This is a genomic window from Aeromonas sp. QDB31, assembly GCF_027707605.1.
In the GTDB taxonomy this organism is placed as follows: Bacteria; Pseudomonadota; Gammaproteobacteria; order Enterobacterales; family Aeromonadaceae; genus Aeromonas; species Aeromonas media.
On the sequence record NZ_JAPCIX010000010.1, the window covers coordinates 57,672 to 114,036 of the forward strand.

General features: G+C 62.1%; 51 protein-coding genes and 1 pseudogene (1 of these 52 running past the window's edge). 17 read left to right on the forward strand and 35 right to left on the reverse strand.

The window, feature by feature from the left end:
• The 3 genes from rpsO to PG898_RS12175 all read left to right on the forward strand — a co-directional run.
• Positions 1–245, forward strand: the 3' portion of a protein-coding gene (gene rpsO, locus PG898_RS12165; protein WP_005326646.1) for a 30S ribosomal protein S15. Its footprint begins 25 nt before the window's first position; 245 of the gene's 270 nt are visible here — the last part of the coding sequence; its start codon lies beyond the left edge, outside the window; its stop codon occupies positions 243–245.
• A 180-nt stretch (positions 246–425) separates the two neighbouring features.
• Complete coding sequence (gene pnp, locus PG898_RS12170) at positions 426–2,573, forward strand: polyribonucleotide nucleotidyltransferase (protein WP_042648797.1); 2,148 nt, start codon at positions 426–428, stop codon at positions 2,571–2,573.
• Positions 2,574–2,706: 133 nt separating this feature from the next.
• Entirely contained in the window at positions 2,707–3,912 is a 1,206-nt protein-coding gene (locus PG898_RS12175; RefSeq protein WP_270824258.1) for an MDR family MFS transporter, read from the forward strand.
• Positions 3,913–3,921: 9 nt separating this feature from the next.
• Here the strand turns inward: PG898_RS12175 and PG898_RS12180 are convergent, their stop codons facing one another.
• Complete coding sequence (locus PG898_RS12180) at positions 3,922–4,275, reverse strand: DsrE/DsrF/TusD sulfur relay family protein (protein ID WP_270824257.1); 354 nt, start codon at positions 4,273–4,275, stop codon at positions 3,922–3,924.
• Between the two features lie 159 nt (positions 4,276–4,434).
• On the opposite strand from PG898_RS12180, the gene PG898_RS12185 reads away from it, so the two are divergent.
• On the forward strand, positions 4,435–4,827 hold the full coding sequence (locus tag PG898_RS12185; protein ID WP_270824256.1) for a DUF1090 domain-containing protein: 393 nt from the start codon (positions 4,435–4,437) through the stop codon (positions 4,825–4,827).
• A gap of 74 nt (positions 4,828–4,901) precedes the next feature.
• Here PG898_RS12185 and PG898_RS21245 read toward each other — a convergent pair.
• The 3 genes and pseudogenes from PG898_RS21245 to trhP form a co-directional block, all read right to left on the reverse strand.
• Positions 4,902–4,985: pseudogene (locus tag PG898_RS21245) on the reverse strand (YfhL family 4Fe-4S dicluster ferredoxin); the annotation flags it as partial.
• A 132-nt stretch (positions 4,986–5,117) separates the two neighbouring features.
• Complete coding sequence (locus tag PG898_RS12190; protein ID WP_005326658.1) at positions 5,118–5,366, reverse strand: YfhL family 4Fe-4S dicluster ferredoxin; 249 nt, start codon at positions 5,364–5,366, stop codon at positions 5,118–5,120.
• Between the two features lies 1 nt (position 5,367).
• Complete coding sequence (gene trhP, locus PG898_RS12195; protein WP_041205198.1) at positions 5,368–6,729, reverse strand: prephenate-dependent tRNA uridine(34) hydroxylase TrhP; 1,362 nt, start codon at positions 6,727–6,729, stop codon at positions 5,368–5,370.
• 456 nt (positions 6,730–7,185) lie between these two features.
• Here trhP and PG898_RS12200 point away from each other — a divergent pair, with 456 nt between their 5' ends.
• The gene (locus tag PG898_RS12200) at positions 7,186–8,112 is read left to right on the forward strand and encodes a L,D-transpeptidase family protein (RefSeq protein ID WP_005326662.1); all 927 of its coding nucleotides are present in this window, start codon (positions 7,186–7,188) and stop codon (positions 8,110–8,112) included.
• Positions 8,113–8,190: 78 nt separating this feature from the next.
• Here PG898_RS12200 and PG898_RS12205 read toward each other — a convergent pair whose 3' ends face one another.
• The 4 genes from PG898_RS12205 to fldB all read right to left on the reverse strand — a co-directional run bounded on the left by PG898_RS12205 (position 8,191) and on the right by fldB (position 12,283).
• Complete coding sequence (locus PG898_RS12205; RefSeq protein ID WP_005326664.1) at positions 8,191–8,586, reverse strand: VOC family protein; 396 nt, start codon at positions 8,584–8,586, stop codon at positions 8,191–8,193.
• Between the two features lie 131 nt (positions 8,587–8,717).
• Positions 8,718–10,058: a TldD/PmbA family protein gene (locus PG898_RS12210; RefSeq protein WP_270824255.1), complete on the reverse strand. Its 1,341-nt coding sequence runs from the start codon at positions 10,056–10,058 to the stop codon at positions 8,718–8,720.
• Positions 10,058–11,458, reverse strand: a complete 1,401-nt coding sequence (locus tag PG898_RS12215; protein ID WP_161506932.1) for a TldD/PmbA family protein — start codon at positions 11,456–11,458, stop codon at positions 10,058–10,060. Before PG898_RS12215 ends, PG898_RS12210 begins: the two co-directional genes overlap by 1 nt.
• Before the next feature lie 306 nt (positions 11,459–11,764).
• On the reverse strand, positions 11,765–12,283 hold the full coding sequence (fldB, locus tag PG898_RS12220; RefSeq protein ID WP_042649634.1) for a flavodoxin FldB: 519 nt from the start codon (positions 12,281–12,283) through the stop codon (positions 11,765–11,767).
• A 182-nt stretch (positions 12,284–12,465) separates the two neighbouring features.
• Between fldB and xerD the strand changes: the two genes are divergently transcribed.
• A complete protein-coding gene (gene xerD / locus PG898_RS12225; RefSeq protein ID WP_270824254.1) occupies positions 12,466–13,377 on the forward strand; it encodes a site-specific tyrosine recombinase XerD in 912 nt (303 codons plus the stop codon).
• Positions 13,378–13,493: 116 nt separating this feature from the next.
• On the opposite strand, the gene PG898_RS12230 is transcribed toward xerD, so the two are convergent.
• From PG898_RS12230 to PG898_RS12240, 3 genes are all read right to left on the reverse strand, one after another.
• A complete protein-coding gene (locus tag PG898_RS12230) occupies positions 13,494–15,845 on the reverse strand; it encodes a hypothetical protein (protein ID WP_270824253.1) in 2,352 nt (783 codons plus the stop codon).
• 751 nt (positions 15,846–16,596) lie between these two features.
• Positions 16,597–17,004, reverse strand: coding sequence for a large-conductance mechanosensitive channel protein MscL (gene mscL / locus PG898_RS12235; RefSeq protein WP_005329794.1), 408 nt, complete (start codon positions 17,002–17,004; stop codon positions 16,597–16,599).
• A gap of 358 nt (positions 17,005–17,362) precedes the next feature.
• On the reverse strand, positions 17,363–19,057 hold the full coding sequence (locus PG898_RS12240) for a hypothetical protein (protein ID WP_182788037.1): 1,695 nt from the start codon (positions 19,055–19,057) through the stop codon (positions 17,363–17,365).
• 442 nt (positions 19,058–19,499) lie between these two features.
• Here PG898_RS12240 and PG898_RS12245 point away from each other — a divergent pair, with 442 nt between their 5' ends.
• From PG898_RS12245 to nqrE, 4 genes are all read left to right on the forward strand, one after another.
• Positions 19,500–20,849, forward strand: coding sequence for a sigma-54 dependent transcriptional regulator (locus PG898_RS12245; RefSeq protein ID WP_231557478.1), 1,350 nt, complete (start codon positions 19,500–19,502; stop codon positions 20,847–20,849).
• Positions 20,850–20,950: 101 nt separating this feature from the next.
• Positions 20,951–22,681, forward strand: coding sequence for a single-stranded-DNA-specific exonuclease RecJ (gene recJ / locus PG898_RS12250; protein ID WP_182788040.1), 1,731 nt, complete (start codon positions 20,951–20,953; stop codon positions 22,679–22,681).
• A gap of 271 nt (positions 22,682–22,952) precedes the next feature.
• Positions 22,953–23,384, forward strand: a complete 432-nt coding sequence (locus PG898_RS12255; RefSeq protein ID WP_270830627.1) for a hypothetical protein — start codon at positions 22,953–22,955, stop codon at positions 23,382–23,384.
• A 172-nt stretch (positions 23,385–23,556) separates the two neighbouring features.
• A complete protein-coding gene (nqrE, locus tag PG898_RS12260) occupies positions 23,557–24,156 on the forward strand; it encodes an NADH:ubiquinone reductase (Na(+)-transporting) subunit E (protein WP_043129091.1) in 600 nt (199 codons plus the stop codon).
• Between the two features lie 48 nt (positions 24,157–24,204).
• Here the strand turns inward: nqrE and PG898_RS12265 are convergent, their stop codons facing one another.
• From PG898_RS12265 to leuS, 15 genes are all read right to left on the reverse strand, one after another.
• A complete protein-coding gene (locus PG898_RS12265) occupies positions 24,205–24,723 on the reverse strand; it encodes a GNAT family N-acetyltransferase (RefSeq protein ID WP_171268622.1) in 519 nt (172 codons plus the stop codon).
• A 164-nt stretch (positions 24,724–24,887) separates the two neighbouring features.
• Entirely contained in the window at positions 24,888–25,853 is a 966-nt protein-coding gene (lipA, locus tag PG898_RS12270; RefSeq protein WP_270824251.1) for a lipoyl synthase, read from the reverse strand.
• 85 nt (positions 25,854–25,938) lie between these two features.
• Positions 25,939–26,616 carry a lipoyl(octanoyl) transferase LipB gene (lipB, locus tag PG898_RS12275; protein WP_043129089.1) on the reverse strand — a complete coding sequence of 226 codons (678 nt, stop codon included), beginning with the start codon at positions 26,614–26,616 and terminating at the stop codon, positions 25,939–25,941.
• 82 nt (positions 26,617–26,698) lie between these two features.
• A complete protein-coding gene (gene ybeD, locus PG898_RS12280; RefSeq protein ID WP_005329804.1) occupies positions 26,699–26,962 on the reverse strand; it encodes a DUF493 family protein YbeD in 264 nt (87 codons plus the stop codon).
• Positions 26,963–27,251: 289 nt separating this feature from the next.
• Positions 27,252–28,481 (reverse strand): D-alanyl-D-alanine carboxypeptidase family protein, encoded by a 1,230-nt coding sequence (locus PG898_RS12285; RefSeq protein WP_042649625.1) that lies wholly within the window; start codon positions 28,479–28,481, stop codon positions 27,252–27,254.
• 192 nt (positions 28,482–28,673) lie between these two features.
• Positions 28,674–29,606: a septal ring lytic transglycosylase RlpA family protein gene (locus PG898_RS12290; RefSeq protein ID WP_270824250.1), complete on the reverse strand. Its 933-nt coding sequence runs from the start codon at positions 29,604–29,606 to the stop codon at positions 28,674–28,676.
• The gene (gene mltB / locus PG898_RS12295; RefSeq protein ID WP_270824249.1) at positions 29,548–30,561 is read right to left on the reverse strand and encodes a lytic murein transglycosylase B; all 1,014 of its coding nucleotides are present in this window, start codon (positions 30,559–30,561) and stop codon (positions 29,548–29,550) included. The genes PG898_RS12290 and mltB overlap by 59 nt, the downstream gene beginning before the upstream one ends.
• A complete protein-coding gene (gene rodA / locus PG898_RS12300) occupies positions 30,561–31,664 on the reverse strand; it encodes a rod shape-determining protein RodA (RefSeq protein ID WP_005329812.1) in 1,104 nt (367 codons plus the stop codon). Before rodA ends, mltB begins: the two co-directional genes overlap by 1 nt.
• A 66-nt stretch (positions 31,665–31,730) precedes the next feature.
• Positions 31,731–33,659: a penicillin-binding protein 2 gene (gene mrdA / locus PG898_RS12305; RefSeq protein ID WP_182788054.1), complete on the reverse strand. Its 1,929-nt coding sequence runs from the start codon at positions 33,657–33,659 to the stop codon at positions 31,731–31,733.
• Between the two features lie 99 nt (positions 33,660–33,758).
• Entirely contained in the window at positions 33,759–34,226 is a 468-nt protein-coding gene (gene rlmH, locus PG898_RS12310; RefSeq protein ID WP_005329815.1) for a 23S rRNA (pseudouridine(1915)-N(3))-methyltransferase RlmH, read from the reverse strand.
• A gap of 20 nt (positions 34,227–34,246) precedes the next feature.
• On the reverse strand, positions 34,247–34,585 hold the full coding sequence (rsfS, locus tag PG898_RS12315) for a ribosome silencing factor (protein ID WP_270824248.1): 339 nt from the start codon (positions 34,583–34,585) through the stop codon (positions 34,247–34,249).
• A 212-nt stretch (positions 34,586–34,797) separates the two neighbouring features.
• Positions 34,798–35,451 carry a nicotinate-nucleotide adenylyltransferase gene (gene nadD / locus PG898_RS12320; RefSeq protein WP_270824247.1) on the reverse strand — a complete coding sequence of 218 codons (654 nt, stop codon included), beginning with the start codon at positions 35,449–35,451 and terminating at the stop codon, positions 34,798–34,800.
• A gap of 64 nt (positions 35,452–35,515) precedes the next feature.
• Positions 35,516–36,550: a DNA polymerase III subunit delta gene (gene holA, locus PG898_RS12325; RefSeq protein ID WP_270824246.1), complete on the reverse strand. Its 1,035-nt coding sequence runs from the start codon at positions 36,548–36,550 to the stop codon at positions 35,516–35,518.
• A 13-nt stretch (positions 36,551–36,563) separates the two neighbouring features.
• Positions 36,564–37,046, reverse strand: a complete 483-nt coding sequence (locus PG898_RS12330) for an LPS-assembly lipoprotein LptE (RefSeq protein WP_226171825.1) — start codon at positions 37,044–37,046, stop codon at positions 36,564–36,566.
• A gap of 108 nt (positions 37,047–37,154) precedes the next feature.
• Positions 37,155–39,731 carry a leucine--tRNA ligase gene (leuS, locus tag PG898_RS12335; protein ID WP_270824245.1) on the reverse strand — a complete coding sequence of 859 codons (2,577 nt, stop codon included), beginning with the start codon at positions 39,729–39,731 and terminating at the stop codon, positions 37,155–37,157.
• A 235-nt stretch (positions 39,732–39,966) separates the two neighbouring features.
• On the opposite strand from leuS, the gene PG898_RS12340 reads away from it, so the two are divergent.
• A complete protein-coding gene (locus PG898_RS12340; RefSeq protein ID WP_042649638.1) occupies positions 39,967–40,449 on the forward strand; it encodes a zinc ribbon-containing protein in 483 nt (160 codons plus the stop codon).
• A gap of 228 nt (positions 40,450–40,677) precedes the next feature.
• On the opposite strand, the gene lnt is transcribed toward PG898_RS12340, so the two are convergent.
• The 5 genes from lnt to miaB form a co-directional block, all read right to left on the reverse strand.
• A complete protein-coding gene (gene lnt / locus PG898_RS12345) occupies positions 40,678–42,207 on the reverse strand; it encodes an apolipoprotein N-acyltransferase (RefSeq protein WP_270824244.1) in 1,530 nt (509 codons plus the stop codon).
• 196 nt (positions 42,208–42,403) lie between these two features.
• Complete coding sequence (corC, locus tag PG898_RS12350) at positions 42,404–43,285, reverse strand: CNNM family magnesium/cobalt transport protein CorC (RefSeq protein WP_005329827.1); 882 nt, start codon at positions 43,283–43,285, stop codon at positions 42,404–42,406.
• Between the two features lie 99 nt (positions 43,286–43,384).
• Entirely contained in the window at positions 43,385–43,855 is a 471-nt protein-coding gene (gene ybeY / locus PG898_RS12355) for an rRNA maturation RNase YbeY (RefSeq protein ID WP_042649616.1), read from the reverse strand.
• On the reverse strand, positions 43,852–44,907 hold the full coding sequence (locus PG898_RS12360) for a PhoH family protein (protein WP_005329829.1): 1,056 nt from the start codon (positions 44,905–44,907) through the stop codon (positions 43,852–43,854). Before PG898_RS12360 ends, ybeY begins: the two co-directional genes overlap by 4 nt.
• 49 nt (positions 44,908–44,956) lie before the next feature.
• On the reverse strand, positions 44,957–46,390 hold the full coding sequence (gene miaB / locus PG898_RS12365; protein ID WP_270824243.1) for a tRNA (N6-isopentenyl adenosine(37)-C2)-methylthiotransferase MiaB: 1,434 nt from the start codon (positions 46,388–46,390) through the stop codon (positions 44,957–44,959).
• Between the two features lie 226 nt (positions 46,391–46,616).
• Between miaB and PG898_RS12370 the strand changes: the two genes are divergently transcribed.
• Together PG898_RS12370 and PG898_RS12375 are read left to right on the forward strand one after the other, a co-directional pair.
• Positions 46,617–47,780 carry an FAD-dependent monooxygenase gene (locus PG898_RS12370; protein ID WP_270824242.1) on the forward strand — a complete coding sequence of 388 codons (1,164 nt, stop codon included), beginning with the start codon at positions 46,617–46,619 and terminating at the stop codon, positions 47,778–47,780.
• Positions 47,781–47,928: 148 nt separating this feature from the next.
• Entirely contained in the window at positions 47,929–48,579 is a 651-nt protein-coding gene (locus tag PG898_RS12375) for a cold shock domain-containing protein (protein WP_182788072.1), read from the forward strand.
• Between the two features lie 45 nt (positions 48,580–48,624).
• On the opposite strand, the gene PG898_RS12380 is transcribed toward PG898_RS12375, so the two are convergent.
• Entirely contained in the window at positions 48,625–49,521 is an 897-nt protein-coding gene (locus PG898_RS12380) for a LysR family transcriptional regulator (protein WP_182788074.1), read from the reverse strand.
• 113 nt (positions 49,522–49,634) lie between these two features.
• Between PG898_RS12380 and PG898_RS12385 the strand changes: the two genes are divergently transcribed.
• Complete coding sequence (locus PG898_RS12385; RefSeq protein WP_025326108.1) at positions 49,635–49,859, forward strand: hypothetical protein; 225 nt, start codon at positions 49,635–49,637, stop codon at positions 49,857–49,859.
• Complete coding sequence (locus tag PG898_RS12390; RefSeq protein ID WP_270824241.1) at positions 49,856–50,518, forward strand: HAD-IA family hydrolase; 663 nt, start codon at positions 49,856–49,858, stop codon at positions 50,516–50,518. The genes PG898_RS12385 and PG898_RS12390 overlap by 4 nt, the downstream gene beginning before the upstream one ends.
• A 24-nt stretch (positions 50,519–50,542) precedes the next feature.
• On the opposite strand, the gene PG898_RS12395 is transcribed toward PG898_RS12390, so the two are convergent.
• On the reverse strand, positions 50,543–52,024 hold the full coding sequence (locus PG898_RS12395) for a sensor domain-containing diguanylate cyclase (RefSeq protein ID WP_270824240.1): 1,482 nt from the start codon (positions 52,022–52,024) through the stop codon (positions 50,543–50,545).
• A 109-nt stretch (positions 52,025–52,133) separates the two neighbouring features.
• Positions 52,134–52,736, reverse strand: a complete 603-nt coding sequence (locus PG898_RS12400) for a nitroreductase family protein (RefSeq protein ID WP_270824239.1) — start codon at positions 52,734–52,736, stop codon at positions 52,134–52,136.
• A gap of 280 nt (positions 52,737–53,016) precedes the next feature.
• Here PG898_RS12400 and PG898_RS12405 point away from each other — a divergent pair, with 280 nt between their 5' ends.
• Both PG898_RS12405 and PG898_RS12410 read left to right on the forward strand, forming a co-directional pair.
• Positions 53,017–54,561 (forward strand): GGDEF domain-containing protein, encoded by a 1,545-nt coding sequence (locus PG898_RS12405; protein WP_270824238.1) that lies wholly within the window; start codon positions 53,017–53,019, stop codon positions 54,559–54,561.
• 244 nt (positions 54,562–54,805) lie between these two features.
• Positions 54,806–55,282, forward strand: coding sequence for a glycine zipper domain-containing protein (locus PG898_RS12410; protein ID WP_270824237.1), 477 nt, complete (start codon positions 54,806–54,808; stop codon positions 55,280–55,282).
• Positions 55,283–55,392: 110 nt separating this feature from the next.
• Here the strand turns inward: PG898_RS12410 and PG898_RS12415 are convergent, their stop codons facing one another.
• Positions 55,393–56,349 carry a D-2-hydroxyacid dehydrogenase gene (locus PG898_RS12415; RefSeq protein WP_005329849.1) on the reverse strand — a complete coding sequence of 319 codons (957 nt, stop codon included), beginning with the start codon at positions 56,347–56,349 and terminating at the stop codon, positions 55,393–55,395.
• Positions 56,350–56,365: the final 16 nt, after the last annotated feature.

A 56,365-nucleotide genomic window follows, 5' to 3' on the forward strand; every position in this document is an offset into this window, starting at 1 on the left:
CTTCCATCGTTGCTGACAACGCTCGTTGCGCCAACGACACCGGTTCCCCCGAAGTGCAGGTTGCCCTGCTGACTGCCCAGATCAACCATCTGCAAGGTCACTTCAAGGAGCACTCCAAGGATCACCACGGTCGTCGCGGTCTGCTGCGCATGGTTTCCCAGCGTCGTAAGCTGCTGGACTACCTGAAGCGTAAAGACGTTCAGCGTTACGCTGCTCTGATCGCCAAGCTGGGTCTGCGTCGTTAATCGACCATCAGATTTCGCGAAAAAGGGGAACCGTGAGGTTCCCCTTTTTTATGGATCATTTTTATCGCGCGGCAAACCGTTGCCTGCCTCACAGAATGCGTGCCACCGCTTACCTTTTGATGCGAATCAAGTATACTTGCACGCGAATTTAAAGCGCCAAATTGTAAAAAGGAAATTCACGTGAATCCTATTGTAAAGTCATTCCAGTACGGTCAACACACCGTCACCCTGGAAACCGGTGTGATGGCCCGTCAAGCCACTGCGGCCGTCATGGTCAGCATGGACGATACCTGCGTATTTGTGACCGTCGTCGGCAAGAAAGAGGCCGATCACGGCCGTGATTTCTTCCCGCTGACCGTCAACTACCAGGAGCGTACCTATGCTGCTGGTCGTATCCCGGGTGGTTTCTTCCGTCGTGAAGGCCGTCCGAGCGAAGGTGAGACTCTCATCTCCCGCCTGATCGACCGTCCTATTCGTCCGCTGTTCCCGGAAGGCTTCCTCAATGAGGTTCAGGTGGTTGCCACCGTCATGTCCGTGAACCCGGCCGTGTCCCCCGACATCGTTGCCATGATCGGTGCCTCTGCTGCCCTGGCCATCTCCGGCATCCCGTTCGGCGGCCCGATTGCTGCTGCCCGCGTGGGTTACATGAACGGTCAGTACGTGCTGAACCCGACCACCACCGAACTGCCCCAGAGCGATCTGGATCTGGTGGTTGCCGGTACTGCCAACGCGGTGCTGATGGTGGAGTCCGAAGCTGCCATCCTGTCCGAAGAGGTGATGCTGGGTGCCGTGGTCTATGGCCACGAGCAGATGCAAGTGGTGATCAACGCCATCAACGAATTCGCCGCCGACGTGGGTACCCAGCCGTGGGACTGGACCCCGCCTGCCGTCAATGAAGCGCTGAAAACCAAGGTTGCCGAGCTGGCCACCGCCGAGCTGGGTGAAGCCTACCGCATCACCGAGAAGGCCGTGCGTTACGCCGCCATCGGTGCCATCAAGGGCCGTGTGGTCGAGCAGGTCATCGCCTCCGGCGTGGAAGAAGATGCCAAGAAGATCGGCGAAGAGTTCCACAGCCTGGAAAGCCGCATCGTCCGTGGCCGTGTGGTCCGTGGCGAGCCGCGCATCGATGGTCGCGATCCGGAGATGATCCGCGCCCTGTCCGTCGGCACCGGCATCCTGCCCCGTGCTCACGGCTCCGCCCTGTTCACCCGTGGTGAGACTCAGGCCATCGTGGTTGCGACCCTGGGTACCGAGCGTGACGCCCAGAACATTGACGAGCTGTCTGGCCACCGTGCTGACCGCTTCATGCTGCACTACAACTTCCCGCCGTACTGCGTCGGTGAAACCGGCATGATGGGCAGCCCCAAGCGTCGTGAAATCGGTCACGGTCGTCTGGCCAAGCGCGGCGTTGCTGCCGTGATGCCGAGCGCCGCCGAGTTCCCGTACGTGGTACGCGTGGTGTCTGAAATCACCGAATCCAACGGTTCCTCCTCCATGGCCTCCGTCTGTGGTTCCTCCCTGGCGCTGATGGACGCGGGTGTGCCGATCAAGGCCTCCGTTGCCGGTATCGCCATGGGTCTGGTGAAGGAAGAAGAAGGTTTCGTCGTGCTGTCCGACATCCTGGGTGACGAAGATCACCTTGGTGACATGGACTTCAAGGTGGCCGGTACTACCCAGGGTATCACCGCGCTGCAGATGGACATCAAGATCGAAGGCATCACCAAAGAGATCATGGAGATTGCCCTCAAGCAAGCTCGTGGCGCTCGCCTGCACATCCTGAAGGTCATGGACGAGGCCATCCAGGCTCCCCGTGCCGAAATCTCCGATTTCGCCCCGCGCATCCACACCATCAAGATCAATCCTGAGAAGATCAAGGATGTCATCGGCAAGGGCGGTTCCGTGATCCGCGCCCTGACCGAAGAGACCGGCACCAACATCGAGCTGGATGATGACGGTACTGTCCGCATCTCCGCCGTTGCCAACGAAGCCGCCATGGAAGCCATCCGTCGCATCGAGGCCATCACTGCCGAAATCGAAGTGAACCGCATCTATGAAGGCAAGGTTGTGCGTCTGGCCGATTTCGGCGCCTTCGTCAACATACTGCCGGGTAAAGACGGTCTGGTACACATCTCCCAGATCACCGATGCCCGCGTGCAGAACGTGGCCGACTTCCTAAAGATCGGTGATGTGGTGAAGGTGAAGGTACTGGAAGTGGACCGTCAAGGCCGCGTGCGTCTCTCCATCAAGGAAGCGAATGCACCGACCGAAACCGCCGCCCCGGTTGCCGACGTGGCCGTTGCCGCCGTTGAAGAGCCGGCTGCCGAATAAGGCTGCCGTACTGTGAAAAAGCCGACCTCAGGGTCGGCTTTTTTTATGCCAGCGGGTCGGCAACATTGTTTCTTATGGAGCCCTCTGTTACAACATTGGGCTCCCCGTGCGACGGGCAACAAGGAGCAGTATGATGTCGTGGGCCCTTATCAGGCAGTTTCCTCCGCTAGTCTGGATCGTCATCTTGGGCACCTTCATGGTGCGCACCACCTTCTTCATGGTATGGCCCTTTCTCTCCATCCTGCTTTACCGCGACTACGGTCTGTCGGCGACGCTGATCGGCCTCATCCTGGGGGCCACGGCGGCACTCTCCACCCTGGTCAGCTTCTATGGCGGCTGGCTGTCGGACAAGTGGGGGAGGCGCAACATACTGCTGTTCGGCTGCCTGGTGTCCGCCCTGAGCGTCGCCCTGCTCGGCCTCTCCCATCAGGTGATCTGGCTGGCGATCGGAGTGATCGGCAGCGGGCTCTCCTACGGGCTCATCGACTCCCCTGGCAAGGCGCTGATGGCCGACAGCCTGGCCGAGCCCAAGGCCCGCGAATTGGCACTGCACCTGCGTTACTTCTTGCTCAACCTGGGGGCGGCCATAGGTCCCCTGCTCGGGGTCAGTTACGGCCTGAGTGCACGGCAGGAGACCTTCCTGCTGCTCAGTGTCAGCTATCTGCTGCTCGGCTTCATCTTTTTCGTCGGTTTTCGACTGGCCGCCTGTCAGCCAAGCCATGCCGCCGGCCCGGGCATGCGCGCCGTGCTGCGGGTGCTCTGGCAAGACAGGGGCTTCCTGCTGCTGACGATGGCCAACATGCTGCTGATGCTGGTCTATGCCCAGTTCGAGTCACCGCTCATCCAGTATCTGACCCGGGCGGGGACCCCTGAGGTGGAGCGCCTCATCGGCTGGCTGGTGAGCACCAATGCGCTGACCATAGTGATCCTGCAGTTCCCGCTGCTGCACCTGACCACCAATTGGTCTATCAAGCGCCGACTGCAGCTCGGGGTCGCCTTCTTCCTCAGCGCCCAGCTGCAGTTCGCGCTCGGGGATACCGCCATCTGGTGGCACTGGATAGTGGCGGTGATCCTGCTGAGCATCGGCGAGTGCATCCTGTTCCCGCTGCTCAATGTGCTGATCGATCAGATGGCGCCGGAGCACCTCAAGGGCAGTTACTTTGGGGCGGCCTCCATGTCCGGGCTCGGGATCGCCATCGGCGCCCTGCTGGGGGGCTGGATCCTGGCCAATTGGGGGGGCAGCTGGCTCTATGGCTGCATGGCGCTACTCTGCCTGGCGATCCTGATGCTCTATGGCCTGAGTACCCGGACCTCACGCCCGGCGCTGGTCCGGGCCTAGCCCTGAGCCCTAGAAAGTCAGCACCTTGTCGGCCGACAGTGTCCACTGGGCCAGCAGGGGCAGGGTGCATACCTCTATGCCCTCGATGAGGGGAAGGGCAGTGATGCCCCGCGCGTCTGTGCAGCTCTTGCACAGCCGGATCTGGGTACCCTGTGCCAGCAGGATCTCCAGCATCTGGCGCAGGTTGTAACCCTCGGCGGGGGATTGGCCCGCCAGGGCGGCGCTGACCGCGTCTGACATCAGGAAGAGTTTCAGGTCGATGCCTTCCTGCTCGTTGAGGGCTATCCCCAGGCGCAGGGCATTGAACAGAGATTCGGTGCCGTAAGGGGCACCGTTGGCGATGATGACGATCTGTTGCTTCATGGGACTCTCCGGGTTGAAAGGGGCATTGTAGCGTCGCCTGCATGGCGGCGGCATGACCCAGTGCAAACTCTGTCGTAGCCCTTTCCCTGTGCCTTGACCTCGGGGTATGAGTCAGGTTTCATAGGCGGCCATCCAGTATGACAGAGCAAAGAGGTCGTTATGTGGAAGATCGCCGGAATAGGATTATTGCTGTTGGCCGGACAGGCCTATGGCAGTGAAAATGTCGGCTGCAAGGCCAGGCATCAGGCAGTGACTGAGCAGCTTGCCTTCGCCCGGGCGCACGATAACGCGCAGCAGGTGGCGGGTCTGGAGCAGGCCCTGCGCAACATCGAGACCCATTGCACAGATGCCGGGCTCATTAAGGAGCAGCAAGAGAAGGTTGCCAAGCAGAAGCAAGAGGTGGAGGAGCGTCTGGCGGATCTGCAGAGCGCCCGGGTTTCGGGCAAGCCGGACAAGATTGCCAAGAAGCAGGCCAAGCTGGAGGCATCTCAGGCCGAGCTGCTGGAGGCCCAACGCGAGCTTGAGGCGCTGCAGAGGCTGGTCAAGCCCTGAGTGGGCGGTAGCGCAATAGAAAAAGCCGGGCATGCCCGGCTTTTTCTATTTCTGGATGACCCGCAGGCCTTGCACTACTGCCTGTGCATCAGCACAAACTTGTCCATCAGCTGCTCTTCGGTCTCCACGTGAGCGGGATCCCGGAGGATGCAGTCCACAAGGTGCAGACGCTGATGCCGGTGTTACTGCCTGCGCATCAGCACAAACTTGTCCATCAGCTGCTCTTCGGTCTCCACATGAGCGGGATCCCGGAGGATGCAGTCCACAAGGTGCAGACGCTGATGCAAATTTTACTGCCTGTGCATCAGCACAAATTTGTCCATCAGCTGCTCTTCGGTCTCCACGTGAGCGGGATCCCAGATGATGCAGTCGATAGGGCAGACGCTGATGCAGGTGGGCTTCTCATAGTGGCCGACGCACTCGGTGCAGCGATCAGGATCTATCTCGTAGATCTTCTCCCCCAGGCTGATGGCCTGGTTCGGACACTCGGGATCGCACATGTCACAGTTGATGCACTTGTCGGTGATGAGCAGCGCCATCTCAGGCCGCCGAGTGGGGCTGACGGGTGTCCTGACGATCGCCCAGGTTGCGCAGCAGGATGCCGTAGTTGACGTCGATCTCTTTGGGGACGGGCACATAGACCACGTGGCCGTTGCCCGGCGCGGTATCGATGAGCTCCCCTTTACGGTTCTGCATCTGCTCCAGGTTGAAGCTGACGTTGCCCTGCGGCGTCATCAGCTCCAGGCTGTTGCCCACCAGGAACTTGTTCTTCACTTCCACTTCCACCATGTCGCCCTGGCGACCGGTGATCTCGCCGACGAACTGCTGGGTGTCGGAGACAGAGTAGCCGTAGTCGTAGTTCTGGTACTCGCTGTGGTTGTGGCGGCGCAGGAAGCCCTCGGTGTAGCCACGGTGGGCCAGGTTCTCGAGGGTGCCCATCAGGGTCGGATCGAACGGACGACCGGCGACCGCGTCGTCGATGGCCTTGCGATAGACCTGGGCTGTACGGGCGCAGTAGTAGAAGGACTTGGTGCGGCCTTCAATTTTCAGCGAATGTACGCCCATCTTGGTCAGGCGCTCCACGTGCTCGACGGCGCGCAGGTCCTTGGAGTTCATGATGTAGGTGCCGTGCTCGTCCTCGAACGCCGTCATGTATTCGCCGGGGCGGTTGGACTCTTCCAGCAGCACCAGCGCATCGCTCGGCTTGCCGAGCCCCAGGGTGTTGTCCGGGCGCACTGCTATGGGCTCCTGACGGTGGACTATCTGGCCCACGTCATCTTCCTTGCCCTCGTGCACCTTGTACTCCCAGCGGCAGGAGTTGGTGCAGGTGCCCTGGTTGGGGTCACGCTTGTTGATGTAACCGGAGAGCAGGCAGCGGCCGGAGTAGGCCATGCAGAGGGCGCCGTGGACGAAGACTTCCAGCTCCATCTCGGGCACCTGCATGCGGATCTCTTCGATCTCGTCCAGGGAGAGCTCGCGGGAGAGGATGGCGCGGGTCAGGCCCATCTGATGCCAAAACTTCACCGTGGCCCAGTTGACCGCGTTGGCCTGCACTGAGAGGTGGATGGGCATGTCCGGGAAGGCTTCGCGCATCATCATGATGAGACCGGGGTCTGACATGATGAGCGCATCCGGCTTCATGTCCACCACGGGGCGCATGTCGCGGATGAAGGTCTTGAGCTTGGAGTTGTGGGGCTGGATGTTGGCCACCACATAGAACTGCTTGCCCAGGGCATGGGCCTCGTTGATGCCGAGCTGCAGATTCTCGTGATCGAATTCGTTGTTGCGCACCCGCAGGCTGTAGCGCGGCTGGCCCGCATAGACGGCGTCGGCGCCATAGGCATAGGCGTAACGCATATTCTTGAGGGTCCCGGCGGGGGAGAGCAATTCTGGTCTGAACATGTTGGACTCTTTCTGTCTGATTGCAAATCAGGACGGCGCCACCTGATGGCGCCGTATAGGGTCATCGGCATGGTGCGACCGTACTCGACGCACGGCCACCCGATGAGGTACACCCAGAGTACGAGATGACTCGATACTCCTGATAAAAGGGGTGCGAGATTGTACTCGTGACCGCGCCATCATGCAATTTGGGGCTAGGGGGGCGGACCGGATGAATGTTCATTTTGTGGTCAGATTGGTGGTGCTAGGGTAGCAGGCAGCCGATACGGCCGATTGTTGGGGGGAGAATGGCTCTTTTCCGTGAAAAAGCCCCATCTCCAAGTTGAAATTTTGTCCGGCTCAGGAAAGAATGCGCGCTCGGTTATTGGCCTCGGGCGAGCGTGACTCGTGACAAGGGACAGACCGAGGATGAACCGGCTTCAGGCCAACAGGTACAGGAAACCATACAGGAATTTTATGAATCCCCTTCGCATTGCCGCTTCGGCCCTTTTTTGCACTCTGACCCTGGTCAGCCAGCAGGCCGCCGCCGTTGAATACGCGCTGCCCGCCGCCAACAGTCGCCTGATCGGTGAGAACCAGGAATACGTGGTGCCCGCAGACAACCGTCCGCTGGAGCAGATCGCCGCCGACTTCCAGCTGGGCCTGACCAACATCATGGAAGCGAACCCGGGGGTCGACCCCTATCTGCCGACGCCGGGCAGCAAGCTGACCATTCCGCATCAGCTGATCCTGCCGAATGCGCCGCGCGAGGGGATCGTCATCAACGTGGCCGAGATGCGCCTCTACTACTACCCGAAAGGCAAGAACGTGGTACAGGTATTGCCCATCGGCATCGGCCAGCTGGGGGTCAACACCCCGGAAAACTGGATCACCAAGGTGGAGCGCAAGCGCGCCAACCCGACCTGGACCCCGACCGAGAACATCCGTCGCCGCTACGCCGCCCAGGGCAAGACCCTGCCTGCGGTCTGGCCGGCCGGTCCGGACAACCCCATGGGCCTGCACGCCCTCTACATCGGCAACCTCTATGCCATCCACGGCACCAACGCCACCTTCGGCATCGGTCTGCGGGTGAGCAGCGGTTGCGTGCGTCTGCGCGCCGATGACATCAAGTATCTGTTCGACAACGTGCCGGTCGGTACCCGCGTCCAGTTCGTCAACCAGCCGGTCAAGACCACGGTCGAGCCGGATGGCGGTCGTTACATGGAAGTGCACGAGCCGCTGTCGCGCACCGAGGAGGAGTTCAACTCCACCGCCTCTGTGCCGCTCCCCATGACCCCGGCCACCACCCGCTTCATCGCCCACATGGACAGCGATTCCAACGTGGTCAAGCAGGTGCTGGAACAGCGTACCGGCATGCCGACCCGCCTCAACCCGGAAGCCTGATTGCCTCTGCGAGGTGCTTGGTAACAATAACGGCGACCCCAGGGTCGCCGTTATTGTTTGTCATGTTGCTCATGTTGCTCAAGCAGCGGGCGGGGCATAGAGGGCCAGCCAGTTGCCTTCGGTATCCTCGATAATCACCCGGGAGCCGTGGCCGCTGCCGATGGAATGCAGGGGTTCGAGCACCCGCCCGCCGAGTCGGGGGACTAACTGCTCCGCCTCCTGCAACCTGTCACCCAAGGATAGGTAGATGAGGGGACCGGCGCCACCGGGCTGGTGGTATTTGTCCATGGGGCCGAGACAGGCCGCCGCGTTGCTGCCATCGTAGCGCAGCATGGCAAAGCGCATTTCCTCCTCCTGTATGGGGGTGACCTGCACATCGAGCAGGGCCGAGTAGAAGTCCATGGCGCGATCCAGATCCCGTGTCGGAATGTCGGCCCAGACCAGGGTGTTGTCCATCTTCGTATTCTCCAGCATGTTCCGGCCGATGCGGTCGGTGGCTCTTTGAGGGTAGGAGTGGGCGATGAGGGGCGTCATCAATGAAAAAACGGCGCCTGATGGCGCCGCTTCTGGATGGGGAAGGGAAGTGCTTTTCCCGCTTGATACAGTCACTTGCCTGCGATGTTCAGCCCGCCAAAGCGGATCAGCGGCGCGTAGAATCCCTTGCCATCGTTGTGATGCAGGGTGTCACCGACCGCTTCCAGCTCCCCGAGCAGGCGGTAGAAGTTGCCCGCCACCGTGATGCCGCGCACCGGCTGGATGCGTACACAGTCCCGGCACAGGAAACCCGAGGCGCCGAAGGAGAAGTCGCCGCTCACCGCATCGGCACCGGAGTGCAGACCGTCCAGCTTGACCAGCTCCAGATAGTCGCCGCTCTGCACCTCGCCCTCGCTGTGAGGACCTGTGCCAAATACCAGATGGCGGGCGGTTACATCGAGGGCGCTGCGGGCACTGCGGGCCGCCGAGCCATTGCTCGCCACCCCGAAGTGGCGGGCGGTGGTGCTGTTGTGGAGCAGGGTTTTCAGCTCCCCCTCGCCAATCAGCAGCAGATCCGAAGTGGCTGCCCCCTCGCCATCGAACGCCTTGATGTTCATGCCGCCGGGCATATAGGCCCGGCTCTCCAGAGTGAGCCAGCGTGACGCCACGCTTTGCCCCACCTTGCTGCGCCAGGGGTTGATCCCCTGCTGGGCCCACTTGCCCGACAGCGCCCCCTGGAAGCAGCCAAACAGGCTGGCAAAGCAGTTGGTGCTGAAGAGAACACTGTAGCGACCGCTTGGTACCGCTTCACCGGGCAGCAGGCCATCGGCCACGGCGTAGATCTGTTCGATAAGGGTCTGGCTATCCAGCTCGTCGAAGTGGCGGCCATACTGCCCTTGCGAGTGCATCGACTGGCGACCATCCCGCTCCACCAGCGCCGAGGTATAGCAACCGACGCTGAATTCACTGTGCTGGCAAAGGCTGCCCAGGCTGTTGGCGAGCCAGAGGCGGCTCTCCCCCTCGAAGAAGCTGTTGTAGGGGGCACCGGTCACATCGGGTTGTGCCAGCATATCTGCCTCGAGGCGCAGGGCCAGGGCTATCTTCTCCTCCACCGGCGTGGTGTCGGGCTGGTGGATCTCGGCGCAGTCGGTGGTGATCCGGCTGCCCGCCACCGAGATGCGCTGATCCGCGTCTACCTTGGCGAAGCGGCTGGCATCGAGCGCATCCTGCAGCATGGCATCCAGCGCCTGCTCATCGAGGGATTCCGAGTAGGCGATGCCGACCCGGCCCTCCTTGATCAGGCGAATACCGAGCTGCTGACTGCTGGTGACCTTGTATTCACCAAGCTCCCCTTTGTCGGCCTTGAGGGAAAAGGCTTTCTCCTGATTGGCGATGACGTCCGCCTCGGCGCCCAGATCGGCGACCTTGTCCAGCAGGCGGGTGAGCAGGGTGTTCATATCGAGTGTGCTCATCAGGCGTTCCCTCCCACCAGGATATTGTCCACTTTCAGCGCCGGCTGGCCCACCGAGGTGGGGACCGAGCCCGAGACCGAGCCGCACATACCGGCGGCCAGCGCCAGATTGCGCCCTACCATGGAGATCTCCTTGAGCACCTGGGGGCCAGTGCCAATCAGGGTCGCCGATTTGAGGGGCCGGGTTATCTTGCCGTGCTCGATGAGATAGGCCTCCTGCACGTTGAAGTTGAACTCGCCTGTGCCCGGCTGCACCGAGCCGCCCCCCATCTTCTTGGCGTAGATGCCGTGCTCGACTGTGGCCAGCATCTCCTCCAGGCTGTGGTTGCCCGGCTCTATGTAGGTGTTGCGCATGCGGGAGGTGGGGGCGAACTTGTAGGACTCGCGTCTTCCCGAGCCGGTGCGGGCATGACCTGTCTTGATGGCGCCCATTCTGTCCACCAGGAAGCCGGTGAGCACGCCATCCTTGATGAGCTGGGTGTGCTGGGTTGCCATCCCTTCGTCATCGACGTTGATGGAGCCCCAGGCGTTGCTCTGCAAGCCCTCGTCTACGGCGCTGACAGCCGGATTGGCGATAAGCTGGCCCATCTTGTCGTGGAATACCGAGGCCTTCTTGGCCACCGACGTGGTCTCCAGCAGGTGGCCGCAGGCCTCGTGGAAGATGACGCCGCCAAAGCCGCTCTCCATGATGACCGGCAGGGTGCCGCTCGGGCAGGGGGCGGCGCCCAGTTTCACCAGCGCCTGCCGAGTGGCGGTGAGAGCCAGCTCCCGCGGATCTATGCGATCGGCATGCTCCCAGCCCATCAGGGCACCGGGGGCCTCGTAGCCCACGCTCTGCTCGCCCCCTTCCACCGCTATGGTCTGGGCCATGATGCGGTTGTAGTGGCGGCGATCTGCCACCTGAAGCCCTTCGCTGTTGAAGATCTCTACCTCCTGCTCCCAGCCCAGCACATTGCCGGAGAACTGGCTCACCTTGCTGCTCTCGGCGCGGGCCACGGCATCCATGGCGTGCAGGTAGGCGATCTTCTGCTCCAGCTGCTTGTCGGCCGAGAGCGGCAGGGCCACCGGGTTGCGGTCTGTGATGGGGGTGAAATCGAAGGCGGTGGCGGTGACCATGGGGTCACGTCTGTCCTTGGCCGCCAGCAGGCTGACGATGCGCAGCAGCTCCTCGCGGCTGGCCAGGTTGGTGTAGCCGTAGAGCACCTTGTGGCCGTAGCACAGGCGCACGCCTATGCCGAAATCGAGGCCACCGCTGATGTTCTCTATCTGGCTGGAGAGCAGGCTGAGCTGGCTGCGGCGCTTGCGCTCCACGAACAGTTCGGCGAAGTCGGCACCCAGCGCCAGGGCGTGATCGAGCACGTCGCGGGCGATGGCGGGGGCCAACAGAGAGAATGAGGTCATAGAATATCCTTTTCTGGTCTGTTTCCTGTTTGCTTCCGACACCCGTTCTGATTGTGTTATGGGGTGTCGATTGCATTGTTGCAGACCAGCACAAAAAAGTCGCCATAGCGTCATGCGATGATACCGATTGAGAAAATCGGTGCGATAACTGCGACCGGCAGCCAGTGTGGCTGGCTGCCGGCAGGGGAAATCAACGCCGTCTGTTGAGCTCCATCAAGGGTCTCTCAACTCACTGTTCGATGGGGGACCGGGTCTGGTCGTTGACGCTGACTGGCGCCGCCAAGCGGGCAACCCCCACCGCCGGGCTCACAACAGCTCGTGGATCTCGCTGAGGATCTGATCGACCCACTGCTCGATACGGGATTCGGTCTGGTCGTACTGGTTGGCGTCGTCGAGGGCCAGACCGACGAAGTGACGGCCATCGTCGATCAGCGCCTTGGAGGCATCGAACTCGTACCCTTCGTTGGGCCAGTAACCCACCAGCCTGACCCCCTTGGGCACCAGCTGATCGTGCAACAGGCCGAGGGCATCCTGATACCACTCGCCATACCCCAACTGATCGCCCATGCCGAACAGGGCGATGATGCGCCCTTCCAGAGGTACATCCTTGATGTCCTCCCAGTGGGATTCCCAGTCCTCCTGCAGCTCGCCGAAGTCCCAGGTGGAGATGCCGAGAATCAGGATGTCGTACTCCTGCATGCGGGCCAGGGGCACGTCCTTGATGTTGTGGAGATCAACCAGCTCGGGGCCAATGAGGGCACGGATCTTCTCGGCGGCCATCTCGGTGTAGCAGGTGGTTGAGCCGTAAAACAAACCTATCTTCATCGCTCTTCTCTTGATCGCAGTAGGCAAGGGGGGTCGGGCAACCATGGGGTCGGACCGCCCGAGTGAGGGCGCCAGTCTAGCAGATTGCCCCTCGCGCTTCACCGCCTGGTGTGCCTGCCCCTGGTGTATGCGCCGGCCTGGCAGGCTACAATGGGCCACCGTTTGCCCAAGACCAAGACCCCATGACCAAGCCTGCCCCTGCCGTGCACAACCATCCCCTGATCGAGCCCTTCCTCGATGCCCTCTGGCTGGAGCGGGGCCTGTCCGACAATACGGTCAGCTCCTATCGCACGGATCTGGAAAAGTTTGCCCTCTGGCTCGATGGGCAGGGCGGCTCCCTGCTGCTGGCGGGAATGGACGACATCCAGCACTATCTCGCCTGGCGGGTGAACAATCAGTTTGCGGCGAGCAGCACGGCCCGTTTCCTCTCGGCCCTGCGCCGCTTCTATCAGTATCTCAACCGGGAAAAATTGCGCAGCGATGATCCGACAGTGCTGCTGGAGGGGCCCAAGTTGCCCAAGAAGCTACCCTCGGATCTCAGCGAGGCCGAGGTGGATGCGTTGCTCACGGCGCCCCTGGTGGACGATCCGCTGGAGCTGCGGGACAAGGCGATGCTCGAGTTGCTCTATGCCACCGGGCTGCGGGTCTCCGAGCTGGTGGGGCTCACCGCCGAGCATGTCAGCCTGCGCCAGGGGTTGGTGCGGGTGGTGGGCAAGGGCAACAAGGAGCGGCTGGTGCCCATGGGGGAGGAGGCGGTCCACTGGCTGGAGCGCTACTACAGAGAGGCGCGCACCCTGCTGCTGGGGGGCACCAGCTCGGACGTGGTCTTCCCCTCCAAGCAGGCCAGGATGATGACCCGCCAGACCTTCTGGCATCGCATCAAGCTCTATGCCCAGCGGGCGGGGATCAGGGGGGAGCTATCCCCCCACACCCTGCGCCACGCCTTCGCCACCCATCTGCTCAATCACGGCGCCGATCTGCGGGTGGTGCAGATGCTGCTGGGGCACGCGGATCTCTCCACCACCCAGATTTACACCCATGTGGCCAACGAACGGCTCAAGGCGCTGCACGGCGAGCACCATCCCCGGGCCTGAGTCCGTGAGGCGGTCTCTTTGACCCCGTATCCCCCGCGCCCGGGCAAAGAAAGGGGGCGATGGTTCAACCGTCGCCCCCTGAATAGCCCAGTTTCCTGGCCTGTTTCACAACATCATCATTCCAGCGTTTGGATGGTGACCTCCACTTCTGCCTTGACCTCGTTGAGCTCGTCGTCCTTCAGGGTAACCACCAGAGGCTCAGGGTTGATCGCCTGCAGGTCGATGTTGCCAAGATCGGCGAGGCCGGGTTCGAGCTCCAGCACGAAGGCGCAATCATAGTGGCCGCCTGGCAGTATGGTCCCGCCCGTGGTGCAGAAGGCGAAGGGCCCGAAGCCGCCCTCATGGGTACTCACCCCGGGCTCATCGTAGAGGGTGAAGCTGCCCGGGATCCCGTTCCCATCCGCTACATCGACCCCCTTGAAGGTCAGGGCGGTGACGGTCAGGGTGTCTACTCCGTTGTTGCTGATGCGGACAAAGCCGGCGGCCTTGAGGGCAAAGAGCTTGCTGATGTCAGGTTTCTCATCGGTGAACATCACGGTGGCGTCATCGCTGTCGGTCACGGTCTGATTGTCCTCATCCTTGCCACTGATGGTCGCCGTGTTGGTGTGACTCTCACCAGCATTGCCCTGCAGATCCTTGGAGAGGGTGCAACTGGCCGACTCACCCGGGTTCAGCATGAAGCCGGACAGTGCCACGGCGGGCACGAGTGTGACGCCGTTCTTCTTGCTTACCTGGCACAGGCTGGTCAGATTGCCGAACACGTCATCATCCAGGTCATTGAAGGTGACCTTGTCCACGCCGCCGGCATCGACGGAGAAGGTGAAGGTATAGGCCACCGAGCGTTTCTCGTCGGAGTCACCCGTCTCGAGCACACTGATGGGCACGGCATCCTTTTGCAGCGTGATGGTCGATGCCACGTCATTGATGTTGACGGTGGCACTGTCATCTCCCGTTGCCTCATCCCCCTCGTTGTCCAGGGCCTTGGCGGTCACCTTGTTGGTGTGTACATCGCCAGCGTTGCCACCGACAAACTCGGTGAAGCTGCATTCGAAAGGTGAGCCCTTGAACAGGGCCACGCCGCTGCCCAGATCGCAGGTGCCCTGCCCGTCCAGATCGCCGAACTTGTCGTCCACCAGGCTGGTCAGGGTGAGCGGATCGTCGTGATCGCCCGCGGTATTGGTGACCCTGACGGTGTAGGTCACATTGGCCCCCGGCTCCAGCACCTCGTCAACGGAGGGGGTCTTCTCAACCGCGATGGCTGGCGGGAGATTGGTGATCTCGACCATCTTGGCCGCGCTGCAGTTGTTGCCTGCAGACTGGAAGCCGGTCGGGCAGGTGCTGCCGTCACCGACCGTGCCGCCGTTCTTGTCCTTGAACAGGGCCACTATGTTGTCGACGTACTTCTCGGGACTCTGATCGTTGGGCAGATCGCGATCCTTGATATGCAGGGTGAATTCGCAGCTGTAGGTCGCGTTGGGCAATACCTCCTTCGTCGTCGAGCCTGCAGCGGGTTTCGCACAGGTGCTGCTGAGCAGATAGATGCCGTCCGCCGTTCCGACGCTTTCGGTGGCGCCCCAGAGATCCACGCTCTTGTCGTAGGAGCCATCTCCGCCCACATCGATCTCATCCTTCAGGCTGGCGATATACAGAGAGGCGGCACTCGAGTTGGTAAAGCTCAGGTTGTAGGTGAACACGCCACCCGGCTCGGGCAGGCTGGTCGGCTCGACCGTCTTGGTGATGGTGGGTGGCTCAGGCCTGATGAACACGTTGATGGCGAAGCTGTCACAGTTGCACTTGGACTTGGTGGCGGGCACGGCGCCGGGAGGCACTGTGCTCTCGCTGCAACTCAGGCTCTTCTGGATGTCCCAGGCCGCGCAATAGGTGAACAGGGCCTTGTTGGGGTCCGTGGGGCTGGGCTGACAGAGCATGGTGATGGGCTGGTTGAGGAGCGTGTATTGGTCGGTACCGTTGGCCTTGGTGATGTCGCCGCAAGTATCCAGGAAGTCCGTGGCTTTCAGTTTCGGCTCCAGATTCACATAGGCGACCTGGCCATTCTCCCCGGCGTCGCTCGCCTTGGGCAGTACCAGGCTGCAGTTTCTTGCCCCTCCTTGTACCACCTGCGGGCTCTGGGACGTTCTCGGCAGGTAGAAGGTGGTGTCATAACGCTCGCTGGCGTTGGTCTTGATGGTCACGTCTGCATTGAAGGTGAACACCTGGCCGTTGGTGCACTCCTGGTTCGGATTAACCGGCACTACTTTGGAGACCTCGATGTCCTTGGCCGTGCAGTTGAGGCTGCCGCCCGCGAGTGAGCCACCCTTGGCAATATAGGCGTCTGCCATACAGGCCTCTTGTTGCAGGCCCGGAAAGATGCCGGCCCAGGCCGGGGTGAGGCTGAGCCCCCCCAGCATGACGATCCCGAAAGGGACCGTCAGGGATTTGAGCAGGCGATTGCGCTGACTTGGTTTCATAGCATTTCCCTCTTCCTATCTTGTGGTTCTTGGTTCCATGTCACTCGGCTGCGACTGCCTGAACCGAGTGATGTCCCAGGCCCGGACGTGACCACGCAGAGGGCCGATCTCCTGCAAACGAGACTGGGGATCGGGCACAGCTCTGTGGGGTGGGCATCGATAGACAGCACCCCTGCAGCAAGGAACGCACCAAATAGATAAGTGTTTGAATAGAAAGAGATTAATGAGTTTTTCAGCATTGTTTACGAGCGTATGTCCATCAAGTTGTAACGATGACATGGGGTCGTCAGCGGGGGTGAGATGATAGGTGTATGATAAATAAAGATTTTTTAATTATTCCCTCTGTTACAGCGATGGAACAGAGGTGTACCGAATGCGGTTCCGTCAGCCGTTGCGATTGCGGGATGTCATGAGGGGCGTGGGCGAGTCGCCAAGGCGGCTCGGGTGATTGCAAGCAGGATGGCGCCCTTTGGACATGGCAGCCGGGAGCCCGAGTGTCGGGTTCCCGGCCTCTGTATCAAGGCTGAGACAACCCCATCCCCTTGACTGCCCTGCATCGGCTCCTGTCGAGGGGCTGGCGTGTTGCATGTGCGGTGCCGAGGTGGGAGGAGAGCGGTACAAAGTCAGGATGAATGTGGAGGGGAGCCAGGGGAGTGCTCTCTGGCTAAAAAGCGAGGGAGGCACAGGCCTCCCTCTTGCTACTGGTTTCTTGCTGGCATGCGCGCTGGCGACGTCCAGGGGACCCGTGCGCTTATTTACCCTGCTGGGACTTGAGCAGGTCGCGGATCTCGGTCAACAGCTCCTGATCCTTGGTGGGGCCGGCCGGGGTGGCGGCCTCTTCCTGCTTCTTCTTGAGGGTGTTGATGGCTTTGAGCCCCATGAAGATGGCGAAGGAGATGATCAGGAAGTCGATGATGGTCTGGATGAACTTGCCGTAGGCGATGACCACGGCCGGGATGTCGCCTTCGGCAGCTTTCAGGGTGACGGCGAGATCGCTGAAATCCACCCCCCCGAGGATCAGGCCGATGGGCGGCATGATGACGTCGCCCACGAAGGAGGAGACTATCTTGCCGAAGGCGGCACCTATGATGATACCGACCGCCATGTCGATGACATTGCCGCGGGCGGCAAAGGCCTTGAACTCTTGAATCAGACTCATTTTTCCCCCTAAAAATGGACGGCGTGAGGTCGGGCCCCACGTCGAATCTGGATAATAAAACATCAGTAAAACAGAGGGATGACCATGATCTATCCCGTCGTCCTGATTAGCTTGCGGGGCTCAAGCCCGATTGGCAACCTGTATGAATGAGAAATTTTTACATTCGGTGTTATTAACTCATCGATAACTAAGCAGGGCAATGCGATCGGAGAGCAGCTGTGCATGCTGTGGAGAGATGGTGGGGTCATCCTGGGCTCAGGAAGATTGCGATGCCTTGTCGGCGTCATGAAAGTCGGCGCCATGAAAAGGGCCATGGTCTTCACCATGGCCCTTGTGGTTTAACCCTGATCAAACCCTGTTACTGCCCTGGAGTGGGGCAATCTGGGCAAGTCGGACAGAGCGGGCAGGTAGCCGTTGCCATGTCGGTCGCGGTGCCAAAGCCCAGGGGCGCAGTCCCTGTGGCCGTGACCGTGTCGCTGAAGGAGATGGAGCCCGGGTTTTCCGACCCTGCACTACTCGGCGTGTAGGAGCCCGAATAGTCCTTGCAGTCCGCCGCGTTAAGCGTGCCGATGTTGTGCACATTGCCGCTGGGGTCGTCGGTGACGGTCACGCCGCTCAGGTTCAGCGGCGGTATGAGGCCCACCCCTGTGGTGTTGCAGACCTGGCCGCTGTAGTCGACCCTGATCACCAGCTGGCTACCCTCATCGATGACCTTGGTGCTGCAAGCCTTGGTGACGCTGATCCCGGGTTCTCGTTGGACCGTGGGGCAGGCTGCAGTGGCGGATGCGGTGATCGTCTGCAGCCCGCCATCGCTGGAGGCGGCCTTGACACTGACACCGTTGGTCGGCCCGTTACCGGCGGCGCCAAAGCTGCCGCTGTAATCTTCCATTCCCCCTTTGGGTATGGAATCGAAGTTCGCGACGATGAAGTCATCGCTGGTGTCTGCCGGGGTACCGTTATCATCGGTGACGACGACGTCATAGATGGTGCCAAAGCCTCCGTTGGTGACGACGCCCTCGAAATTGAAGGTGAAGCCGGTCTCGGTCTCGTTGAGGTCACCGCCGGTACAGACCTTGGTGATCTCGACCTTGCACAGTTCGAAGTTGTCCAGCACGAAGTCCTTCAATGCGGCCGTGAAGGAGCTGGAGGAGCGGGTCTCGGCCATGAAGCTGCTGAAGCAACCGTCACTGCCGCCGACGATCTGGCTAAGGTTGATCCCACCCTCGAAGAAGCTCTCGAAGGGGAAGGTACCCTGAGTACCGCTCTTGGGGGTGTAATCGCTCCACAGGCCGCCGACACCGTTCGCCAGGGTGCTGGCGGGCACGGGGACGTTACCCGTGTTGGTCAGGGCACAGGCGAGGTTGGCACCGCCCTGGCTGGCACAGACGACGTCGTTGGCACCCGAACCTTGCAGCTTGAGTCGCAGATTGGCGGCGGCACATTGTCCCGGCTGTGGGTTGTTGTTGGTCGCCTTGCTACAGGTCGGATCCCAGGTCACCACGGCCAGATAGGGTACCGCGTTGCTTGCCTGCGGGAAGTTGATGAGCACCAGGGTATCCCCCAGGGTGTGCTTGCCGCTGAACTTGCCGTTGGGCAGGGCGGTGACCTTCTGTTTGAAGAACCAGAACCCCATGAAGGCGTCGCCTACATTGGAGATCCTGTCGGCGCCGAAGTAGAGCAACAGGTCGCTATTTTCGTTGTATGCGGCGGCATAGGCGTGGGTCAGGTCATCCTTGTCGGGCACCGAACCATCGCTCCAGCTCCATTTATCGATATCCAGTATGTCTTTATCCCCTCCGCCAAAGATGCTCCTTGGGGCGGTGTCCTGGATGATGCCGGTGAACTTGGTGGCCCCTCCGGTGTCGGGTGGGGTATCCCAGTCATCACTCATGACTGCACCTGTGTCGATGTTGTCCTGCGGGTTGGCATCCAGCTCGAACGGTGACTCCGCCGTGGCGGCCAGTACCGGCGCACAGAGCGTCAGCAGCAAGGTCAGGGCCGTGAGACCGTGCTGCCAACAGCGTGGCCAGAGAGGTATTGCTCGGGTATCCATGTTGCATTCCTTCTGCTTGTTGTTGTCCATGTCGTCCGGTTCTACTTGCACAGCCGGAGGCGCTGCATGAATGCAGACTTCGTTCCATATGGATAAAGCATTGAAAATGAATGAAAAAATATTTTTGTCGATGAGATGGAGTGACGGCGTTGTTAACCGAAGGAGACAGAGATTGATGAATTATCGGTGTCTGAGCAGGCTTCCCATTGAAAGGGGGCTTTTTGGCACTGTTCCCGAGGCGAAACAAAGGGGGTATACCAGTTGCCTTGCTGGACTGGCAAAGCAACGCCATTATGTTGTTAAGATATTGTTTTAATTTATTTTGTTGTCTTTTTGGGGCCTGTTCGAGTTCGTTTTTATCCTTGTTTCAGAAGTGGCACATGTAGGCCATCTATCCAATACTTTGCACATTGTTTGGCCGCAGAGTTGTGGAGTGTTGTTGATGGAGATTCGTACACTACTGTGTGTCAACACGAGCGAGGTGTGGCGCCCTCCGTCACATGCATCTTCACTGGGGTGGCGTTTTTGTTCGGCCTCATCGCCTCAGGAAGCTTTCAGCTACTACGCACAACAGGCGCCCAGAGTCGGTCTGGTGCTGTTGAGCGAAGATGCCGCCGAGGCGGTGGAGACCCTGTTTCGTCAGACATGCAGCACCATGATCTGGGTCGCACTCGCTCCCCCTCATCTGCTGGCCCTGCCCAGGGTGCAAGAGCTGCTCCTGAACTACTGTTTCGACTATCACAGCCTGCCGGTAGAGGATGATCGTCTGCTCGCCGTGCTGGGGCATGCGTTTGGCATCGCCTGCTTGAGGAGGGGGGCTCATCGCCCCTGCGATCGTGGCAAGGAGGAGGGGGGAATTATCGGTACCAGCCCCGTCATGCGGCAGATGATGAATCGGGTCGAGCGACTGGCGAAGGCTGATTCGTCGGTGATATTGCAAGGGGAGAGCGGCACGGGCAAAGAGCTGGTTGCCCGGCTGATCCATCGGCACTCCCAGCGGGCGGATGGCCCCTTCGTTGCCGTCAACTGCGGCGCCATTCCACCCACCTTGATCCAGTCAGAACTGTTTGGCCATGAAAAGGGCGCTTTCACCGATGCCTGGCGCCGTCACATTGGCTGTGTGGAGCGGGCCCATCACGGTGTCCTGTTTCTCGATGAGATAGGGGATCTCCCGTTGCCGATGCAGGTCAATCTGCTGAGATTCTTGCAGGAACGCACCATAGTGAGAGTCGGTGGCGTTGAGCCTATCGAGGTGGATATCCGGGTGATAGCCGCGACAAACAGGGTGCTGGATCAGGAGATGGCGCAGGGCAATTTTCGTTCCGATCTCTTCTACCGTCTCTGTGTGCTGGACTTGGCACTACCTCCCCTGCGTGAACGGGGGGAGGATATCATCTTGCTTGCCCAGTATTTCCTGAACAAGCTGGGTAATACCTTGAATCCCAAGGTGAATGGTTTCACTGCCAGCGCCATGCACCAGATGATGAAGTATCACTGGCCTGGCAATGTGCGGGAGCTCAAGAACCGGTTGGAGCGAGCGCTGGTCCTGTGTGAAGGGTGCCGCATCGATCACCAGGATCTGGGGCTGGCGTTGCCGCTGGTAGAGGGTGCCATTCGACCTCTAAATCTGGTCAGGGCCGAGGCGGAATGCGAGGCCGTGCGCCGGGCTTTGGTGCTCTGTGGCAACAATGTGACCGAGGCCGCCCGGCATCTCGGGATCTCCAGGCTCACCCTCTACCGGGTGCTGGAGCGTTCTGCACCTCCTCCTCCTCCCGAGGCCCTGATTTCCTAGCGTCTCTCCCAAGCTGACCTGCCGCTGTTCTCTGCTCGCCTGAGGCGTGTATCATACCGCCCTGCCATCGTCTCACCGTATTAGAAGACAGGATTGACACCATGCCCCTGCAAATCCGTCGTCGTCCCCGAGTGGATGACGCTCACCTGCCAGATACCCTGCACCCCCTGCTTCGCCAAATCTTCGCCAGCCGTGGGGTGGAGGATCCCGCCCTGCTTGAGCGCAGCGCCAGTCAGCTGCTGCCGCCCCAGCGCCTGTTCGGCATGGAGCAGGCGGTGCCCCTGCTGGCGGATGCCCTGACGGCGCAGCAGCGCATCCTCATCGTCGGCGACTTCGACTGCGACGGCGCCACCAGCTCGGCCCTGTGCGTATTGGCCCTGCGGGCCATGGGGGGTCATCACATCGATTTTCTGGTGCCCAACCGCTTCGAGTTCGGCTATGGCCTCACCCCCGAGATCGTCGAGCTGGCGGTGGCCCGCGGCGCCGAGTTCCTCATCACGGTGGACAACGGCATCTCCAGCATTGCCGGGGTGGCGGCGGCCAAGGCGGCCGGGATGCGGGTACTGGTTACCGATCACCACTTGCCAGGCCAGGAGCTGCCTGACGCCGATGCGATAGTGAACCCCAACCAGCATGGTTGCGACTTCCCCTCCAAGTCCCTGGCCGGGGTGGGAGTGGCCTTCTATCTGATGGCGGCCCTCAATACCCATCTGCGCCAGAGCGGCTGGTACGAGCGCCAGGGTATTCGCGCCCCCAATGTGGCGGATTATCTGGATCTGGTGGCACTTGGCACCGTCGCCGACGTGGTAGCGCTGGATGGCAACAACCGCATCCTGGTGCATCAGGGGCTGCAGCGGATCCGGGCCGGTCGCTGCCGTCCCGGCATCCAGGCGCTGGTGGACGTATCGGGCCGCGACGGTCGCCGGCTGTGTGCCGCCGATCTCGGCTTTGCACTGGGGCCGCGCCTCAACGCGGTGGGCCGGCTCGATGACATGTCCCTCGGGGTCGCCTGTCTGCTGAGCGATGATCTCAATCTGGCGCGCCAGCTCGCTTCCGAAATGGACAGCCTCAATCAGGAGCGCAAGGAGATCGAACAGGGGATGCAGCAGGAGGCCCTCGCCACCCTGGAACAGATCCGTTTTCGCGATGGTGAAGTCCCCTCCGGCATCGTGCTGCACAAAGACGAGTGGCATCAGGGAGTAGTGGGGCTGGTGGCCTCCAAGGTGAAGGAGAAGTACTACAGACCCGTGATTGCCTTTGCCGAGAGCAGCGACACCGAGCTCAAGGGTTCGGGTCGCTCCATTCCCGGGGTACACCTGCGCGATGCCCTCGAGTTGCTCGACACCCGCCATCCAGGTCTGATGGGCAAGTTTGGCGGCCACGCCATGGCGGCGGGGCTGACCCTGCCCAAGGCCAATATCGAGGCCTTCGGCCGGGCCTTCGAGACGGTCATCAGCGAGCTGGTGACCCCGGAGCTGCTGACCGGGGTGCTGCTCACCGATGGCGAGCTGCTGCCCGATGAACTGAGTCTGGAGTTGGCGGAGCTTATTCGCGCCTCCGGCCCCTGGGGTCAGGCCTTCCCCGAGCCGCTGTTCGACGGCGAGTTTGTGCTGGTGCAGCAGCGGCTGGTGGGGGAGAAACACCTCAAGATGATGCTGACCACCGATTCCGGCCATGCGGTGGATGCCATCGCCTTCGGGGTCGATCTCAAGCGTTGGCCGGACGCCTCGGTGAAGCGGGTGCGGCTGGTCTACCGGCTCGACGTCAACGAGTGGCGCGGCAACCGCAGCGTCCAGCTGCTGGTGGAGCATCTGGAAGCCGCCGGGCTCTAGTGGGCAGGCATCATGTCCGGCAGCCAAAACGGTCATCCTGGGGTGGCCGTTTTTGTTGCAAGAGCGGCTATGCCCTCACTGAATGGGGCTCAGGGGGCGAGGAAGGGAGTCCGTTCCTAGCTGTTTTCATTGAGGTGTAAAATGCTCATTTTGTGGATAAAACAGGTCTGTTTGTATTGAATTTAGCTAGCTAACGGATGCCAAAATTCAATAAAAAGAGCAATCGTGATATATTAACCCTCGCCTAACCCCTGGCTTTTTCAAGGAGTCTGTGCCCTTGCCACCCCCTGGCCGACAATTGCGCTGGCCGATGGCGTTCGCCGTCGCCTGCCTGCTGTGGCTTGCCGCTTCTGCCGCGGCAGGGCTCGGTGCGCCCGCGCTGTCGACCCAGGGGACATCGACATCCTCGATGCAACTGCACGAGCCCCCTGCGCCGGGGTTGGCCGACAGCGTCAGCCTGCCGCCTGCCTCCCAGTGGCGGCTCAGCTTCGAGCAGGGGCGGCGGCTGGAAGGGACCAGGGGCCCGGATCTCTACCAGATGTTGCTGGCCTGGTTCCAGCACGAGATCCTCGGCCTGCTCTGCGGCCTGCTGTTCTTCCTGCCCCTCATCTATCTCAGACAGTGGCCGGGTTGCTTGGGTCATCTGCACCAGCGGCAACTGCTCTGCCATCACCTGCAATTTCGCTTCTGCCACGGCGACTAGTGTCCTTCCCCTCGCCGGGCGCACGCCTTCTCTGTCACTGATCCCTTTTTGTTGATCCACCGATCCCTGTCGTCTGCGATCGCGCCCGTGCTGACTGTCATCCCGTTCCTGCCGCTGGCCCCTGGTCAGGGGCGAACATTCTCTTTGCACAATCAAGTGGTGAGCCGGATTCATGGACTATTACGTCAATTTGTTTATTCAGTCGATCTTTGTGGAAAACCTGGCCCTGGCCTTCTTTCTCGGCATGTGTACCTTCCTCGCGGTGTCGAAGAACATCAACACCGCCTTCGGCCTTGGCATGACGGTGCTGGTGGTCATGGTGATCGCCATTCCCCTCAACAACCTGATCTACCGCCATATCCTGCGCCCTGACAGCACCTTCCTCGGGGAGTTTGACCTGAGCTTTCTCGATTTCATCATCTACATAGGGGTGCTGGCGGCCCTGGTGCAGGTGATGGAGATGGTGCTGGACAAGCATTTCCCGGCGCTCCATCAGGCCCTGGGGATCTACCTGCCGCTGTTGACGGTGCACTGCGCCATCTTCGGCGGCGTCATCTTCATGGCCCAGCGGGATTACGACTTCATCGAATCCCTGGTCTATGGGGCTGGCTCCGGGCTCGGCTGGCTGCTGGCCATCGTCGCCATCGCCGGCCTGCGCCAGAAGATGAAGTACTCGGACGTGCCAGAGGGATTGAGGGGCATCGGCATCACCTTCATAGTGGCTGGGCTGATGTCGCTGGGCTTCATGTCGTTTTCCGGGATCTCGCTGTGAGCGTCGGCTCGCCATGGCATGAGGAAAGAGGGTCGATGACGAGAGCCATCAACCCAGCGTCTTGGCCATGTTGTAGCCCGTGATGTGAAAACCGATCTCTTCGTAGAGTGCCCTGGCTCTGGGATTGTCATGGGCGACCCTCAGCTTGATCTGACTGACGCCAAGGCACTTCAACTCGGCCTCCAGCACCGCCATGGCGGCCTTGCCATATCCCAGGCCACGATGGGCCGGGAGTGTGTAGAAGTCATAGATAAAGGTGGTGTGGGCGGCGCTGTCGACACAGTGCCAGAGATAGCCGGCGATGGCCGCCGTCGGCGCGACTTCATTCCCCGTATTGCCACTCACAGTGTCACTCACAGGGAGGATGCAGAGCAGGCTCTGGCCCGGTGTGGCGGCCCCTTGGGGCAGGTGTTGCAGCAAGGAAGCCTCGGCTTGATGGCGGGCATCGGCCAGGGTCAGCCCGTGATTGCTGGCGAGATCCTGGGCGTAGTCGTCGATGAAGTAGTCGCGATAGGCGGGGAAAGCCGCCTCATCCATGGGGATCAGACGAACGATAGGGGTTGGCATCTGAGTGTCACTCAAGGAAAGGGAGTCGCCACCTTAACCCCGGCGCCGGGAATTAGCCATGGGGTTGGCCGGGCGTGTCGAGTCCGACATGTTCAACAAGAAGAGCGCCCTTGGGCGCTCTTCTTTTAGCAGGAGAGGTTATTTGACCCCTCTTTCGGGCGAGATCATTTGACCTCTTCGCCCTTGGCTTGCAGATCCGCATGGTAGGAGGAGCGCACGAAGGGGCCGCAGGCGGCGTGGCTGAAGCCGAGATCCATGGCGACGTCCTTCAGCTCGTCGAACTCTGCGGGCGGCACGTAGCGCTTCACCGGTAGGTGGTGACGGCTCGGCTGCAGATACTGACCCAGGGTCAGCATGTTGACGCCGTGCTCGCGCAGGTCCTTGAGCACCTGGACGATCTCCTCGTTGGTCTCGCCAAGGCCCATCATGACACCGGACTTGGTCGGCACATGGGGGTGCATCTCCTTGATGCGGCGCAGCAGCTCCAAAGACCACTTGTAGTCGGCACCCGGGCGGGCAACCCGGTACATGCGCGGGGCGGTTTCCAGGTTGTGGTTGAACACATCCGGCGGCGTCTCGCGGAACACCCCCAGCGCCTGCTCCATGCGGCCGCGGAAGTCCGGGGTCAGGATCTCGATGCGGGTCTGGGGGCTGTGCTCGCGGATCTGCTTGATGCAGTCGGCGAAGTGCTGGGCACCGCCGTCACGCAGATCGTCGCGGTCCACCGAGGTGATGACCACGTATTTCAGCCCCATCTCCTTGATGGTGAGTGCCAGCTTCTTCGGCTCCTCGGGATCCAGCGCCAGCGGGCGGCCGTGAGCCACGTCGCAGAAGGGGCAGCGGCGGGTGCAGATGGCGCCCATGATCATGAAGGTGGCGGTGCCGTGGTTGAAGCACTCCGCCAGGTTGGGGCAGGAGGCCTCTTCACACACCGAGTGCAGCTTGTTCTTGCGCAGGGTGCTCTTGATGTGCTCGATCTTCTGGCTCGACGGTGGCAGCTTGATCCGCATCCAGTCAGGCTTGCGCAGCACTTCCTCGTTGGGATCCGGCATAAATTTCACCGGGATCAGGGCCATCTTGTCGCCATCGCGCAGCTTGACGCCCGGCTCCATACGAACGGGTTTGCTCATGATTCACTCTCGGTGTTTGTTATTGTCTGATTGATAGCCACCAGGGTCCTGTCGGGGCCCTCATGACCACGCAGCATGGGCTTGTTCATGCTGCCTCTTCGGTATTCGTGATCGTCTCATAGCCAATCAGGCTGGCCAGCTCCATCACCAGGATGGATTGCGCCTCGGCCACGCTCTGTGGGCCGCCCAGGGCGCTGGTCTGGGTCATGGCCATGCCCGCATAGCCACACGGATTGATGCGCAGGAAGGGGGTCATGTCCATGTTGACGTTCAGCGCCAGCCCGTGGAAGGAGCAGCCCTTGCGGATTCGCAGGCCCAGGGAGGCGAGTTTGGCCTCCATGCCCAGATCGTTCTTCACGTAGACGCCGGGGGCATCGGCCTTGGCATAGGCCTCAATACCGCTCTTCGCCAGGGTATTGATGATGGCGGTTTCCAGGCAGGTCACCAGTTCGCGCACAGAGAGCTTGCTGCGGCGCACGTCCACCAGCACGTAGAGCACCAGCTGGCCGGGACCGTGATAGGTCACCTGGCCGCCGCGATCGCTCTGCACCACCGGAATGTCACCGGGGGCGAGCAGATGCTCGGCCTTGCCAGCCTGGCCCTGGGTGTAGACGGGGTCGTGCTCCACCACCCAGAACTCGTCCGGGGTATCGCTGGTGCGGTTGTCGGTGAAGGCCTTCATGGCGTCCCACACCGGCTGGTAGGGGCGACGGCCCAACTGTCTGACTAACAGCCGTGGCTGGGCGGGGATCTGTGATGACATCTTTCCTCACTGACGGCGCTTGCGTCGGCAAAACAGAATGGCAAATAATCGCTCGCCCCGATGGCGGGGCGAGAGAGGCGACTCACAGGACGTAGCGAACCAGCTCGATCTTGCCGAGTGCGGTGTACATGGCTTCGATGTGCTCCTTGCTCTGGGCGGTGACCGTCACTCGTACCGAGTGATAGTTGCCCTTGGTGCTGGGCTGAACGGTCGGGCTATAAGTGCCTGGGGCGTGTTGCTGCAGCACTTCAACCACTTGATCCGGCAGGGCGGGATCGGCCACGCCAAGCACCTTGAACGGGAACTTGCAGGGGAACTCCAGCAGCTCATCAAACTTGGTATTCATCTCACTCACCTTTAGTGTCGTCATCAAACGACGTCATCTTGCATCTTGTTTGGCCGAGGGGCTCGGGCCGCCAGTCGCGTCAACCATGGGCACGGTTCCACGTTATATGGGCATTGCCCGGCACGGGATCAAGGCCCGCCAGGTCGACAAGACGTGGGAATGCTGCTTTTTACCACAAATGGAGCGTCGGCGGAACCTGCAGATTGCAGGGTTATTCACTGCAATTGCACGGTAAAGACAGCAGCGGCGCCTGTTGGCGCCGCTGTTTGGTGATGATAATAGGCCTTGCTTATTTGAACCAGCTGGATACCAGCATCACCAGGTAATCCCACAGACGGCTCATCAGGCCACCTTCCTGCACCTCTTCCAGGGCGACCAGCGGAACCTGCTTGATCTCCTTGTCACCCTGCTTCAGGAACACGGTACCGACACGTTGACCCTTGGCCAGCGGTGCCTTCAGTTCGCTCTCGAGCTGGAAGTCTGCCTTCAGGTTGTTGCCCTGACCACGGGTGACCAGCACGGAGACATCCTGATCGACGCCCAGCTTCACCTCGGACTTGTCGCCCATCCAGATCTTCTGGGTGACCAGCTCGGTACCCGCCTTGTAGGGGGTCAGGCTCTGGAAGAAGCGGAAACCGTAGGTGAGCAGCTTCTTGCTCTCGGCGGCGCGGGAACCTTCGCTGCTGGCGCCCAGCACCACGGCGATCAGGCGCATGCCCTCGTTGTTGGTTGCGGAGGAGACCAGGTTGTAGCCGACCTGGCTGACGTGGCCGGTCTTGATGCCATCCACTTGCAGGGACTGATCCCACAGCAGGCGGTTACGGTTGTGCTGGGTGATGCCGTTGAACACGAACGACTTCTGGGAGTAGATCTTGTACTCCTCCGGCAGGTCGCGGATCAGCGCCTGACCCAGACGGGCCATGTCATGGGCGGTACTGTAGTGACCCTCCGCATCCAGACCGTGGGGGTTCATGAAGTGACTGTCGTTCATGCCGAGCTTGGCGGCCCAGGAGTTCATCAGGCTGGCGAAGGAGTCGGTGCTGCCCGCCAGGTGTTCGGCCATGGCGACGCAGGCGTCGTTGCCGGACTGGATGATGATGCCCTTGTTGAGATCATCGACCGAGACCTGTTTGCCCACCTCGATGAACATCTTGGAGGAGTCGGAGTAGTTCTTGGACCAGGCGTTCTGGCTGATGGTCACCATGTCGGTGCGCTTGATGTTCCCCTTCAGCAGCTCCTGGCCGATGATGTAGGAGGTCATCATCTTGGTCAGGCTGGCGGGGGGCAGACGCTCTTCGGCGTTCTGCTCGGCGAGCACCTGACCGGAGTAGTAGTCGATCAGAATATGGGCCTTGGCGGAGATCTCCGGCGCGGCAGGCACCACCATGGGGGCGCTGTTCAGGGTGGGGACCGGCTGGGCAGTCGGCAGAGCCGAATCCGGCGTCGGTACCGGCTGGTTGGCCTGGGCGGTCGCGCTTAGCAGGGAGGCCAGAATAACGGAACGGGCAAATTTGGACATCTTGAAATTCCTGGTGCCTGGATGGGGATTACCCAAGTTGAAAAAAAGCGGGCTCCACTATACCAGATGTGCCGGTCGGTCATAGTCCGGCGTGCCATCTGGTCTGGTTTTTTATCCATCGATTGTCGACGTCACGCCGGGAAACGACGTGACGCCGAGGGAAAGTGACGGTTCACTCTGTCGACCCTGTCATCAGGGAACGATGAAAGCCTGTTCCAGCCCCCCCTGCCGGATCTGCTCCAGCAGACTGGCCTGTTGATCGGCGGCGACCGGTCCCAGCAAGACCCGGAAAATGGCGCCGTATGCCACCACCTGGTAGGGCACGCCATAGCGCTGGGTCATCACCTTGCCCATGGCCTCGGCTCTGGGCTGGGAGCCGCTGGCCAGCACCTGGATCATCTTGCCCTGGCCGGTTGCGGCCTTGGGTGTGGAGAGGGTGGTGGTCGCCGTGGCGGCCGCAGCGGGAGCAGCCTTGGCCGGGGCGACTGCGGTCGCAGCCGCTGGCTGGGCTTCACCCAGGAAGGCGGCCTCCTGGGCTGCCGGTTGCATGGGTTGCATCGGCGTCATGGGCACCATCTCGACCATCTGATCCGGCTGATCGGTAATGAGTTCCAGCCGCACCCGGGCCTCGCCGCCATCGACCATCTCCAGCTGTGTGGCTGCAGCCTGGGAGAGATCGATCAGGCGTTCGCTGCCGAAGGGACCGCGATCGTTGACTCGCACTATGGTCTCCAGCCCGTTGTCCAGGTTGGTGACCCGCACATAGCTCGGCAGTGGCAGGTTGCGGTGGGCGGCGCTGAACAGGGTGCTGTCCTGCACGTCGCCGTTGGCGGTCTTGTTGCCATCGAGATCCTGAGACAGCCAGCTGGCGGTGCCCTCCTCGCTGTAGTGCTTGATGTCGCGCCACACCTCGAATTTCTGCTTGCCGATCCAGTAGTCACGGTTGCCGCTCTCGCTCAGGGGCTCTGGGCGCGGGATGGCGCCGGTCGCCTGCGGGATCTCGATCACCTGGGGTTTTTCCTGCGGGATGGGTTCGGGCGGCAGCGGCTGTGGCTCCGGCTGGCTGCTACAGGCGGCCAGCAACAAGGTCAGGCTGAGGGGGAGAAGTCTGTGGCTGTAATGCATAAGCGTCCTGGATGGCTTGACTGAGTTGATGCACCGCCATCGCATAGAGGGGGCTGCGGTTATAGCGGGTGATCACATAAAAATTGTGGCGCGCGACCCAGTATTCGGGCCCGTCTGCCTGTTCCAATGCCAGCAGTTTGACCGGCGTGTCCGGTGCCAGCGGGGCGGCGAGCTCGATCCCGGCGGCGGCCAGCTCGGCCCACTGCTGCTTGAGCTCGGGCTCTGGCCTCAGCAGGGTACCCACAGGCGCCAATCCAATCAAGGCGGGCTCCACGACGGATTCCCCCCAGCGCCAGCGGTGCTCGGCGAAGTAGTTGGCCACGCTGCCGATGGCATCTGCCGGGTTGGCAAACAAATCCCGCTTGCCATCCCCGTCAAAATCGACGGCGTAGTGACGGTAACTGGAGGGCATGAACTGCCCCATGCCCATGGCGCCCGCGTAGGAGCCCTTCAGGCGGGTGAGTGGCCACTTCTCCTCCCGGGCAAGCAGCACCAGCTGGGCGAACTCCTTGGCGAAGAACTCCTCGCGCGCGGGGTAGTGGAACCCCAGGGTGTAGAGGCTGTCGAGCACGGAATGGCGACCCATCTGGCGACCGTAGAAGGTCTCTATGCCGATGATGGCGACGATGAGGGAAGCGGGCACCCGGTAGTGCTGCTCGGCCCTGGTCAGGGTGACGGCGTGGCGTTGCCAGAAGCCGACCCCGTTCCTGATCCGCTCCGGGGTGACGAATAGCGGCCGGTAGCGATGCCAGGGCTTGGCCTCCCAGGGGCGGGTTATGGTGTCGAGCACTTCCTGGCGCAGTTGGGCCTTTGCGGTGGCTGCCTGCAACTCGGCAAGCGGCACCGAGTGCTGCAGGGCGAGCCGCTCCAGCTGCGGTGGCTCGGGGGCCGCACCGGCCGTCAGTGACACGGCCGTCAGCAACCAGCAGGCCAGCCCCCGCCACCCCAGACTCATCAGGCAAGCAGCCTTCTGTGGGTCTGGATGGACATCAGGATGCCGAAGCCCGCCATCAGGGTCACCATGGAGGTGCCGCCATAGCTCACCAGGGGCAGGGGGACCCCCACCACAGGAAGGATGCCGCTCACCATGCCCATGTTGACGAACACATAGACGAAGAAGGTGAGGGTCAGGGCGCCGCCGAGCAGGCGCTCGAAGCTGTTCTGGGCCTGCATGGAGATGAACAGGCAGCGGCTGATGATGTAGAGGTAGATCACCAGCAGCAGGGCCACGCCCACCAGGCCGAACTCCTCGCTGAACACCGCGAAGATGAAATCGGTGTGGCGCTCCGGCAAAAATTCCAGCTGGGACTGGGTGCCCTGCAGCCACCCCTTGCCGAACACGCCGCCTGAGCCGATGGCTATCTTGGACTGGATGATGTGGTAGCCGCGCCCGAGGGGATCTTTCTCCGGGTCCAGCAGCATCAGTACCCGCTGGCGCTGGTAGTCGTGCATCAGGAAGAACCAGAGCACCGGCATAAAGGCGGCGATGAGCAGCACAGCCAGACCAATGAGCCACCAGCTGATCCCCGCCAGGAAGATCACGAAGAAACCGGAGGCCGCCACCAGGATGGAGGTGCCCAGGTCGGGCTGGGCCGCGATCAGCAGGGTAGGCAGCAGCACCATCACCAGCGCGATCAGCACATGGCTGAACTTGGGGGGCAGGGAGTGCCGGCTGAGCCAGGCGGCCACCATGATGGGCATGGAGAGCTTCATCACCTCGGAGGGCTGGAACTTCATGAAGCCGAGATCCAGCCAGCGTTGTGCCCCCTTGCCGATGTGACCGAACACGTCCACCGCGATGAGCAGCAGCACCACCAGGGTGAACAGGGGCACGGACCAGCGCGCATAGAGGGAGGGGGGCAGCTGGGCCAGGCCTATCATCAGGCCGAAGGCAAGGCCGCCGCGCACCAGCTGGCGCACGATGGAGTCCATATCCTGACCGGAGGCGGAGTAGAGCACCACCATGGAGAGGGTCATCAGCGCCAGCAGGCCGAGCAGCAACGGCAGGTCGATGTGCAGTCGGTACCAGAGGCTCTGTTGGCGGGCGGAGTTACTCATGATGGGAGAAGCCCTCGTGCTGCATGGATGGCCTGGGGAGGCAAGATGCCTTGCAGGCGTGCGGAGTTACTCATTGGGAACGGCCTCGCTCTGATCCGGGCTGGGGGTGGACGGCTTGCTGGGGGCGGGGGGCAGCTGTGGCTCCGGCGGCAGCAGGTAGGCATCCAGCATGTGGCGGGCGACCGGCGCCCCCATGGCACTGCCGCCACCGGCGTTTTCCAGCACCAGGGCGACCACGGCCTTGGGGGCCTCGAACGGCGCGAAGGCGACGAACAGGGCGTTGTCGCGGTGCTCCACCTTGGTGGTAGCCGCGTTGTAGACCTGGTTCTCTTTCAGGCCCACCACCTGTGCGGTACCGGATTTGCCCGCCGCCTTGTAGGGGGTATTGGCAAAGGCGCGGCGGCCGGTGCCCTCGTGACCGTTGATGACGCGCCACATGCCGTCCTTGGCCACCTGCCAGTAGGTGTCGCTCTTGGCGGCGATGGCCACGTTCGGGTTGATGGGGGCATTGACCACGCCATCCGCCGAGGCAGTGCTCTTGAGCAGGTGCGGCGTCACGTCGTGACCGTTCTGGGTCAGGATGCTGATCGCCTTGGCGAGCTGGATGGGCGTGGAGCTCCAGTAGCCCTGGCCGATACCGATGGAGATGGTGTCCCCCTGATACCAGGGCTGGCGCCAGCGTGCCATCTTCCAGTCGCGGGACGGCATGACCCCCTTGGTCTCTTCATAGAGGTCGACGCCACTGTACTGACCGAAACCGAACTTGGTCATGTAGCTGTGGATCTTGTCGATGCCGACCCGGTAGGCGAGATCGTAGAAGTAGGTGTCCGCCGATACCTCGATGGCGCGATAGACGTCGAGCCAGCCATGACCCCAGCGGCGCCAGTCACGAAACTTCTTGGTGGTGCCCGGGATGGAGAAGCTGGGGCCACCGAAGTAGCGATAGTTGGGGGTGATGGCCCCCTCGTTCAGCCCCATCACCGCCATCATGGGCTTGACGGTGGAGGCGGGGGCATAGATGCCCTGGGTGGTGCGGTTCACCAGCGGGCGGGCCGGATCGTTGAGCAGCGCCGAGTAGTTGGTGCTGGAGATGCCGGTCACGAACAGGTTGGGGTCGTAGCTCGGGCTCGACTCCATGGCCAGGATGGCGCCGGTATTGGGATCCATCATGACGATGGCGCCCCGACGACCGGCCAGCAGCTCCTGTGCTTTAAGCTGCAGGCGGATGTCGATGTTGAGGTAGATGTCCTTGCCGGGCTCCGGCGGCTGGAACTTGAGGGTGCGCACCACCCGGCCGCGGTTGTTGACCTCGACCTCCTGGTAGCCCGCCACGCCGTGCAGCTGATCCTCGTAGAACTTCTCCACCCCCTGCTTGCCGATGTCCTTGGTGGCGGCATAGTTGGCGAGCTTGTCCTCCTTGTCGAGGCGCTCCACGTCACGGGTGTTGATCTTGGCCACATAGCCCAGCGCATGAGTCAGGGTATCGCCAAACGGATAGTAGCGCTTGAGATAGGCCTCTATGCTGGCGCCCGGGTAGTTGTGCTGGTTGACCGAGAAGAGGGCGACCTGATACTCGGTCAGCTTCTCGAACAGGGGCACCGGTTTGAAGCGGCGCTGGCGCTTCACCTCGGCCAGGAACCGCTCCTTGGTCCCCTCCGGCAGGGCCAGCAGGGTGATCAGCTCGTCGGCTGTCTTCTCCAGATCCTCGGTCTCTTCCGGTACGATTTCCAGGCTGTAGACCGGGCGGTTTTCCGCCAGCAGCACGCCGTTCGCGTCATAGATGAGGCCCCGTGGCGGTGCCACCGGCACGACCCGGATCCGGTTGTCGTTGGAGCGGGTCTGATAGGTTTCGTAAGACTCTACTTGCAGGTAATAGAGATTACCCAGCAGCACCAGCATGAGGACGACCATGCCGATGTAGGCGACCAGGGTGCGCCGGAAGAACAGACGTCCCTCGGCACTGTGATCGCGCATTTCGATGCGATTCTTCAGCATGCCGTTACCTTATGGCTGACGTGCGGGTGAGAGAGGTGGTATGCATGCTCAGGCTCCGGGGGCAGGGCGGGTGAGCGGAATGCGTGGGCTCTGCATGGATCACTCTCTGTGATACGGATGATTGGTGGTGATGCTCCAGGCGCGATAGAGGCTCTCGGCCACCAGCACCCGCACCAGCGGATGGGGCAGGGTCAGGGGTGACAGGGACCAGCTCTGCTCGGCGGCGGCCTTGCACTCGGGGGACAAGCCTTCAGGCCCGCCCACCAGCAGCGCCACATCCCGGCCATCGAGCTTCCAGGCTTCCAGCGACACGGCGAGTTGCTCCGTGGTCCAGGGCTTGCCGGGAATGTCCAGGGTGACGATGCGCGAGCGGCCGGCGGCGGCCAGCATGGCTTCCCCCTCCTTTTGCAGGATGCGGGGAATGTCGGCATTCTTGCCGCGTTTGCCCGCGCCTATCTCGACGAGTTCGAACGGCATGTCTTTCGGGAAACGGCGACGGTACTCTTCGAAGCCATGCTCTACCCAGGCAGGCATCTTGGTGCCCACTGCAATCAACTGGATCTTCATCGTTCTTTACGCTTGCACCCTTATTGCACCTGTACTTGGGCGCCGCCCCAGAGCTTTTCCAGTTGGTAGAAGTCGCGAAATTCATCCTGCATCACGTGGACGATGACGGAACCCATGTCCACCAGAACCCATTCACCGGTGAGCTGACCTTCCACGCTGAGCAGGTCGAGCCCCGCATGGCGGGCCTCACTGGCCAGGTTGTGGGCGATGGCGCTGACGTGGCGATTGGAGTTGCCGGAGCAGATGATCATGGTGTCCGTGATGCTGGATTTGCCGCGTACATCCAGGGTGATGATGTCGCGGCCTTTCATGTCATCGATCTTGTCGACGATAAAGGCGAGCAGTTCTTGGCCTTGCAATGTCTTCTCCTATCTTCCGGCGCCAGAGGGCGGCGGATTATATCATGGTCACTCCCGTTTCCCAGTCTGGCAAAGGGGAATGGATCCGGGGTCGCCGCCATGGGCAAGGCAGGCCCCTGTTGATCACTATAGTGCGCAACCGGGCGGGACAATAGTCAAGCCTGTGCCGGGTGCGCCTCAGGATGTCGGCTGACAAACCCGCGTGGCACCGCTCACTGGCTTGGCGATGGTTGATAGAGTCGGTGCCGCCGGATGTGGTCGGCGACCGGGGCCGGCAACAGGTACCTGGGGTCCTGCCCCGCCGCCAGCAGGGCCCGCAGCCGGGTGGCTGACAACTCTATGGGCAGGTTGTCGGCGATCCAGACATGGCCCTGACGGTGTCGATGAAGATCCTGCACATCCCGGGTCTGGTGGCGGGCCAGCAGGCTGGCCACCTCGGCAGGGTAATCCGGTTGCCAGCCCGGGCGCTTGCTCACCACCAGGTGGGCATGTTCGAGCAGCTCCTGCCAGCGATGCCAGCTCGGCAAGCCGAGCAGGGAATCCATCCCCATCAGGAAACAGACAGGGGTATCCGGCAGTTCCTGCTTGAGCTCGATGAGAGTGTCTATGGTCCAGGAGGGCTTGTCCCGTTGCAGCTCCCGCTCATCCACCACGAAGCCCGGGTTCTCCGCCGCCGCCAGCGCGACCATGGCGAGCCGCTGCTCGCTGGAGCAGAAGGGATTGGCGCGATGGGGCGGAATATGGTTCGGGAGCAGGCGCACCTCGGCCAGGCCCAGAGCGTCCCGCGCCTCGATGGCGGGCCTCAGGTGACCGATGTGGATGGGATCGAAGGTACCGCCCAGGATGCCGATAGGGGCCTTCAGCATGAGGCTCTTCCTGTCAGATCTCGGAGGGGAGCCAAGAGGCCGGCCTGGCGTCCGATGGGGGCGCTCAGCATGGGTCCCCCTCCAGCAGGGGCAGCGGCGTGCCATCGCGAAAACCCAGGGCGATGGTCTGCAACATCAGCCAGGCCTGCTCGGTGTCGAACCGGCGCTGGGCGTCATCCAGCCGGGCCATCAGTTGCCACAGCTGCTGTATCTTGCCAACGGGCAGCCGGGTCAGGGCTTGCTGAATGAGCTGCTGGCGGCTCTGCCAGATGCGCAACCGGCTGAAGTGTTCCACCAGCGGCTGACCGGCACGGGCGGCCAGGGCCAGCTCGGTGAGCTGCTCCAGCTCCCGGCACAGGGTCCAGGCCAGCATGCCGGGCTCGGTGCCCTCGGCTCGCAGCGCCAGCAGGATACGCTGGGCCCGGTTCACCTTTCCTTCCAGCAGGGTGTCGATGAGCTGGAACGGCGTGAAGTGGGCGTGGCGTATGATGGTCTCCTGCAGATAGGCGACGCTGATGGGCTGGGGCGGGCCGAGCAGGGTCAGCTTCTCTATCTCCTGGCTCGCGGCCAGCAGGTTGCCCTCAAAGGCGTGACACATGAAGTTGACTGCATCCGGCAACGCCTTGAGGCCGAAGCGTTGAAATCTCGCGCTCATCCAGCGCGGGAAGAAACGGGGCTCGGGGTGATTGACCGGCACATAGGTGCCGCTCTGGCTCAGCTTGTCGAACCAGGCTGCCTTCATCTGGGTCTGGTTGAGACGCCCCCCCGAGAGCACCAGCAGCAGGTCGGGATGAAGCTGCTTGCCGATCTCTGTGATGCGGGCGGCGAGATCCTTGTCGACCTTGGCGGGCAGCTCCAGCTCGATGATCTGGCGGGCCGAGAAGAGACTCATGGCCTGACAGGCATCATAGACCTGGTTCCAGTCCAGCCCGGCTTCCACCACGAAGCTGTGGCGTTCATCGAAACCTTGCTTGCGGGCCACCTGACGCACGGCGTCGATGGCCTCGAGCTTGAGCAGCGGCTCGTCACCAAAAACGAGATAGCAGGGCTTGAGCCCTGCCTTGAGATGATCTGCGAACTGCTCGGGATAGACTCTCATCAAGATGCTCGCATCAGAACTTGACCTGGCTCAGCTGGCGGATCACCAGGTTCGCGGCCTGCTCCTGCATCTCCTTGCCAAGCTGTTCCTGCTCGCGGGAGGAGGCCAGCGCCGCATCCGGCTTGTTCAGGAAGCTGCGGTTGAAGGTGATGGGGAAGACCTGGGTCGGCTTGCCCGGCATGGAGACGGTGAACTGGGTGCTGTAACCCAGCAGGTACTCGCGGTCCTGGCCGATGGAGTCAACGGAGGCGACCTGGCTGCTGCTGCGTACCCCGGACAGGGCCAGTACCGGAATGCCCTCCTTGTCTGCCAGGGTCACCCCGGAGGCCTTGAGGCGGGTGGTCACCAGCCGATAAAAGTCGCTCTTGTTGTCACCGACCACCTTCATGGTCATCAGCTCGGGGGGGATGGCGGTTCCCCGCATCTGAAAACCGCAGGCCTGCAGCAGCAGGCCCGTCAGCATGATGGCAATCCAGCGAGTGAGGGACATGCCCATGTGAATTCCTCTTTGCATCAAGTGAAGAACGGCGGGCGCTTGCCCGCCGTCATACGTCCGTTCAGACCCCCCGCTCCTTCCCATGGGGAGGAGCGGGGGCGGTCATCCTCAGTTTGCGACTATGTTGAGCAGCTTGCCCGGTATATAGACGACCTTGCGCACTGTCAGGCCTTCGGTGAACTTCTGCACCGAGGCATCGGCCATGGCCAGTTTCTCGACATCGGCCTGGCTTATCTCGGCCGGGACGGTCAGCTTGCCGCGCATCTTGCCGTTGATCTGCACCACCACCAGCTTCTCGGTCTCGACCATGGCGGCTTCATCAGCCACCGGCCAGCCGGTCACGTCTATGTCCCCTTCCTTGCCCAGCATCTTCCACAGCTCGAAACCGATGTGCGGGGTGATGGGGTAGAGCATGACGACGACGGCTTCCAGCGCTTCCTGCATCAGGGCGCGGTCCTGCTCGTCAGAGCCCAGCTTGGCCAGGTTGTTCATCAGCTCCATGATGGCGGCGATGGCGGTGTTGAAGGTCTGACGGCGACCCACGTCATCGCTCACCTTGGCGATGGTTTTGTGCAGTTCACGGCGCACAGCTTTCTGCTCGTTGGTGAGAGCGGCCAGATCCAGCGCGGCAACGGCGCCGCCGGAGACATGCTCGAAGGTGGTGCGCCACAGGCGACGCAAGAAGCGCTGGGCGCCCTCAACGCCGGAGTCGGACCACTCCAGGGTCATGTCGGCCGGGGAGGCGAACATCATGAACAGGCGGACGGTATCGGCGCCGTAACGCTCTACCATCAGCTGCGGATCGATGCCGTTGTTCTTGGACTTGGACATTTTGGTCATGCCGGAGTGGATGACTTCACGGCCCTCATTGTCCACGGCCTTGGTGATGCGGCCCTTGTCGTCGCGCTCTACCTTGACCTCGGTCGGGCTGACCCAGACGTTGCCGCCTTTCTCGTCCTTGTAGTAGAAGGCGTCTGCCAGCACCATGCCCTGGCAGAGCAGGCGCTTGAACGGCTCGTCGCTGTTCACCAGGCCAGCGTCACGCAGCAGCTTGTGGAAGAAGCGGGCGTAGAGCAGGTGCATACAGGCGTGCTCTATGCCGCCGATGTACTGATCCACCGGCAGCCAGTGGTTGGCAGCAGCCGGATCAAGCATCCCCTTGTCGTAGTCCGGGGAGCAGTAGCGGGCGTAGTACCAGGAAGACTCCATAAAGGTGTCGAAGGTATCGGTCTCGCGGAACGCTTCCTGACCGTTGTAAGTGGTTTTGGCCCACTCGGCGTCGGCCTTGATCGGGCTCTGGATGCCATCCATCACCACGTCTTCGGGCAACAGCACCGGCAGTTGATCTTCCGGCGTCGGCACGACTGTGCCATCAGCCAGGGTCAGCATCGGGATGGGAGCACCCCAGTAACGTTGACGGGAAACGCCCCAGTCACGCAGACGGAAATTGACGGTGCGCTTGCCGTGGCCGAGGGCTTCCAGCTTGTTGGCGATGGCATCAAACGCGCCCTGGAAGTCGAGACCGTCGAACTCGCCGGAGTTGAACAGTACGCCCTTCTCGGTGTAGGCGGCCGTGCTCACGTCCACCTCGCCATCGGCCGGCTTGATCACCGCCTTGATGTCGAGGCCATATTTGGTGGCGAATTCGAAGTCACGCTGGTCGTGACCCGGTACCGCCATCACGGCGCCGGTACCGTAGTTCATCAGTACGAAGTTGGCGACCCAGACCGGCACCTTGCGGCCATCCAGCGGGTGAATGGCATACAGGTCGGTGGCCATGCCCTTCTTCTCCATGGTCGCCATGTCAGCCTCGGCGACCTTGGTGTGCTTGCACTCCTCGATGAAGGCGGCCAGCTCGGGATTGGTCGCGGCAGCCTGGGTGGCCAGCGGGTGACCGGCGGCTATACCCACATAGGTCACACCCATGAAGGTGTCCGGGCGGGTGGTGTAGACCTCCAGCTGCTCGTCCTGACCCTCGATATTGAAGCTGATGTTGACCCCTTCGGAGCGACCAATCCAGTTGCGCTGCATGGTCTTGACCATCTCCGGCCAGCCTTCGAGGTTGTCGATGTCATTCAACAGCTCTTCGGCGTAGTCAGTGATCTTGATGAACCACTGGGGGATCTCTTTCTGCTCCACCGGGGTGTCGCAGCGCCAGCAGCAGTTGTCGATCACTTGCTCGTTGGCCAGCACCGTCATGTCGTTCGGACACCAGTTGACGGAGGAGGTCTTCTTGTAGACCAGACCCTTCTCGTAGAGCTTGGTGAAGAACCACTGCTCCCAGCGATAGTAGTCAGGCTTGCAGGTGGCAAGCTCTCTGTCCCAGTCATAGCCCAGACCCAGCATCTTCAGCTGGTTCTTCATGTATTCGATATTTTCGTAGGTCCAGGGTGCTGGCGCAGTGGCGTTCTTGATGGCGGCGTTTTCCGCCGGCAGACCGAAGGCGTCCCAGCCGATCGGTTGCAGCACATTCTTGCCGTTGAGCCGTTGATAACGGGAGATCACATCACCTATGGTGTAGTTACGCACGTGCCCCATGTGTAGACGACCAGACGGATAAGGGAACATGGAGAGGCAGTAGAACTTTTCCTTGTCTACTTTCTCCACGGCCTTGAAGGTTTTCTTGGCATCCCAGTGCTTTTGCACTGCTGGTTCTATGGATTGGGGAACGTATTGCTCTTGCATTGGTGACATCCGGATCTGTGAAATGAATAGATAAAACGGCTGGGAAATCCTGATAGAATACCCATATCCTGCGGCGGCAACAACCGCCAGCATCCGCCCAGTCTCAGGCCCGACCCGGGCAGCATCGAGGTTTCGCGGAGCAGCAAGGGTGACAGAGGGCGGCAACCACCGCCAGCACCGCTCAGTCTCTGGCTCAGGCCGGGCACGATCAGGGTTCAGCAGAGGAGTAATGGCCATGGACAAACGTCGACAAGGGTATGAAGCCTTCATCGCCCAGCTCAAGAAGCAGTGGGAAGAGACGGAAGAGTTTCAGGGAGAGCGCCTCAACCGGATGATCGCCAAGGTACAGGCCTATCTGGAGGCGGCCGGCGATCTGACCCAGGACGAGCTGGCGCTGATCGCAGAATATGTGAAGCGGGATCTCGGCAACTATGACGAGAGTCGTGCCGAGGTGCCCGAGTCCGCCTTTATGCTGGCATTGAAGGATACAGTGTGGTCCTGGCTGGCGGACGTGACCGACCGCGCCCAGGTGGAGTGGAGCGAGCTGGCGGACGAGCTGGAACACAAGGGCGTCTATCGGGCAGGTGACTGGGTGGGGCTGGGGGTGCTGGTGTGCGATCACTGCGAGTGGCGCCAGACTGTGCTGCACCCGCAGCAGCTCGGTACCTGTCCGGAGTGCGGGGCCGATGAGTATCACCGTGAGCCGCTCTCTCCCTGAGAACCTGCCCACGCTCTTGCTGCGAGGCAGTGATCAAGGCTCATGTGCTGCTCGCTTATGTGAAACCGATGGCTCACGCATATCTATACGCTCCGGTTCCTGCGCTGCTCTTCACCTTGCTGACGACCTCTCGTTACAGAGCCTGAACAGGTTCTGAGCGGGTATCAGACTGAACAGAAGAGAGGCGCCCTTGGGCGCCTCTCTTGTTTATCGGATAGCAACGCTGGATCAACGCTGGCGCGCCCAGGGGTGGGCGCGGGGGCGCAATACCAGCGCCAGGCCGAGCAGCAGGGCGGCCAGCGCATACATGAGCCAGCTGCCAAAGCGCAGGTAGGGGGTCTGGCCGTGGGCGGGACGCACCTCGGCGCGCAGCACGCCAGCCTCGAACTGCGGGATCTGGGCGATGATGCTGCCGTCGATCTCGGTGACTATGGTGATGCCGGTGTTGGTGTCGCGCAGCAGCGGGCGAGCCAGTTCCAGGGCGCGCATCCGGGCGATCTCCATGTGCTGCCAGGGACCGATGCTGGTGCCGAACCAGGCGTCGTTGGAGACGGTCAGCAGGAAGTCGGTATCCGGCTGCACGTTGCGGCGCACCTCGTCCGGGAAGATGATTTCGTAGCAGATGGCGGCGGCAAACTTGAGCCCCTTGGCGATCAGGTTCGGCTGCACTTCGTCACCCCGGCTGAAGGAGGACATGGGCAGGTTGAAGAAGGGGGCGATGGGACGCAGCAGATCTTCAAAGGGCACGAACTCGCCGATGGGCAGCAGGTGGTACTTGTAGTAGCGATTCTTGTGCTCATAGTGATAGGACTCCTTGCCGTCCAGATCCTGCACCCCCATGCCGAGCACCGTATTGAAGAAGCGCTGCTGCTTCAGATCGTAATGAATGATCCCCGCCAGCAGGCCGGTGTCATTCACCTTCATCGCCTTGTCCAGGCTCTCCAGATAGGTACCCATCTCCTTCTCGATGGCCGGGATCGCCGATTCCGGCCAGACGATGATGTCGGCGTCCTGATTCTCGCGGCTGAGATCCTGATAGGTGCGCACCGTGGGGATCAGGGCCTCCGGATCCCATTTGAGGGATTGGGCGATATTGCCCTGCACCAGGGCCACCTTGACCGGTTCGCCCCGGGTCACCCAGTTGAGCTGCATCAGCCCCTGGGCGGCGCCGACCAGCACGACCGGCAGCAGCAGCCAGGCCGGTTTGCGGCTTTGCCAGGTGAGCCAGAGGGCGGAGGTGGTGAGCAGCAGGGCGAGCGTGATGCCCTGTACCCCGAGGATGGGGGCGAAGCCCTTGAGGGGGCCGTCAATCTGGGTGTAGCCAAACCAGAGCCAGGGATAGCCGGTCATGACGGCGCCCCGCAGCCAGTCGGCCATCAGCCATAGCGCCGGGAAGGCGAGCAGCCAGCGGCTCCAGTGGCGACCGCCAAAGAAGCGGGCGAAGACCCAGCAGGCCAGGGTCGGATAGAGCGACAGATAGGCGCAGAGGCCGGCCAGCAGCACGAAGGCAGCGGGCAGCGGGATGCCGCCAAACTCCGTCATGCTGACATGGATCCACCATTGTCCCGGCAAGAACAGTCCCATGGCATAGCCGAAGCCGCGCCATGCCGCCTGCCTGGGGTTGGCCTTGTCCAGCAGGGCATAGAGACCGAGCAGGGAGAGGATCACCAGAGGCCAGTAGCCGAAAGGGGAGAAGGCCAGTACGGCGATGGCGCCAGAGGCCAGGGCGAACAGGCTTGTCAGAAGTTTCGATTTCACGGGGGATCGGGGCTCGAATTGGGCTGAATGAATGTGGAATGGCCGACATCTTAACCGCAAACCGCGCCAACGGCGAGCCTCCCGGCCAGCCGGATGTCGAAGGGAGCGCAGCAGGGGAATGGGAAGGCGCAGGGGCGGCAGAATGACAAACGCCCCTGAAAGCAGGGGCGTTGATTGATGGCGCGGGAGGGCGGGATCAGGACTCCGGCTGGGCCGCCGCGTGATTCTCCGGGATCTTCACCTGCAGCTGCTGCAGGCGACGACGGTCCGCATGCATCACCTTGAACAGGTAGCCGTCCAGCTCTATCTCCTCGCCCTTCTTGGGCAGGTGGCTGAAGGCGTGCATCACCAGGCCGCCTACCGTATCTACCTCTTCATCGCTGAACTGGGTGCCGAAGAAGTCGTTGAAATCCTCGATCTCGGTCAGGGCGCTGACGGAGAAGACCCGCTTGCTGATGCGGCGGATCTCTTCCGGCTCATCCTCGATGTCGTCAAACTCGTCGTCAATCTCGCCAACGATCAGTTCGAGTATGTCTTCGATGGTCACCAGACCCGAGACGCCGCCGAACTCGTCTACCACGATGGCCATGTGGTAGCGCTCTTCGCGGAACTCCTTGAGCAGGCGATCGACCCGCTTGCTCTCCGGCACGATCACAGTGGGGCGCAGGATCTTCTCGAGCTGCAGCGGCTCGCTGGCGTGATGGCCGCCAAAGCCGAACGGCAGCAGATCCTTGGCGAGCAAGATGCCCTCCACATGATCCTTGTCTTCGTTGATCACCGGGAAGCGGGAGTGGCCGGATTCGATGATGACGGGCAGGAAGTCGTCCACAGGCTGGGACTTCTCGATGGTCACCATCTGGGAGCGGGGGATCATGATGTCACGCACGCGCAGCTCGGCAATTTCGAGCACGCCTTCGATCATGTCCTTGGTGTCCTGATCGATGAGGTCACGTTCTTCCGCATCGGCGATGACTTCTACCAGATCATTGCGGTCTTTTGGCTCGCCCTGGAAGAGTTGGCTGAGCTTGTCGAGCCAGGTTTTCTTCGGCGAGCCGGTACTAGGGTGATCGTCGGTCATTTTCTCTCTTGGTTACTCGTGTGAACATTCGGGATGTTGTCTTGCCGATATAAGGATGGCGGCTGTCTGTTTCAAGACGGTGACCTCTTTACCGGCCTGTCACTCTTCTACGTCGTCGTCGAGGTAGGGATCCGCAAAGCCGAGTTCCTGCATGATGTCGCGCTCGAGCTGCTCCATCTCCTCGGCCTCCTCGTCCTCGATATGGTCATAACCTAGCAGATGCAGACTGCCGTGCACAACCATGTGAGCCCAGTGGGCCATGAGGGGCTTGCCCTGTTCGATGGCCTCGGCCTCGACCACCTGACGACAGATCACCAGATCCCCGAGCAGGGGCAGTTCCATGCCGGGGGGGGCCTCGAACGGGAAGGAGAGCACGTTGGTGGGCTTGTCTTTGCCGCGATAGGTGTGGTTGAGCTCGCGGCTCTCCGCCTCGTCCACCAGCCGCACCGTCACCTCGGCCTCGTCCTGGAAACCCAGGATGGTGCCATCGAGCCAGCCTTGCAGCTGGGCTTCGGTTGGCAGGCTGTCGGTGCTGGCGCAGGCCAGCTGCAGATCCAGGGTCACGCTCATTGGGCACTCTCTTTGCTGGTGTTCTCGTTGCGGGTGTTGGGAGCGCTCTTGTCGGCCGCCTGCTGGGCATCGAACGCCTCGTAGGCCTGCACTATGCGGGCGACGACGGGGTGGCGCACCACGTCCTTGGATTCGAAGAAGTTGAACGACAGGCCATCGACCCCCTGCAGCACTTCCAGCGCGTGGCGCAGGCCGGATTTGGTGCTGCGCGGCAGATCCACCTGGGTGATGTCGCCGGTGACCACCGCCTTGGAGTTGAAGCCGATACGGGTCAGGAACATCTTCATCTGCTCCGTGGTGGTGTTCTGGGCCTCGTCCAGGATGATGAAGGCGTCATTGAGGGTGCGGCCGCGCATATAGGCGAGCGGTGCCACCTCGATGATGTTGCGCTCCATCAGCTTCTCGACGCGCTCGAAGCCCAGCATCTCGAACAGGGCGTCGTAGAGCGGACGCAGATAAGGGTCGACCTTTTGGGAGAGATCCCCGGGCAGGAAGCCGAGCTTCTCCCCGGCTTCCACCGCCGGGCGGGTCAGCAGGATACGGCGGATCTCCTGGCGCTCCAGTGCATCCACGGCGGCGGCCACCGCCAGATAGGTCTTGCCGGTACCGGCCGGGCCAATGCCGAAGCTGATGTCGTGGCGCACTATGTTGGCGATGTACTGGGCCTGGTTCGGGCTACGGGGCTTGATGAGGCCGCGCTTGGTCTTGACCGTCACCTCCTTGCCATAGGGCTGGCTCGGCGCCTCGTCGTCCTGCTCCAACACCCGGGATTCCTGCACCGTCAGGTGCACCATCTCGGGGGTGATGTCATTCACCTTGCCGCCCCTGAGCGGCTGGGTCTCCACATAGAGGTGCTTGAGGATGACGGCCGCAGCATCTATCTGGGCCTGCTTGCCGAGCACCTGAAAGTGGTTGTCACGGTAGCTGATCTCGATGCCGAGACGGCGCTCCAGCTGCTTGAGGTTGTCGTCAAAGGGGCCGCACAGGCTGGCGAGACGCAGGTTGTCGGCGGGTTCCAGGTGCAGGTTCAGGGTCGAGATGTGTCGGCTCAAGGTGTCCTCGTATCGGTTGTTCCCCCCGCCCTCGGGAGGGGGGAGGAAATTAATGGGGTCTGAAGGCCGCCACCCCGAGATCATCGGGGACGTTGTCCGGGCGGCGAGCCAGGATTTCGCTCGGCGCGGTGGCGATGCGCAGATTCATCTCATCCTCGCCGCGGATGAAACGACCACGCAGGGAGTAGGGGCGCACGTCGGTGATCTCAACATCGGCGAAGCCGCCGATGAGGCGGTGCGGCCCCTCGAAGTTGACCACCCGGTTGTTCTCGGTACGGCCACTGAGCTGCATGGGATCCATCTTGGAGGGGCCCTCCACCAGGATGCGCTGCACCGAGCCCAGCATGGCGCGGCCGATGAGCATGGACTGGTGATTGATCTGGTTCTGCAGCCGGGTCAGGCGGGCCTTCTTCACCTCCATGTCGACGTCGTCCGGCAGGTCTGCTGCCGGGGTGCCGGGGCGCGGGCTGTAGATGAAGCTGAAGCTCATGTCGTAGTTGATCTCTTCGATAAGCTTCATGGTGGCCTCGAAGTCCTCGTCCGTCTCGTTCGGGAAGCCGACGATGAAGTCCGAGCTCATGGTGATGTCGGGACGGACGGCGCGCAGGCGGCGGATCTTGGACTTGTACTCCAGCACGGTATGGGGGCGCTTCATCATGGTCAGGATGCGATCAGAGCCGCTCTGCACCGGCAGGTGCAGGAAGCTGACCACTTCCGGCGTGTCCTTGTAGACCTCGATAATGTCGTCGGTAAATTCGATGGGATGGCTGGTGGTGTAGCGAATGCGGTCGATGCCGTCGATGGCGGCCACCAGCCGCAGCAGCTCGGCGAAGGTGCAGTCATTGCCCTCGAAGGTCGGGCCGCGGTAGGCGTTGACGTTCTGGCCGAGCAGGTTCACCTCGCGCACACCCTGCTGGGCGAGCTGGGCGATTTCGTAGAGCACGTCGTCGAGCGGTCGGCTCACCTCTTCGCCACGGGTGTAGGGCACCACGCAGAAGGAGCAGTATTTGGAGCAGCCTTCCATGATGGAGACGAAGGCGGTGACCCCTTCGGCGCGGGGCTCCGGCAGGTTGTCAAACTTCTCGATCTCGGGGAAGGCGATGTCCACCTGGGCGCCGCGCCCCTCCTGGACCTGCTTGATCATGGCGGGCAGGCGGTGCAGGGTCTGGGGGCCGAAGACGATGTCCACATAGGGCGCCCGGCTACGCAGTGCTTCCCCTTCCTGGGAGGCGACGCAGCCCCCCACCCCGATCACCAGTCCCGGTTTTTTCAGCTTGAGCTTCTTCCAGCGACCGAGCTGGTGGAACACCTTCTCCTGGGCCTTTTCACGAATGGAGCAGGTGTTGAGCAGCAGAACGTCTGCCTCCTCGGGCTCTTCGGTCAGCGTGTAGCCATTGCTGGCGTCCAACAGGTCGGCCATCTTGGACGAGTCGTACTCGTTCATCTGGCAGCCCCAGGTCTTGATATGAAGTTTCTTGCTCATTGCTACTCTTGACTGTGTTTAAGATCGGCAGGGTCAAAGGACCGGCCATTTTACTCCGCAATCCCGGTGCTGACCAGTCTGGGGCCGCGCCGCCGCCATCTGGCCTGGCCCGTCACGGCAATTGCCCGCCTGACGCACTGTTTATCCGGTCTCCTTGCGTTATCATGCCCCATTCGGTTCGCCCCTCTCTTCCTTGTTCGGGGCGACCCCTTGCAGGAATCAAGTTATGGAACAGTGTGATATCGCCATCGTCGGCGCCGGCATGGTGGGCGCCGCCACCGCCTGCCTGCTGGCGGCAGAGGGTCTCAACGTGCGGGTCATCGAGACCCGGTTGCCGGAGCATTACGCCCCGGATCAGCCGCTGGATCTGCGGGTCTCCGCCATCAGCCAGGCCTCAGTGGCGCTGCTGGACAAGGCCGGCGCCTGGTCGCATCTGCAGCAGATGCGGCTGTGCCCCTATCGCCGGCTGGAGACCTGGGAGCTGGACGGCTTTGCCACCCGCTTCGACGCGGCGGATCTGGGGCTGCCCCAGCTCGGCTACATCATAGAGAACCGGCTGGTGCAGCTCGCCCTGCTGAGGCGAATGGAGGATTTCCCCAACATCCAGACCCACACCCCGGCGGCTGTGGTCCGGTTGCAGCAAGGTGCCGAGCACGCCAGCCTGCTGCTCGATGACGGTACCGAACTGCAGGCGCGCTGGGTGCTGGCCTGCGACGGCGCCGAGTCGCTCACTCGCCGCCTCGCCGGGATCGGGGTGTCGCGCTTCGAGTACCGCCAGCACTGCATGCTGATCAATATCGACACCGAGTTCGAGCAGGAAGACATCACCTGGCAGCAGTTCACCCCGCAGGGCCCGCGGGCCTTCCTGCCGCTGCCCGGCCGGCACGGCTCCCTGGTGTGGTATGACAGCCCGGCCCGCATCCGGGCCCTGGCCGCCATGGGCAACGAGGCCCTGGCCGCCGAGGTGCGCCGTCATTTCCCGGCCCGGCTCGGCGGTTTCCAGGTGACCGGCAAGGGGAGCTTCCCCCTGGTGCGCCGCCACGCCAACCATTACCACGCCGGCCGGGTGGTGCTGCTCGGCGATGCCGCCCACACCATCAATCCGCTGGCGGGGCAGGGGGTCAACCTCGGCTTCAAGGACGTGGCCTGCTGGGCCGAGTTGCTCGCCAAGGCGGGGGCAGACTGGCACGACATCACCCTGGCCAGCCGCTATGAGCGCCGTCGGCGCCCCGACAACCTGCTGATGCAGTCGGGGATGGATCTCTTCTACGGGGTGTTCAGCAACGACATAGGGCCGCTGCGCCTGACCCGCAATCTGGCCCTGACCCTGGCGGACAAGGCGGGCCCACTCAAGGAGATGGCGCTGCGCTACGCTCTGGGGCTGGTATAAAAGTTCCCCTGACCGGAAAGCGATGACGGTATCTGATGTCTGCTCGTCGGCGCATCAGGCCGGCACGGGGGTGATTTCAATGCCCTGTTGAAACCCTGTCGTTTTGGGGCAACATGGTCAAAACAGTGCTGGCCACAAGGATGAGGACATGCGACATCAGGGCAGGATCGCGAGCTGGAACCCGCAGCGCGGCTTCGGTTTTATCAAGCAGGATCAGGGCGGAGCCGATCTCTTCGTGCACATCACCGCCCTGCAATTCGATGGCAGGTTGCCGGAGGTGGGAGAGAGGGTCTCCTATCAGGTCGGGAGCGGCAAGGATGACAGGCCCTGCGCCGTGCAGGTGTTCTTCCCCGACCGCCCCCTCTCGCTGGCAGACGCGCTGAGACCATCCATCGAGTCCCCCATGCCGGATCGCGGGAACAGGGCCGATGTGAACATGAGGGCACCACAACCCGCCATGCCCAGAGCCCGCGTGCATCACGCCCCTCGTCGCAAGGGCAACTGGCGTGGCAAGCTTGTCCCCCTGCTGGTGCTGGCGGGACTGTTCTTCCTCTATTCCCGCTTCTCGGCGGAGTTTGTCTCCCCTCCAGCAGCACCCACTTTCAGTCAGGAGGAAACCAGTACCTCGTACAGCAAGGCGCAGGCGTCCTCTTTTGTCCGTCAGTGCGACGGTCGTCAGCACTGCTCCCAGATGACCTCCTGCGAAGAGGCGACCTGGTTCTTGCAACATTGCCCCAATACCAAGATGGATGGAGAGGGGGATGGCATCCCCTGTGAAGATCAGTGGTGTGGCCATTGAGCCAGCCTTGCTGCTTTCCATTTCCCTGTTTGGGCAGCACTCCTGTCAGAGGTTATTCCCCTCCGGGTGCATCGCCCTGACCAGGGTCAGGAAACGATCCCGAATGGGATCAGCAAAGTCGGGGTTCCACACCAGGCTTATCTCCCACTCGGACCAGGGGCCGGACAGGGGATAGAGGGTCACGTCCTTGCCCGCGATGAAGCCGACGCTGCGGGGCAGTATGGCGTTGCCTATACCGGCGGCCACCAGGGCTACCAGAGTCTGGATGTCCTCCGCCTCCTGGATCATGCCGGTCAGCCGGTTGGCGCCGAGGAAGCGGGCGATCTGCTGGCTGAGGCCGGGGCAGCGGTGGCCCACCATCTGCAGCAACGGCTGCGTGGTCAGCGCCCGCTCCACGTCGAACGTAGCCGGATCCGGCCCCGTCATCTGGCTTGGCACGGCCAGCACCAGCCGGTCGGTCAGCAACCTGTGCTCCCGCAGCTGTGGCGCCTGCGGCCTTCGCATGAAGCCTATCTGCAGCCGCCCCGCCAGTAGCAAATCGTGCTGGACGGCGGAGGTCATGTCCTGCAGATGCACCATCACATCCGGGGCCTGCTGCTTGAAGCGGGCCACCAGAGAGGGGGCCAGTGCGAAGCTCGACAACCCGAACCCTATCTTGAGGCGCCCGGCGGCGCCACTCGCCAGCGCCAGGGCGTGGTGCTCGAATCCCTTGCCGTGTTCCACCAGGGCGCGGGCCTGGGGCAGCAACTGGGTGCCGATGGCGGTCAGCTCGGCGCCATGGCGGCCCCGGTTGAACAGAGTGCTGCCGAGCGCCAGCTCCAGCCCCTGGATCTGCTTGGTCAGCGCCGGTTGCGTGATGAAGAGCCGACTGGCGGCCTCCCGGTAGTTGGCGGTCTCGGCCAGCATGACGAAGGCCTGCAGCTGTCTTAAGTCGAATTTCATTTCATTTGGTTATCAAATGTGGCGATTTATTGATTATAAATTATCTAACTCCCTTGTTCTAATGGTCTCGAAACGGGCCTTTTGCCCTCTGACCAGCCACAAGGAGTCATGTCATGTCGAGTGAACGCTATCTGTTCTTGATCAAGGGAAGCCTGGTAATGGCCCAGCCACTGGCGGCGCCGGAGACGGGTGAGCTTCTGACCAGCCTGTTGCAGCAGGGGTTTGCCGTCGGGCCTCTGCCGGTGTGGGCGAGCAATACCGAGCAGGCGCTTGCCTGTTATGAGCAGTCGGCCCAGCGGCAGGCCTTCGTCGACGTGCTGGCGGGGAGAACCGCATGACCGTGCTCACCCTGAGGGCCGAGGCCCTGCTGCTGGACATGGACGGCACCCTGGTGCACTCCACCACAGAGGTGGAGACCGTCTGGCGGCTCTGGTGCCAGAGCCATCGGCTGGATCCCGAGCCTGTGCTGGCCATGTGCCATGGGGTGCGCTCGCGGGAGGTGATACGCGCGCTGGCGCCGCAGCTGGATCTGGCCCGGGAGGTGGCCCTGCTCGACGAGCTGGAGATCCAGCATGCGAGAGTGGCCGAGCCGATCGCCGGGGCCCGCACCCTGCTTGGAGCCTTGTCGCCGGCGCGCTGGGCGCTGGTGACCTCCGCGAGCCAGCGGGTGGCGCGGCACCGCCTGGCCAGTGCCGGGTTGCCGTTGCCGAGACTATTGATCGGGGCAGAAGATGTGGTGCGAGGTAAGCCGGATCCCGAGCCTTATCTGCTTGCCGCACGCCAGCTTGGCCTTGCCCCCGCCGATTGCCTGGTGTTCGAGGATGCCCCGGCGGGGATACGCAGCGCCCTGCAGGCTGGCTGTCAGGTGGTGCAGATAGGGGGCGACAAACGGCTCGATGACGGGGTCAGGGCGCGGCTGGAGGACTGGCGGCAGATCCGCCTGACCGAGGACGAAGCTGGCCTGCAGCTTTGCATGGCGAACCTGCTGCCGGACTGAGGCCGGCCTCCATCTGCCGGGGCGTCAAGAGGGATCCGAGTCCATGGCGGGGGGCGCCGCATCCCCCGAGCGCCTGTCTGCCTCTTCGCCCCCGTGCAGCTCCACCCGGTTGCGGCCATTGTGCTTGGCCTGATAGAGGGCCTGATCGGCGCGGGAGAGCAGCCTGTCCAGGTTGAAGTGACCCTGGTGCTGGCAGGCTATTCCTATGCTCACAGTGACCGAGACCGGGTTGCCTTCCCCATCCAGCACCTTCAGCCGAGCAACCTCCTCCCGTAGCCGCTCGACCACGTCCAGTGTCTGGGCCCTGGTGGTATCGGGCAGCAGCACCGCAAACTCCTCTCCTCCCATCCGGCCGAACAGGTCTTCCTGGCGCAGATGCTGGTTCACCGTGGTGGTGAAGGCCTTCAGCAGCTTGTCGCCCGCCTCGTGACCATGGCGGTCGTTGATGCGCTTGAAGTTGTCCAGATCCAGCATGCAGACCGCGAGGGGGCGTTTCCCCCGTTCCAGCTTCTCCGCCATCTGTTCGGCACCGGGCCAGAAGCCAGCCCGATTGAGGACGCCGGTGAGATGATCGTGGTGCGCCAGGTATTCCATCCTGCGCAGCAGGTTATTGCGTGTCGCCATTATGCTGGCGGCGGTGAGTGGGGTGAGGGCAATCAACATGACGCCGATCCGCACCGAGAACATCCAGTACTGAGTCTGGACATCCTGACTGATGGTCAGGTAGCCGTTGGAGAGGGCGAGCAGGATCAGGGTGCTGAAGGAGAGCGAGAGCAGACTGGTGGCAAAGACGGAGTAGTTGATGGCGCACCAGAGCAGGGCCGGGACCGGGAAGGCAATGGAGCCAGGCCCCTCGATCAGCAGGGTCAGCAGCAGGGTGCCGACCAGGCTAAGCAGGGGCAGCAGCCTGCTCCAGGAGATATTCGTCTGATACAGGAGGCGGCGCCAATCCGGCAGTGTGCCTGGCGGAGGCAGGGTCAGGATCACCGGCAGTATGGCCATGTAGTTGACCAGCTCGCTGGCGAACCAGAAGCCGAGCCCGTAGAGGTGTGAGCCCTGAAACAGCATGGGGTTGATCGCTGCCCCGACCACCCCGGCGGCGAAGGAGGCCGCCATGGCGATCAGCAGCAGATAGACGATGGAGGTGGGTCGCCTGAGCCGTTTGTCTTCGTGATCCAGCCGGCGGAACAGCAGGTAGCCGACGCTGACGCCGGCCAGGTTGCCGAGGGTGAGCAGCGCCGTCTTGAGGGGCGGGTCCTCGGTGAACAGGGAGGCGAGCAGATAACCCAGCAGGCCCCCCAGCCAGCCTGGGGGCGAGGCCAGGCGCGGGTAACGCAGCAGTATGCCGAGCAGGACGGCATTGGCGGGCCAGAAGGCCGCCAGCAGGCTGGGAGGCCGGGTGAAGATGCCGACAAGTGAAAACAGCAGGATGAGGGTGGCGACACAGAGCAGGGCAAACAAGGGATAGAAAGTGGACAAGATACGCTGGCGTCTGGCTTCTCCCATGCGTCTCTCCTGAGGGCGGTTGGCGTGATAGCCCTGAGTATGGTTGCACGAAGCGGAAAATGCGGGGGGAAGCGGGGCAAAGGCCCCCTCGGCGAGGGGGCCTTTGGGGTTAGCCGAAGACCCGGAAGCGGACCTCGTCGTCCATGAAGGTCTTGTCACCGGCCGGTTGCTCTATGCTGCCAAAGGGCATCTGGGCACGCAGCAGCCAGCTGGCGGGCAGGTCCCACTCCTTGCGGACCGCCTCGTCGATCAGCGGGTTGTAGTGCTGCAGGGAGGCGCCAACACCTTCCTGGGCCAGGGTGGTCCAGACCGCAAACTGGGCGATCCCGGTGCCATGTTCGGACCAGATGGGGAAGTTGTCGGCATAGAGGGCGAATTTTTGCTGCAGATCCTTGATGATGGCGGTGTCCTCGAAGAACAGCACTGTGCCGAAGCCTGCGCGGAAGCTGCCGTTTACCTTGGCCTCGCTCTGGGGATAAGCCTCTGGCGGTACAATCTTTTTCAATTCAGCTTTGACGATGTCCCACAGCTTGTGGTGCTGTTCGCCAAACAGGATGACGGCACGGGAGCTCTGGGAGTTGAAGGAGGAAGGGCTGTGCTTGATGGCATCCTTGATGAGAGCCGTCAGCTGAGCCTCGGAATGGGTCACCTGGTCACCCAGGGCATAGATGGTACGACGTACTTTGATCTGTTCGATAAACGGACTGCTCATAACATCTCCTTGGTTGTGGATCATCACCGCCAGCATTGCCGATAAAGGTCATCTGGCTCCGATTTATCCAGTCATGGACTATAACACCTTCTGTGCAAGAAACCGTCAACGCTGGGTGATGACTGTTTCCACTTTTCATGGATATTCACTTGATGAAACAGGGTATGGCCCGCTGATGTCTTGGTTGTCATTAACCGTAGTTGTTAATGACTTCAATCAATACTTGGGTGGTGTTTTCCACTATAAAATGCATCTTATGTGACATTTTATAGAGGATGGCATGGCTGCGGCTATCATCAAGGAGCGCTACTACATACTGACACCGCTGTCGTTTCTGCTCGGTGCCCTGGTGCTGATCACCACCCTGTTGCTGGCGGCGGCCAGCTACCTGCGCAGCATCGACAAGACCATCGCCGGCTATGACCACATGCTCACCTCCATCGACGCCACCCTGATCCACGAGATGGTGCTGGCCAATCGTCGGCAGCTCGGTGTGCTGGAGGCCTCCCTGGACAAGCGGGCCATCGCGCGGGGGGGCTCTGCCATCAACCCGATCTGGGCCATCGCCCACCAGTTCAAGCACGACGCCCACTTCCTCTACTTCTACAACACCCGCGTCGACCGTCTCGAGAGCTACCCCGAGTGGCTGATGCCGACAGGCTACCAGGCACAGAAACGCCCCTGGTATCAGACCCTGGCCAACGACAGCGACGAGCTGGTCTGGTTTGGTCCCTATCAGGAGTTCGGCGGCAACGCAGAGGTCCTGACCCTGATCAAGCGGGTCAAGGATGACGAGGGGGAACTGCTGGGTTTGCTGATGGTCGACATGTCGTTCAACTCGCTGCAGTCGGCGCTGCGACGGGCGATGGGCAGCGATCAGGCTGCCATCTACATCACCGAGCGCAAGGGAAACCGACTGGTGGTGGGACACAACCTGTCACTGTTGCCGGCGGTGCCCGGCACGCCGAGCCAGGGGGCCGAGTTGAAGGTGATCCGGGAAGGTTGCCACCTGACACACCCGCTGTCGGATATCGACTGGGATCTCAACATCTATCTGCCTCCCGCCCACTTTCGCGGCAACCTGCAAGATACCCTGCTGATGGTGGTGCTGCCCGCACTGGCACTGCTCGCCATCTGGCTGTGCAGTCTGTTGTTTCTGGTGCGTATTTTTCGCCAGGAGCAGGCGTTGGTGCAGCGCTCTCTCAGCGGCCTCGTCCAGGATGCGGCGCTGAGGGAGATCCAGCTGCGCCGGCGTACCTGGTTTGTGCACGGCAGCCTGGGGGAGATCAGTCAGGTGAGAAACAGCTTGCTGGAGGGACAGGATGCTCTGCTGCACGAGCCCCTCACCGGCATCATGAATCGGCGGGCCTTCGAGCAAGGCAGGGCCAGGCTGGTGCAGGAGGAGAAACCCCACTGGCTGGTGCTGTTTGATGTGGATAACTTCAAGCGCATCAATGACAGCTGGGGGCACGGGGTAGGCGATGCGGTGCTGTTCCGGGTGGCCACCATCATGGCGAGAACCCTGGGAGAGGCTCAGGTCTACCGCATCGGAGGGGATGAGTTTGCGGCTCTGCTGCCCTGGGAACAGGAGGAGGTCGAGGATCGTCTGACCCAGCTGCTGACCCGGGTGCGGACACTGCAGTGGCGCGAGTTTGAGGAGTCCATCACCCTGAGCGCGGGTGGGGCTCGCTATCCGGATGACGCCGCCCTGCTCGATCGGGCGGATGAGTGCCTGTACCAGAGCAAGCGGCAGGGACGGGATTGCTGGCACCTGTCACCCACCCAAGATCCCCAAAAAGGGGAGGTCGTGACAGTATCTGTCTGACCGCCATCGGGAGAAAAAGAGCCTGAATGGCCGAGAAAGGGGTCACAGTGGGGATAATTTCCCATGTGACCTTTTTTTTTAATTCATTTTCAGTCGGTTAGCTCATGTGATCGTGCCATGTCGCGAAGGAGAGACACTTCCCCTGCCGGCAAGGACGCCGTAATCCTGGTAGCGGAGTCCGGGACGCTTTGTATAGTGCAGGGAAAAATAATCAATCAGACATCAGGTTTGACAGGAGTACCCCATGGAAATGAGAAAATACGGCATTAGCGCGATGGCGCTGCTGGGCGCGCTGCTGTTGGGCAATGGCCAGGCGCAGGCGTCCGAGACCGTCAACACCATACTCGGTGGTGGCGTCGGCGGGGTGGCAGGTACCATGATCGGCAAGCAGCTGGGGGGCGACACCGGCGCCCTGGTGGGGGCCGCTGTTGGCGGCGCAGCGGGCGGTGCGGCCACGGCCGACAGGGGCAACAAGAATGAGGCAGCCCTGGGGGGCGCGGTGGGGGCACTGGGCGGTGCCGCCATTGGCAAGAGTGTGGGTGGCAGCACGGGCCAGCTGATCGGTGCCGGCATCGGCGGGGCTGGTGGTTCGGCCATAGGCGCCAAAACCGGCGACAGTCACGAGAGCAAGAACGAGCGCTATTACGACGACAGGCGCTATCACAAGCACCACAAGCATCACAAAAAGCACCGCAAGCACAGATGGCATGACGACGACTGAGGTCAGCCAGAAGAGAGAAAAAGGGGCCAGGGGCCCCTTTTTCGTGTCCGTTGTATCGAAGGCGGTAGGGATACCCGCCGAGCGATGTTGTCGGCCCCGGCCTTGGCGTGTCAGACCAGACGGTGCTGGCGCCTGCCGGCGGCAAAGGCGTTGATGTTGTCGATCAACTGATCCGCGAGGCGCTGCATCGACTCCTCACTGGCCCAGGCCACATGAGGCGTCAGAATGAAGTTGGGGTAACGCAGCGCCTGCATCAGGGGGTGGTCGGGGGGAGGTGGCTCGATGCTCGCCACGTCGAACCCGGCGCCGCCGAGGCGACCGTTGGCCAGCGCCTCCAGCAGGGCCTGCTCGTCCACCAGGCCGCCGCGGCCCACGTTGATCAGCAGAGCCCCCGGTTTCATCATGGCCAGCTCCCGCGGACCTATCAGGTGGCGGGTGTAGGGGGTGAGCGGGCAGTGCAGGCTGATGACGTCCGCGCTTTGCAGCAGCTCGTCGAGGGGCAACCGATCCTCGTCGTGGCTGGCGCCGACCTGGCTCTGGGCATAAAAGACCTCCATGCCGATGGCACTGGCCCTCTGCCCCAGGGCCTGCCCCAGGGTGCCCTTGCCGATGATGCCGAGGCGCTTGCCGTGCAGATCCGTGATGGGGTGATCGAAGAAGCAGAACTGGCCGCTCTGCTGCCAGCGCCCCTCCAGCAGGGACTGGCGCCAGGCGAACAGGTTGCGAGACAAGGCCAGCATCAGTGCCATGGCGTGTTCGGGCACCGAGGGGCCCGAGTAGTTGCGGATGTTGCAGACGCCGACGTTGGCGGCGCGGCACGCCTCCAGATCCAGGTTGTCACTGCCGGTGGCCGCCAGCGCGATGAGTTTCAGGTCCGGCAGCCGGGCCAGCTCGGCGGCGCCGATGCGCACCTTGTTGATGATGGCGATGCTGGCGCAACTGAGCCGCTCCACCACCTGTTCCGGCCTCGTCTCGGGGTAGCTTTGCCAATGATGGGGGAAGTCGGGGCGACGCAGATTGATGCCGGCGTCCAGGGTGTCACTGTCGAGAAACACGATTTGCTGCATTAAGCCTCCTGCCGTT

What these genes read in the sequence shown, in the direction of transcription:
- PG898_RS12330 (WP_226171825.1), bottom strand. Translation starts at nt 37,046, where the DNA reads ATGGGCATGTCCCTCACTCGCTGGATTGCCATCATGCTGACGGGCCTG.
- miaB (WP_270824243.1), bottom strand. Translation starts at nt 46,390, where the DNA reads ATGAGCAAGAAACTTCATATCAAGACCTGGGGCTGCCAGATGAACGAG.
- rlmH (WP_005329815.1), bottom strand. Translation starts at nt 34,226, where the DNA reads ATGAAGATCCAGTTGATTGCAGTGGGCACCAAGATGCCTGCCTGGGTA.
- PG898_RS12215 (WP_161506932.1), bottom strand. Translation starts at nt 11,458, where the DNA reads ATGACCTCATTCTCTCTGTTGGCCCCCGCCATCGCCCGCGACGTGCTC.
- nadD (WP_270824247.1), bottom strand. Translation starts at nt 35,451, where the DNA reads ATGCTGAAGGCCCCTATCGGCATCCTGGGCGGTACCTTCGATCCCATC.
- PG898_RS12210 (WP_270824255.1), bottom strand. Translation starts at nt 10,058, where the DNA reads ATGAGCACACTCGATATGAACACCCTGCTCACCCGCCTGCTGGACAAG.
- PG898_RS12190 (WP_005326658.1), bottom strand. Translation starts at nt 5,366, where the DNA reads ATGGCGCTGCTCATCACCGACAAGTGCATCAACTGTGACATGTGCGAT.
- corC (WP_005329827.1), bottom strand. Translation starts at nt 43,285, where the DNA reads ATGACCGACGATCACCCTAGTACCGGCTCGCCGAAGAAAACCTGGCTC.
- xerD (WP_270824254.1), top strand. Translation starts at nt 12,466, where the DNA reads ATGACCAAGCCTGCCCCTGCCGTGCACAACCATCCCCTGATCGAGCCC.
- PG898_RS12390 (WP_270824241.1), top strand. Translation starts at nt 49,856, where the DNA reads ATGACCGTGCTCACCCTGAGGGCCGAGGCCCTGCTGCTGGACATGGAC.
- recJ (WP_182788040.1), top strand. Translation starts at nt 20,951, where the DNA reads ATGCCCCTGCAAATCCGTCGTCGTCCCCGAGTGGATGACGCTCACCTG.
- PG898_RS12245 (WP_231557478.1), top strand. Translation starts at nt 19,500, where the DNA reads ATGGAGATTCGTACACTACTGTGTGTCAACACGAGCGAGGTGTGGCGC.
- trhP (WP_041205198.1), bottom strand. Translation starts at nt 6,729, where the DNA reads ATGTTCAGACCAGAATTGCTCTCCCCCGCCGGGACCCTCAAGAATATG.
- PG898_RS12265 (WP_171268622.1), bottom strand. Translation starts at nt 24,723, where the DNA reads ATGCCAACCCCTATCGTTCGTCTGATCCCCATGGATGAGGCGGCTTTC.
- PG898_RS12240 (WP_182788037.1), bottom strand. Translation starts at nt 19,057, where the DNA reads ATGGATACCCGAGCAATACCTCTCTGGCCACGCTGTTGGCAGCACGGT.
- fldB (WP_042649634.1), bottom strand. Translation starts at nt 12,283, where the DNA reads ATGAAGATAGGTTTGTTTTACGGCTCAACCACCTGCTACACCGAGATG.
- mltB (WP_270824249.1), bottom strand. Translation starts at nt 30,561, where the DNA reads ATGAGTCTGGGGTGGCGGGGGCTGGCCTGCTGGTTGCTGACGGCCGTG.
- PG898_RS12380 (WP_182788074.1), bottom strand. Translation starts at nt 49,521, where the DNA reads ATGAAATTCGACTTAAGACAGCTGCAGGCCTTCGTCATGCTGGCCGAG.
- PG898_RS12405 (WP_270824238.1), top strand. Translation starts at nt 53,017, where the DNA reads ATGGCTGCGGCTATCATCAAGGAGCGCTACTACATACTGACACCGCTG.
- PG898_RS12180 (WP_270824257.1), bottom strand. Translation starts at nt 4,275, where the DNA reads ATGAAGCAACAGATCGTCATCATCGCCAACGGTGCCCCTTACGGCACC.
- PG898_RS12185 (WP_270824256.1), top strand. Translation starts at nt 4,435, where the DNA reads ATGTGGAAGATCGCCGGAATAGGATTATTGCTGTTGGCCGGACAGGCC.
- PG898_RS12395 (WP_270824240.1), bottom strand. Translation starts at nt 52,024, where the DNA reads ATGGGAGAAGCCAGACGCCAGCGTATCTTGTCCACTTTCTATCCCTTG.
- ybeD (WP_005329804.1), bottom strand. Translation starts at nt 26,962, where the DNA reads ATGAATACCAAGTTTGATGAGCTGCTGGAGTTCCCCTGCAAGTTCCCG.
- PG898_RS12410 (WP_270824237.1), top strand. Translation starts at nt 54,806, where the DNA reads ATGGAAATGAGAAAATACGGCATTAGCGCGATGGCGCTGCTGGGCGCG.
- PG898_RS12205 (WP_005326664.1), bottom strand. Translation starts at nt 8,586, where the DNA reads ATGCTGGAGAATACGAAGATGGACAACACCCTGGTCTGGGCCGACATT.
- PG898_RS12340 (WP_042649638.1), top strand. Translation starts at nt 39,967, where the DNA reads ATGGACAAACGTCGACAAGGGTATGAAGCCTTCATCGCCCAGCTCAAG.
- lipA (WP_270824251.1), bottom strand. Translation starts at nt 25,853, where the DNA reads ATGAGCAAACCCGTTCGTATGGAGCCGGGCGTCAAGCTGCGCGATGGC.
- ybeY (WP_042649616.1), bottom strand. Translation starts at nt 43,855, where the DNA reads ATGAGCGTGACCCTGGATCTGCAGCTGGCCTGCGCCAGCACCGACAGC.
- mscL (WP_005329794.1), bottom strand. Translation starts at nt 17,004, where the DNA reads ATGAGTCTGATTCAAGAGTTCAAGGCCTTTGCCGCCCGCGGCAATGTC.
- holA (WP_270824246.1), bottom strand. Translation starts at nt 36,550, where the DNA reads ATGAGAGTCTATCCCGAGCAGTTCGCAGATCATCTCAAGGCAGGGCTC.
- PG898_RS12415 (WP_005329849.1), bottom strand. Translation starts at nt 56,349, where the DNA reads ATGCAGCAAATCGTGTTTCTCGACAGTGACACCCTGGACGCCGGCATC.
- PG898_RS12400 (WP_270824239.1), bottom strand. Translation starts at nt 52,736, where the DNA reads ATGAGCAGTCCGTTTATCGAACAGATCAAAGTACGTCGTACCATCTAT.
- PG898_RS12285 (WP_042649625.1), bottom strand. Translation starts at nt 28,481, where the DNA reads ATGTCCAAATTTGCCCGTTCCGTTATTCTGGCCTCCCTGCTAAGCGCG.
- nqrE (WP_043129091.1), top strand. Translation starts at nt 23,557, where the DNA reads ATGGACTATTACGTCAATTTGTTTATTCAGTCGATCTTTGTGGAAAAC.
- lipB (WP_043129089.1), bottom strand. Translation starts at nt 26,616, where the DNA reads ATGTCATCACAGATCCCCGCCCAGCCACGGCTGTTAGTCAGACAGTTG.
- PG898_RS12200 (WP_005326662.1), top strand. Translation starts at nt 7,186, where the DNA reads ATGAATCCCCTTCGCATTGCCGCTTCGGCCCTTTTTTGCACTCTGACC.
- PG898_RS12385 (WP_025326108.1), top strand. Translation starts at nt 49,635, where the DNA reads ATGTCGAGTGAACGCTATCTGTTCTTGATCAAGGGAAGCCTGGTAATG.
- PG898_RS12230 (WP_270824253.1), bottom strand. Translation starts at nt 15,845, where the DNA reads ATGAAACCAAGTCAGCGCAATCGCCTGCTCAAATCCCTGACGGTCCCT.
- PG898_RS12375 (WP_182788072.1), top strand. Translation starts at nt 47,929, where the DNA reads ATGCGACATCAGGGCAGGATCGCGAGCTGGAACCCGCAGCGCGGCTTC.
- leuS (WP_270824245.1), bottom strand. Translation starts at nt 39,731, where the DNA reads ATGCAAGAGCAATACGTTCCCCAATCCATAGAACCAGCAGTGCAAAAG.
- mrdA (WP_182788054.1), bottom strand. Translation starts at nt 33,659, where the DNA reads ATGCTGAAGAATCGCATCGAAATGCGCGATCACAGTGCCGAGGGACGT.
- PG898_RS12290 (WP_270824250.1), bottom strand. Translation starts at nt 29,606, where the DNA reads ATGCATTACAGCCACAGACTTCTCCCCCTCAGCCTGACCTTGTTGCTG.
- PG898_RS12175 (WP_270824258.1), top strand. Translation starts at nt 2,707, where the DNA reads ATGTCGTGGGCCCTTATCAGGCAGTTTCCTCCGCTAGTCTGGATCGTC.
- PG898_RS12370 (WP_270824242.1), top strand. Translation starts at nt 46,617, where the DNA reads ATGGAACAGTGTGATATCGCCATCGTCGGCGCCGGCATGGTGGGCGCC.
- rodA (WP_005329812.1), bottom strand. Translation starts at nt 31,664, where the DNA reads ATGAGTAACTCCGCCCGCCAACAGAGCCTCTGGTACCGACTGCACATC.